The organism is Streptomyces sp. NPDC104831 (assembly GCF_055583025.1).
This window is the reverse complement of record NZ_JBVJOT010000039.1, coordinates 47312-92000: the sequence shown is the minus strand read 5'-3', so window position 1 is coordinate 92000 and position 44689 is coordinate 47312. Positions and strand designations below refer to the sequence as shown.

35 protein-coding genes and 1 CRISPR repeat array are annotated in these 44689 nt (G+C 70.6%); of the genes, 17 read left to right on the top strand and 18 right to left on the bottom strand.

Annotated features, from left to right (window positions below):
• Positions 1–480 precede the first annotated feature (480 nt).
• The 3 genes from ACZ63H_RS25390 to ACZ63H_RS25380 all read left to right on the top strand — a co-directional run bounded on the left by ACZ63H_RS25390 (position 481) and on the right by ACZ63H_RS25380 (position 6005).
• Entirely contained in the window at positions 481–2061 is a 1581-nt protein-coding gene (locus ACZ63H_RS25390) for a phenylacetate--CoA ligase family protein (protein ID WP_469868677.1), read from the top strand.
• 246 nt (positions 2062–2307) lie between these two features.
• Positions 2308–4218: an ABC transporter ATP-binding protein gene (locus ACZ63H_RS25385; RefSeq protein WP_469868675.1), complete on the top strand. Its 1911-nt coding sequence runs from the start codon at positions 2308–2310 to the stop codon at positions 4216–4218.
• Positions 4215–6005, top strand: a complete 1791-nt coding sequence (locus tag ACZ63H_RS25380; protein ID WP_469868673.1) for an ABC transporter ATP-binding protein — start codon at positions 4215–4217, stop codon at positions 6003–6005. The genes ACZ63H_RS25385 and ACZ63H_RS25380 overlap by 4 nt, the downstream gene beginning before the upstream one ends.
• 88 nt (positions 6006–6093) lie before the next feature.
• Here ACZ63H_RS25380 and ACZ63H_RS25375 read toward each other — a convergent pair whose 3' ends face one another.
• From ACZ63H_RS25375 to ACZ63H_RS25365, 3 genes are all read right to left on the bottom strand, one after another.
• Positions 6094–7203: a hypothetical protein gene (locus ACZ63H_RS25375; protein ID WP_469868671.1), complete on the bottom strand. Its 1110-nt coding sequence runs from the start codon at positions 7201–7203 to the stop codon at positions 6094–6096.
• Positions 7204–7270: 67 nt separating this feature from the next.
• Positions 7271–8485 carry a glycosyltransferase gene (locus tag ACZ63H_RS25370; protein WP_469868669.1) on the bottom strand — a complete coding sequence of 405 codons (1215 nt, stop codon included), beginning with the start codon at positions 8483–8485 and terminating at the stop codon, positions 7271–7273.
• A 376-nt stretch (positions 8486–8861) separates the two neighbouring features.
• Positions 8862–9143 (bottom strand): metal-sensitive transcriptional regulator, encoded by a 282-nt coding sequence (locus ACZ63H_RS25365; RefSeq protein WP_469868667.1) that lies wholly within the window; start codon positions 9141–9143, stop codon positions 8862–8864.
• A 132-nt stretch (positions 9144–9275) separates the two neighbouring features.
• On the opposite strand from ACZ63H_RS25365, the gene ACZ63H_RS25360 reads away from it, so the two are divergent.
• From ACZ63H_RS25360 to ACZ63H_RS25350, 3 genes are all read left to right on the top strand, one after another.
• Positions 9276–10634, top strand: a complete 1359-nt coding sequence (locus ACZ63H_RS25360) for a rhodanese-like domain-containing protein (RefSeq protein WP_469868665.1) — start codon at positions 9276–9278, stop codon at positions 10632–10634.
• Positions 10635–10851: 217 nt separating this feature from the next.
• Positions 10852–11595, top strand: a complete 744-nt coding sequence (locus ACZ63H_RS25355) for a sulfite exporter TauE/SafE family protein (protein WP_469868663.1) — start codon at positions 10852–10854, stop codon at positions 11593–11595.
• 224 nt (positions 11596–11819) lie between these two features.
• Entirely contained in the window at positions 11820–12413 is a 594-nt protein-coding gene (locus tag ACZ63H_RS25350; RefSeq protein ID WP_469868661.1) for a rhodanese-like domain-containing protein, read from the top strand.
• Positions 12414–12450: 37 nt separating this feature from the next.
• Here the strand turns inward: ACZ63H_RS25350 and ACZ63H_RS25345 are convergent, their stop codons facing one another.
• Entirely contained in the window at positions 12451–13131 is a 681-nt protein-coding gene (locus ACZ63H_RS25345) for an ABC transporter ATP-binding protein (RefSeq protein WP_469868659.1), read from the bottom strand.
• Entirely contained in the window at positions 13128–14216 is a 1089-nt protein-coding gene (locus ACZ63H_RS25340; RefSeq protein ID WP_469868657.1) for an ABC transporter permease, read from the bottom strand. The genes ACZ63H_RS25345 and ACZ63H_RS25340 overlap by 4 nt, the downstream gene beginning before the upstream one ends.
• 171 nt (positions 14217–14387) lie before the next feature.
• Here ACZ63H_RS25340 and ACZ63H_RS25335 point away from each other — a divergent pair, with 171 nt between their 5' ends.
• Together ACZ63H_RS25335 and ACZ63H_RS25330 are read left to right on the top strand one after the other, a co-directional pair.
• Positions 14388–15602 (top strand): sensor histidine kinase, encoded by a 1215-nt coding sequence (locus ACZ63H_RS25335; protein ID WP_469868655.1) that lies wholly within the window; start codon positions 14388–14390, stop codon positions 15600–15602.
• Entirely contained in the window at positions 15599–16234 is a 636-nt protein-coding gene (locus ACZ63H_RS25330; protein WP_469868653.1) for a response regulator, read from the top strand. The genes ACZ63H_RS25335 and ACZ63H_RS25330 overlap by 4 nt, the downstream gene beginning before the upstream one ends.
• A gap of 30 nt (positions 16235–16264) precedes the next feature.
• Here the strand turns inward: ACZ63H_RS25330 and ACZ63H_RS25325 are convergent, their stop codons facing one another.
• The 4 genes from ACZ63H_RS25325 to ACZ63H_RS25310 form a co-directional block, all read right to left on the bottom strand.
• Complete coding sequence (locus ACZ63H_RS25325; RefSeq protein ID WP_469868651.1) at positions 16265–17227, bottom strand: alpha/beta hydrolase family protein; 963 nt, start codon at positions 17225–17227, stop codon at positions 16265–16267.
• A gap of 179 nt (positions 17228–17406) precedes the next feature.
• Positions 17407–18573: an esterase-like activity of phytase family protein gene (locus tag ACZ63H_RS25320; protein WP_469868649.1), complete on the bottom strand. Its 1167-nt coding sequence runs from the start codon at positions 18571–18573 to the stop codon at positions 17407–17409.
• 186 nt (positions 18574–18759) lie between these two features.
• Complete coding sequence (locus ACZ63H_RS25315; protein ID WP_469868647.1) at positions 18760–19482, bottom strand: S1 family peptidase; 723 nt, start codon at positions 19480–19482, stop codon at positions 18760–18762.
• 1185 nt (positions 19483–20667) lie between these two features.
• Entirely contained in the window at positions 20668–20799 is a 132-nt protein-coding gene (locus ACZ63H_RS25310) for a hypothetical protein (protein ID WP_469868645.1), read from the bottom strand.
• Positions 20800–21531: 732 nt separating this feature from the next.
• Here ACZ63H_RS25310 and ACZ63H_RS25305 point away from each other — a divergent pair.
• The 3 genes from ACZ63H_RS25305 to ACZ63H_RS25295 all read left to right on the top strand — a co-directional run bounded on the left by ACZ63H_RS25305 (position 21532) and on the right by ACZ63H_RS25295 (position 24131).
• The gene (locus ACZ63H_RS25305; protein ID WP_469868643.1) at positions 21532–22503 is read left to right on the top strand and encodes an alpha/beta hydrolase; all 972 of its coding nucleotides are present in this window, start codon (positions 21532–21534) and stop codon (positions 22501–22503) included.
• A gap of 20 nt (positions 22504–22523) precedes the next feature.
• On the top strand, positions 22524–23237 hold the full coding sequence (locus tag ACZ63H_RS25300; protein WP_469868641.1) for an alpha/beta fold hydrolase: 714 nt from the start codon (positions 22524–22526) through the stop codon (positions 23235–23237).
• Between the two features lie 318 nt (positions 23238–23555).
• Complete coding sequence (locus ACZ63H_RS25295) at positions 23556–24131, top strand: Dps family protein (RefSeq protein ID WP_469868639.1); 576 nt, start codon at positions 23556–23558, stop codon at positions 24129–24131.
• A gap of 316 nt (positions 24132–24447) precedes the next feature.
• Here the strand turns inward: ACZ63H_RS25295 and ACZ63H_RS25290 are convergent, their stop codons facing one another.
• Positions 24448–24936, bottom strand: coding sequence for a carboxymuconolactone decarboxylase family protein (locus ACZ63H_RS25290; protein WP_469868637.1), 489 nt, complete (start codon positions 24934–24936; stop codon positions 24448–24450).
• Between the two features lie 97 nt (positions 24937–25033).
• Here ACZ63H_RS25290 and ACZ63H_RS25285 point away from each other — a divergent pair, with 97 nt between their 5' ends.
• Entirely contained in the window at positions 25034–26005 is a 972-nt protein-coding gene (locus ACZ63H_RS25285; RefSeq protein WP_469868635.1) for a pirin family protein, read from the top strand.
• Positions 26006–27597: 1592 nt separating this feature from the next.
• On the opposite strand, the gene ACZ63H_RS25280 is transcribed toward ACZ63H_RS25285, so the two are convergent.
• The 6 genes from ACZ63H_RS25280 to cas3 all read right to left on the bottom strand — a co-directional run bounded on the left by ACZ63H_RS25280 (position 27598) and on the right by cas3 (position 36600).
• Complete coding sequence (locus tag ACZ63H_RS25280) at positions 27598–28146, bottom strand: GNAT family N-acetyltransferase (RefSeq protein WP_469868633.1); 549 nt, start codon at positions 28144–28146, stop codon at positions 27598–27600.
• A 167-nt stretch (positions 28147–28313) separates the two neighbouring features.
• Positions 28314–28466 carry a divalent metal cation transporter gene (locus tag ACZ63H_RS25275; RefSeq protein WP_469868631.1) on the bottom strand — a complete coding sequence of 51 codons (153 nt, stop codon included), beginning with the start codon at positions 28464–28466 and terminating at the stop codon, positions 28314–28316.
• Between the two features lie 2467 nt (positions 28467–30933).
• A complete protein-coding gene (cas7c, locus tag ACZ63H_RS25270; RefSeq protein ID WP_469868629.1) occupies positions 30934–31818 on the bottom strand; it encodes a type I-C CRISPR-associated protein Cas7/Csd2 in 885 nt (294 codons plus the stop codon).
• 2 nt (positions 31819–31820) lie between these two features.
• Positions 31821–33701 (bottom strand): type I-C CRISPR-associated protein Cas8c/Csd1, encoded by a 1881-nt coding sequence (gene cas8c / locus ACZ63H_RS25265; RefSeq protein ID WP_469868627.1) that lies wholly within the window; start codon positions 33699–33701, stop codon positions 31821–31823.
• Positions 33701–34411 (bottom strand): type I-C CRISPR-associated protein Cas5c, encoded by a 711-nt coding sequence (cas5c, locus tag ACZ63H_RS25260; protein WP_469868625.1) that lies wholly within the window; start codon positions 34409–34411, stop codon positions 33701–33703. Before cas5c ends, cas8c begins: the two co-directional genes overlap by 1 nt.
• Positions 34408–36600 (bottom strand): CRISPR-associated helicase Cas3', encoded by a 2193-nt coding sequence (gene cas3, locus ACZ63H_RS25255; RefSeq protein ID WP_469868623.1) that lies wholly within the window; start codon positions 36598–36600, stop codon positions 34408–34410. Before cas3 ends, cas5c begins: the two co-directional genes overlap by 4 nt.
• Before the next feature lie 482 nt (positions 36601–37082).
• Here cas3 and cas2 point away from each other — a divergent pair, with 482 nt between their 5' ends.
• The 4 genes from cas2 (at position 37083) to ACZ63H_RS25235 (ending at position 41527) form a co-directional block, all read left to right on the top strand.
• A complete protein-coding gene (gene cas2 / locus ACZ63H_RS25250) occupies positions 37083–37373 on the top strand; it encodes a CRISPR-associated endonuclease Cas2 (RefSeq protein WP_469868692.1) in 291 nt (96 codons plus the stop codon).
• 189 nt (positions 37374–37562) lie between these two features.
• A CRISPR array of direct repeats spans positions 37563–38838; the repeat unit is 37 nt; unit sequence GTGGCGGTCGTCCTCCGGGACGGCCGAGGATCGCAAC.
• A 741-nt stretch (positions 38839–39579) separates the two neighbouring features.
• Complete coding sequence (locus ACZ63H_RS25245; RefSeq protein ID WP_469868621.1) at positions 39580–39846, top strand: hypothetical protein; 267 nt, start codon at positions 39580–39582, stop codon at positions 39844–39846.
• Positions 39847–40041: 195 nt separating this feature from the next.
• Entirely contained in the window at positions 40042–40536 is a 495-nt protein-coding gene (locus tag ACZ63H_RS25240) for an RNA polymerase sigma factor sigma-70 region 4 domain-containing protein (RefSeq protein WP_469868619.1), read from the top strand.
• Positions 40537–40729: 193 nt separating this feature from the next.
• A complete protein-coding gene (locus ACZ63H_RS25235; protein WP_469868690.1) occupies positions 40730–41527 on the top strand; it encodes an SAM-dependent methyltransferase in 798 nt (265 codons plus the stop codon).
• Here ACZ63H_RS25235 and ACZ63H_RS25230 read toward each other — a convergent pair whose 3' ends face one another.
• Together ACZ63H_RS25230 and ACZ63H_RS25225 are read right to left on the bottom strand one after the other, a co-directional pair.
• A complete protein-coding gene (locus tag ACZ63H_RS25230) occupies positions 41528–42484 on the bottom strand; it encodes a helix-turn-helix domain-containing protein (protein ID WP_469868617.1) in 957 nt (318 codons plus the stop codon).
• 89 nt (positions 42485–42573) lie between these two features.
• Positions 42574–42810 (bottom strand): DUF397 domain-containing protein, encoded by a 237-nt coding sequence (locus ACZ63H_RS25225; RefSeq protein WP_469868615.1) that lies wholly within the window; start codon positions 42808–42810, stop codon positions 42574–42576.
• Positions 42811–43585: 775 nt separating this feature from the next.
• On the opposite strand from ACZ63H_RS25225, the gene ACZ63H_RS25220 reads away from it, so the two are divergent.
• Positions 43586–44476, top strand: coding sequence for a DUF5655 domain-containing protein (locus ACZ63H_RS25220; protein ID WP_469868613.1), 891 nt, complete (start codon positions 43586–43588; stop codon positions 44474–44476).
• Positions 44477–44689 lie beyond the last annotated feature (213 nt).

The window sequence follows — 44689 nt, the reverse complement described above, 5'->3', positions numbered from 1 at the left end:
CTCCCCCACACGATGCTCTTCCGACCTCCAGGAAAAAAGACCGAAAAAAAAAAAAAGCCCCAACACACCCCCCCCCCCCCCCCCCCCCCCCCCTCGTCCTGCGTACGGCCGTCGTGCCGAGGGGTGCGGGAGCCGGCGCCAGCCATATTGCCTAACGCTTGGCAATCTATTGCCAAGCGTCTTCGTGTCCTGCTACGTTTCCGGCGGCGCCAGGCACGGCACATGACCCGCTCACCTCCAGTAAGGAATCACCGTGGGCTGCCCGTCTTCCAGCACGTTCCTGCTTTTCCGGGCCATCGACTGGCCGTGACCGATGATCCGTCGATTCCCAGTCAACATGTGTCACCGACCGTTTCGGGGGGCCGAGGTGAAGATCCTCGTTCTGCATCACCTTCCGTACCGCACGGCCCGCCCCGGCGCGGCCGTCGAGCACCGCCGGTCCGCGCGCACTGCACCGGCCCCGCGACGGGAGCCGGCCGCGTGAACCGCCCGCGCCACTACCCCACGGACCTGCTGATCGCGGTGGCGCAGGCGCGGACGGCCTTGGTCCGACAGCCCGGGACGGGCCTCGCCGCACTGCTGCGCGATGCCCGACTGGGCGGTCTGGCAGGGTTGTTCGACGCCGACGAACTCGCCGCGGGCCTCGACGAACTCTGCGGTGGCCTCGCCCAGTACCCCTGGCAGCCGGTCGCCGACAGCAACGACGTGTACGAGCTGTCGCCCGTCGGCACCATCGTCGTCGACGACACCCGTCCCGATGCCGTGCTGAGAGCACTGCTGCTGGGCTGGGCGCTGGGCAACGACGTCGTCGTGCGTACCGAACGACGAGCCTTCTGGCGGGAGTTGACCGCGCTGCTCCGTGCGCTGGGGCCGCTGCTCCCGGACGCGCGGATCGTCCCGAGCGGCACTCCGGCGGCGGGCGTCCTCGTGGACGTGCCGGAGCCGACCCCGCTGCCGCCCGACGCCCACGCCGCGTCCGGGAACACCTCGGTGTGGCGCGAGGACAGCCGCGCGGACTGGGTCCGCTCACTGCGGCGGCGCACCTACCTGCGCGGCATCCCCCTGGCCCGCGCCCGGGCCCGCGAGGACGCCGCCGCCACGGAACGGCTCGACGCGAAGCTGCGCTACCTGCTGCACCACGCCCGTCGCTCCTCCTCCTGCTCCCACCAGGCCCTGCCCCCGGTCCGCGGCATCGCCGACCTGCCCCGCCTGGACGCCGTCACCCTGCCGGCGCGCCAGGCACCGCACCGCGCGGCGCCCGCGACCGTACCGCGCGGCCTCGTCCGCCCGGGCGCCGACGATGCCGCCCTGGCGCGCGAGGCGGTCCCCATGCTCCACGCCATGGGGCTGCGCGCAGGGGACCGTCTGATCGACACCGTGCCCGGCGGGGATCCGCACGGCGCCCTGGCGGCGGCGCTCACCGAGCGCACTCCGACCCGGGCCGAGTGCCGCGTCCCGGCCCGGTCCGTCACCGCGGACCGGCTGGCGGTCCTCGTGCGCGACACCGGGGCCACCGCCGTCCTGGGCACGCCCGCCCTGCTCGTGCCGCTCCTGCGCACGGCCCACGCCCACGATCCCGAACTGCGCCTGGGCAAGGTGTTCTTCCTCGGCACCCAGGTGAGCCCGTCGGACGAGACATGGCTGCGCACCCACCTGGGCGCCCACACCGTCTCCGGGGTCCTGACCGCCGCCGACGGCACGCCGCTCGGCTACCGGTGCGCCGAGATGAGCGGCCCGCTGTACCACGTCAACGACGACCTCAGCCATCTCGAAGTGACCGATCGGGCAGGGGTGCCGGTGCCGGCCGGCCGGCCCGGAGACCTGCTGGTGACCGGGTTGCAGACGTTCGAACGGCCCCGCATCCGCCACCGGACGGGGGACCGCGGCCGGGTCTTCCGGCACGCCTGCGGCTGCGGGGTCACCGGCCGGGTGCTGGAGTACCACGGCCGGGCCGAAGAACTGGTGCGCGCCGGGGGGCGGGCGGCCGTACGGCACGGTGTGCGCGGCACCGCCGACGGAACGGCACGGTCCGTCACCGGCCTGCGAACGGCCTCCGCGTGAGCCACACCCCCGGCCCCCTCCCCGCGAGCGGGTCCACCCTCCGGCCACCCGGGCCCGCTACCGCTCGGCAGCCCGCCTCCCGGGCGCGGAGGTCCGGCACCTCCCGCGTCACCTCACGACCCGTAGCCGGGACCGGATCCTTCCCATGGACTCCACCGGGACCGCTACCCCGCTCAGCCGGCGCCCCGCCGGCATCCGGCATCCGCCGCCCACCCCACCCACCGGACCCGAGAAGGGGACGACCCCGTGACCGTATTGATCTCCCAGGCCCGCCGAAGGGCGCGGCGCTGGCTCGACATCGCGGTGCTGCTGCGCCATGTCCCGCCCGGGACAAGGGTGTTGGCGGTGCTGCTGAACGTGCTGCTCGGCCTGCTGCCCCTGACGTTCGTGGTCGTCATGAGCGTGATGCTGGAGCGGGTCCCGGACGCGGTCGGCGGCGGGCGGGCGGGAGCGTGGGCGGCGCTGGTGACGGTGCTCGGCATCGCGGGTGCCGCGTTCGGCGCGCAGCAGGCCCTCGCACCGTTCCAGGCGGCGCTGGGCGAGGTCGTCGTACGCCACGTCGACCAGCGCTGCCGCGGTGAACTGATGCGGGCCGCGCTCGCCGAGGCGCCCGCCATGGCGCTGGACGACCCACGCCTGCTCGACCGCCTGGACGTGGCGCGGGAAGCCTTCGACCGGGCCTCGGCCTCACCCGGCGACGCCGCGGCCGGCGGCCTGGCGCTGATCGCCCGCTACACCCAACTGGCCGGAGCCATCGCGCTGGTGGGGTACGCCATCGACCCGGTGGCCGCCGCGGTCATCGGGGTGACGGCGCTGGTCATCCGGTTCGGCCAGCGCGGCTCCCTCGGCGCCTTCGGCGACTTCTACGACGGGCTCGCCGCGGACAAGCGCAAGGCCACCTACCTCAAGAACCTCGCCACCGGCACACACGCCGCCAAGGAGATCCGCCTGCTCGGACTGGTCGAGTGGATGCGGGCCCGGCACCGCGCGGACACCACCGCCTACCTCTCGCGCATGTGGCACGGCAGGCGCCGGATCCTCGGCCGCCCGTTCGTCGTACTCGCCCTGATCGGCCTCGCCGGCGGCGCCGTCACCGTCACCCGGCTGGCCGTCGCCGGGGACGGCGGGGGACTGGGCCTGCTGCGCCTGAGCATCGCACTGCAGGCCGTACTGATCCTCATGCGCTTCGGCGTGTACTTCCCCGAGGCCGACGTGCAGACCCAGTACGGGCTGATCGCGCTCGACGCGATGAAGGCGTTCCGCGCCGGCGCCCGCGACCTGCCGGCGCTCGCACCCGGCCGGTCGGTCCCGGCCGCCGGACTGCCCCGCACCGCCATCCGGTTCGAGAACGTGCGGTTCGGTTACACCCCCGACGGGCCCGCGGTCATCGACGGCCTCGATCTCGAACTGCCCGCGGGCACCTCCACGGCAGTCGTCGGCCTCAACGGCGCGGGCAAGACCACCCTGGTCAAACTGCTCACCCGGCTGTACGACCCCACCGGGGGCCGCATCACGGTCGACGGCCACCCGCTGACGGACATCGACGCCCGCGACTGGCACCGCCGCTTCGCGGTGATCTTCCAGGACTACGTGCGCTACGAACTCAGCGCCGCCGACAACATCGCGCTCGGCGCCCCCCACCTCCCCGCCGACGACGACCGGCTCCTGGAGGCCGCCCGGCGGGCGGGCGCGGAGGACGTCATCGAGCGCCTGCCCCAGGGGCTGCGCACGGTCCTGTCCCGCCAGTACGACGGGGGACGCGACCTGTCCGGCGGCCAGTGGCAGCGCATCGGCCTGGCCCGCGCCCTGCACGCGGTGCACTCGGGCGCCTCCGTCATGGTCCTCGACGAGCCCACGGCCCAGCTCGACGTGCGCGCCGAGGTCGCCTTCTTCGACCGCTTCCTCGACCTCACCCGCGGCCTGACCACACTGATCATCTCCCACCGCTTCTCCAGCGTCCGCCGCGCCGACCAGATCGTCGTCCTCGACGGTGGCCGGGTCGCCGAACGCGGCACGCACGACGAACTCCTCGCGGCCGGCGGACGCTACGCCGAACTGTTCCGGCTCCAGGCGGAGCGGTTCGCCGAGGACAAGGACCAACACCCCGGCCACCGCGAACAGCTGGTGGCGACGACGATGACGGACACGGCCTCATGAAGAACCTCGCCCGCACCGCCGCCTGGCTGCTCAAGCTCGCCTGGACCACCGACCGCGGCCGCCTCCTCAAGGCCGCCGCCCTGCTCTTCCTCGGCTACCTGGCCACTCCGGCCGTCGCCCTCGGCCTGCGCGCCTTCACCGACCGCCTGCTCTCCGGCGACCTGACGGCCGCGCTCACCGCCGCCGGCCTGATCGCGCTGGCCCTGACCGCGGAACTCATGCTCGGCCACTTCGCCCACCTGTACTACTTCGAACTGGGCGAACGGGCCGAATGGCGGATCAACGACGAACTGATCGGCCACGCCAACGGCACCGACGGCATCGAACACCTGGACAGCTCCGCCTTCGCCGACACCATGATCCTCGTCCGCGAGGACATCCAGAAGACCCGCGCCTACATCGAGGCCCTGCTGCAGATCGCCGCGCTGTCGGTGCAACTCACGCTGACCACCGTGCTCCTCGGCTCACTGGACCCCTGGCTGCTGCTCCTGCCCCTCGCCGCGCTGCCCCCCGTCGTCATGGGCCACCGCGCCCAGCGCACGGCCGACGCCGCCAAGGAGAAGGCCGCCGGGCACCACCGGCGCGCCCGGCACCTGCTCCACGTGGCCACCTCCTCCCACTCCGCCCAGGAAGCCCGCCTGTTCGCCGCCGACGAGGCGTTGGTGGGCCTGCACGACCGCAGCTGGCACGCCGCGACCCGCCTCATCACACGCGGCCAGCTATCCGCGGCGGCACTGCGCGCCCTCGGCCAGCTCGCCTTCACCCTCGCCTGCTTCGCGGCCGTCTACCTCGTACTGCGCCGGGCCGCCGACGGCGACGTCAGCATCGGCGGCGTGGTCATGGTGATCACCATGGCGGTGCAGATCAACGTGCAGGTCGCCGCGGCCCTCGGCACGCTGGCCACGCTCCAGACGGCCGGCCTGACCGCTCGCCGCCTGGAAGCCCTGCGCACCTGGCCGGCCCCCGGCCCCGCGACCGCCAAACCGTCCGCCACCGCGCCGGTCCCCGCGCGGCTCACGCGGGGCATCCGCCTCGAGGGCGTCGGCTTCACCTACCCGGGCACCGACCGCCCGGTCCTGCGCGATGTCGACCTCCACCTGCCCGCCGGGCACACCATCGCCCTGGTCGGCGAGAACGGGGCCGGCAAGAGCACACTGGTCAAGCTGCTGTGCGGGCTGTACCAGCCCACCAGCGGGCGCATCCTCGTGGACGGCGTCGACCTCAGGGACATCCCGCCCCGGGAGTGGAAGGCCCGCGTGGCCACGCTCTTCCAGGACTTCGCGCGTTTCGAACTGACCCTGCGCGAGAACGTGGGACTGGGCGAACGGCACCGCCTCGACGACGACGCGCTGCTCCTCGCGGCGATCGACAGGGCGGGCGCCGGACGCGTGCTGCGCCGGGTGCCGCAGGGCCTGGACGGGGCACTCGGCCGGGGCTACACCGACGGCAGCGAACTGTCCGGCGGACAGTGGCAGTCCCTGGGCCTGGCCCGCGCCGCGCTGCGCGAGCACCCGCTGCTGATGGTGCTCGACGAACCGGCGTCCGCCCTGGACGCGACCGCCGAGCACGCCGTCTTCGAGCGGTACGCCGGCTCCGCCCGCGACGTCGGGCGCGACGGCGGTGTCACCCTGTTCGTCTCCCACCGCTTCTCCACCGTGCTGATGGCCGACCGGATCGTGGTCCTCGACGGCGGCACCGTGGCCGAACACGGATCCCACACCGAACTCCTCGCCCGGGGCGGCCTGTACGCCGATCTGTTCAGCCTCCAGGCCCGCAGCTACCGCTGAGCCCGGGCGGGGCACCGTCCCCGGACACAGCAGGAGGGGGCACGGCGACCGACCGCCGTGCCCCCTCCTCTTCGCCGTCCGCGGACGGTCAGCCGTGCCGCGGCGCCCGGGCCATGCCCGCGCGCACCGCGTCGAGCACCACCGGTGTCAGCAGCGCCCCCACGGCGGGCAGCCGGCGTACCGGGACGATGCGCCGGACGGCCCCGGGCGCCAGCGTGGCGAGCGCCGCGCGGGCGGCGGGGCCGGTGAGATCCAGGGTCGTGCCGCCGCGGCCCTCCAGGTCCGCGGCGATGAAGCCGAGCAGGAAGGACACGATCCACACCTCCGTCAGCACCACCTCGCTGACCAGGTCGCCGAGCAGGGCGCGCTCCGGGGACCGTGCCAGCGCCTCGCGCAGTTCCTGATCCAGCTCCCGCTGGGTGACACCGTGCCCGGCCAGGAAGACGCGCGCGGAGCTGCGGACCCTGCCGTCCAGGCTGGACGGGTCGGGAACGCAGGCGTCGGAGTACTGGCCCCAGAAGTCGTAGTACGGCACGGTGCCCAGGCCGCCCAGGACGGACGGCTCGGCCGGCAGCGCCGCCGAGTGGGGCGGGAGCAGGCAGGCGGCCCGCCGGGGGCCGTGCACGTTGTTGCCGACGAGGCTGGTGTCGCTGTCGTGGTCGGCGAGCTGCGCCACCGGGATGAGCACGGGTGTGCCCAGGTCGGTGAGGTAGTGCAGCAGCGCCAGGTCGTCGGGGTGGCCGCTGTCGACCTTGGCCCGCACGTACGGGTCGAAGCCGCGCGCGATCTCGGCGGGCAGGACGAGCGCCACGCAGGGCACGTAGTCGTCCACGACCGGCGCCAGGTCGTGCCCGTGCATGGCCGCGAGGCGCACCGCGTACGACGTGCGCGAGCCCCACTCGGTGAACAGGCTGAGCGCCGCGTCGGGCCGCGCGGCGACCAGGGCGTGCAGCCGGGTGAGGAAGTCCTCGGTGGGCAGCGCGTCGTCCTGGAGGACCAGGTGGTGGGTGGCGTCGGGGGCGACGGCCGACCAGGCGAGCCGCGCGGTGCGCAGCGCGCTGGGCGGGCCGTCCGGTTCCGGGTCGAGTACGACGGTGATGTCGAGGCCGGGGAAGCGGCCGGCGAGGTCACGGGCCGCCGCGGCCCGCTCGGGATGGCTCATCACGGCGGCGGAGATCCGCACGGGGGAAGGGGACACCTCTGCTCCTGACACTGGGGGCGGGCCGCCGGGACGGGCGGCACCGGAAGGGGAGTGGGTACCGCGGTCAGGCGACGGCGGCAGCCGGGACGGGGGCCGCGGGTGCGGCGAGGACCTTCGGCGCGACGCGCCCGGCCTCCTTGTGCACCGCCGCGCGGTAGCGCTCGGACAGGCGCGCGACGGGTGGCAGGAGGTGGCACTCGTCGACCGCGTCGTCCGCGTAGGGCAGGGCGAACCCCGTCAGCGGCAGCACCTCCTCCCAGGCGTGGGGTGCCTGACCGAACAGCGCGTGCACCTCGGGGTCGGCCACGGAATGGGCGCCGTCGCGCTCGGGCCCGAGCAGCGCGCCCACGGCCAGCACCCGGGCACCGCCGACCGTGCCCCGTACGACGCCCAGGCGATGTCCCGCCGCGGCCTCGGCCACCTCCCGTTCGGCCTCGGGATAGAGGCGGTCGGCCTCCAGCCAGCCACCGAAGGCGAGCGCCAGCTCCAGCTCCAGACGAGGCCACTTGGCCAGGTAGTAGCGGTTGGTCTCGGTCGCGGAGCGGTCCTGCGCGGTGAAGTCGCGGCGGTGGGGGAGATGGATGCCGTAGAGGCCCTGCCCCAGGACGATGGGCGTGCCCGTGCGGGAGATCCTCAGTCCCCATTCCTGGTCCTCGGCACCCCACCCCGTGAAGCCCTCGTCCAGCAGCAGGTCGTGCCGTCGGATGGTGGACGTGGGCAGGGCCATGAAACCGGTCCGGGCGAACGCCCAGGGGAAGCGCGCGAAGGCGGGCGCGTACTCGGGCGACCAGCGCGGGTCGAGCCGTGAGCGGTCGGCACCGGCGAGTTCGGCGAAGGTGGCGCGGTAGACGTCGTAGGGCACCTCCTGGACCGTGTCGACGTCGCCGTCGATGACCTCGTCGTAGCCGAAGACCTGTCCCTGGACGCAGATGTTCTGCCCGTGCTGGTAATAGCGTTCCCACAGGGTGCGCAGGGCGTCGGGGGCGAGGGCCACGTCCGCGTCGAGGACCACGACGACCTGCCCGGTGGCGTGTCTGATGCCGAGGTTGCGGGCCTTGCTGGTGTTCCAGTCCTCGGCGGTGAGGACGGAGACGATCCGCAGCCGCCCGGTGAACTCCCGGCACAGGCTCACGAACTCGGGGTCGTACTCCATCGCCCCCACCACGACCTCGAACTCCCGGTGGTCCAGAGTCTGTTCGGCCAGTGAGGTGAAGACGGACCCGATGTTCCGCAGGCGCTGCTTGTAGGGGATGACGATGCTGAGCTTCGTATCGGCCATGCGGCAACAGTAGAGCCGCCAGGCAAAAGTTGGCAATGAAATGTTGCCAATCGAGGCAATGTGTTGTCAGCGTCAGTGCCCGGCGGGCCGGGGCTGTGTCAGGGCCGGGCGGCGCCGGTCCGGCGGGCGGTACGGGATGGGCGCGCAAGTGCCGGCGCCGGCTGTCGGCCGAGGTGACCGTGACCTTGGTGGCGGGGTTCCCGGACGTGTCCGTGCGGACCGTCTTCACCATGCGGTGGCGGGCGGCTCCGGCCGCCCTGGACCGGGGCTTCACGTGCTGCCCGGTGACCCCTCGGTGCTCCCGGCGCGGGAACTCGCCTGCCGCCGCCGGGGCCCGAAGGTGTGCCCGGCCGGACGCCGGCCGGGGTGCCCGGCCTCAGGCCAGGGACAGGAAGAGCTTCTCCAGACGGGCCCGCATCTTCTCGCGGTCGTCGCCGTCGGCCAGCCCGGAGTCGGTCAGGCAGCGCTGCAGCCCCGTGGCGATGATCGCGAAGCCCGCCTTGTCCAGGGCGCGTGCCGCCGCCGCGAGCTGCGTGACCACCTCCTCGCAGTCCCGCCCCTCCTCGATCATCCTGATCACCCCGGCGATCTGACCCTGCGCCCGGCGCAGCCGGTTGATCACGGCTTTCAGCTCGTCCGCCGCCATGTCCAGTTCCACGGCCCCACTCCTCCTCCATACCCCGATGGGTATCCTACCCGGCCGCTCCCTGGGGGCCGGATACCCCCGGGGGTACTCATGTTACGGTGGCTGCATACCCCCGGGGGTAATTCCACCAGAGAGGAGTCCCTGATGTTCTTCGTTGACACCATCGAGCTGGAGGGGCTGGGCAACCGCTGCTACCTGGCCGGCGGCAGGCACACGGCCGTGGTCGTGGATCCGCCGCGCGACATCGACCGGGTGCTCGCGGCCGCCGCCCGGCGCGGGGTGCGCATAGCGCACGTGGCCGAGACCCACCTGCACAACGACTACGTCACCGGCGGCCTGGAGCTGGCCCGGGTGACGGGCGCCGCCTATCTGGTGCCGGCCGGGGCGCCGGTGGCGTTCACCCGTGTGCCGGTGGCCGACGGCGACGTGTCCGGCGTCGACGCGGGGCTCGCCCTGCGGGCGGTCGCCACCCCGGGCCACACCCCGCACCACACCTCGTACGTGCTGGAGGACAACGGCGTGCCGGTGGCCGCCTTCACCGGCGGTTCGCTGCTCATCGGCACCGTGGGCCGCCCGGACCTGGTCGAACCCCGCCTGACCGAGCAGCTTGCGCGCGCCCAGCACGCCTCCGCGCACCGCCTGGCGGCCGAACTGCCGGACGAGACACCCGTGCTGCCCACCCACGGCTTCGGCAGCTTCTGCTCCTCGGCCCAGGCCGAGGGGGACACCACCACGATCGGCAGGGAGAAGGCAGGGAACCCCGCGTTCACCACCGACGCGGACACCTTCGTCGCCCGTCTGCTGGACGGACTCGACGACGTCCCCGCCTACTACACGCACATGGGCCCGGCCAACGCCGCCGGGCCCGCCCCGGTGGACCTCACCCCGCCGTCCGTCGCCGACGCCGCGGAGATCGCCGCGCGGCTGGCCGCGGGGGAGTGGGTGGTCGATCTGCGCAACCGGATCGCGTTCGCCGAAGGGCATGTCGCCGGTTCGTTCAACTTCGAGGCGGACGGCAAGCTCGCCACCTACCTGGCCTGGATGATCCCGTGGGGCAAGCCGGTGACACTGCTCGCCGAGTCCCCCGAGCAACTGGCCGACGCCCAGCGCGAATTGGTCCGGGTCGGCATCGACCGCCCCGTGGCCGCCGCCACCGGGACACCCGAGCGGTGGGTGCCGGACGGAAGCCGGCCGGTGTCCTTCCCGCGGTCCACCTTCGCCGGACTGGCCGGACGCGGAACGGAGGACGTGGTCGTCCTCGACGTACGACGGGCCTCGGAGCGGGCCGCCGGCCACATCGGGGGTTCCGTGCACATCCCGGTCCACGAACTGCACCGGCGGCTGGGCGAGGTACCGGCCGGCACGGTGTGGGTGCACTGCGCCGGCGGCATGCGCGCCGCGATCGCCGCCTCGCTGCTGGACGCCGCGGGCCGGGACGTGGTGGCCGTGGACGACCGGTTCGACGCCGCCGCGGCGGCCGGACTCGATGTGATCACCGGCTGAGCCGGACAGCCCCGAACTCCCCCCGATCCACGAGAGGTTGAGTGATGACCCTCTTCCGGTGCGGCACGGACCGCGTCACCGGCGACGACGCCCTGCGATGTACCGGCGGCGCGGCTGCCCGGTCCGTCCCGGCGGACGTCCGCCGGGAAGCCGCGCGGCACGCCGGCCACGCGTCCGGCACCCCGCACATACCGCACGGGAACAGAGGCTCCCTGGCATGACCGGCCTCGTTCTCGCGCTCGCCGCGGGTGCCGTCGTCGGCCTCGCCCTCGGCGGGCTCGGTGGTGGCGGCAGCGTCCTGGCGGTGCCCGCCCTGATCTACCTGTTCGGCCTCACCCCGGCGGAGGCGACCACCGCGAGCCTCGTCATCGTCACCCTCACCTCGGTGACGGCCCTGACCGGGCACGCCCGCGACGGCCATGTGGCCTGGCGCACCGGACTGCTGTCCGCCGCCGCCGGCATCGTGCCGGCCATGCTCGCCGGGGCGGCCGCCGGCCACCTGCCGCAGTCCGTACTCACCGCGGGCTTCGCCTGTGTCGCGGGCCTGGCCGCCTTCCGGATGCTGCGACCCGGGCGGCAGCGGCCGCCCGGCCCCGTCCGCCCGGCACAGGCCGGCGCCGCCGGAGCCGGGCTGGGCGCGGTGACCGGATTCCTCGGAGTGGGCGGCGGCTTCCTCGCCGTACCCGTCCTGGTCGGCGTCCTCGGCCTGGCCATGCGCACCGCCGTGGGCACCAGCCTCCTGGTCATCACGATCAACTCGCTGGCCGCGCTCACCGCACGCGCCGGCACCGGGACACACCTGGACTGGGTGGTGACGGGGCCCTTCGCCGGAGCGGCGATCCTCGGCGCCTGGGACGGCAAACGCCTGGCGAGGAAGGTGGCGGGCGAGACGCTCCAGAAGGTCTTCGCCTGCGTCCTCCTGGCCGTGGCCGCGGCCATGCTCGCCGACGCACTCCTCTGACCCCGCGCACCCCCGCCGAGCCGCACGGCCCGCCGGCCGGGGAGAACCGCCCCGGACCTGCCGCACCTACGCCGGGCCGCGCGGCGGCCCGTGCCCACCGGAACCGACCGCACGCGTCGGGTAACCGGAACCGACCCCCACAGATCCACGAACACGCCGGCCCGGCGGGACCCCCCGGACGTCCCGCCCCGGCGGCACCGACACACACCACGGAGACCCCTGCCATGACCGCACACACCACCCTCGACCCGCGCCAGGCCCGCTCCCGCCTGCACGAGCTGACCGTCATCGACGTCCGCACCCCCGGCGAATACGCCGGCGGACACCTGCCCGGCGCCCTCAACATCCCGCTCGACCGGCTCGACCGGGCCCTGCCCGACATCCGCACCGCCGCCGAGCGCGGCGACATCCTCGTCGTGTGCGCCTCCGGCGCCCGCTCGGAGAACGCCTGCCGCGTCCTCGCCGCCCACGGCATCGCCACCGCCACCCTCGCCGGAGGCACCGGCGCCTGGGCGGCCCAGGGCCACGACCTGCACCGGCCCGCGGGGAGCCCGAAGACGGCCTGGAGCATGGAACGCCAGGTGCGCCTCACCGCGGGTGCGCTCGTCCTGCTGGGCCTCCTCCTCGCGCTGACCGTCCACCCGGCCTTCGGGCTGCTGTCCGCGGCTATCGCCGCCGGCCTGGTCTTCTCCGCCCTGACCGACACCTGCGGCATGGCGGCCGTCCTCGCCAGGCTGCCCCACAACCGGCCCCGCCAGGCGGACCTGGACGCCACGCTCCTGCGGCTGCGCGACCCCGGCAACGGCGCGAGCCGGTAGGCGGACCACATCGCCCGTCGCGCCCCTCGTCCCGGGGTCAGCCGTGGACGGGACGGCCAAGGCGCCCGTCGCGGACCTCCACGAGCCGGTCGGCGGCGGCGAGGTGGGCGCGGTCATGGGTGACCAGCACGGTGGCGGTGGCCCTCCGGCGGGTGAGCCGGGCGATCAGGTCGACGACGGCGGCGCCCCGTTCGCGGTCGAGGGCGCTGGTGGGCTCGTCCACCAGGAGGACGGCGGGATCGTTCATCAGGGCGCGCGCGATGTTGACCCGCTGGCGCTGGCCGCCGGACAGCTGGTGCGGCCGGCGGTCGGCCCGGTCGGCGAGGCCGACGGCGGCGAGGAGTTCCAGGGCCCGGGGACGCGCCTTGGCCGGTGGGCGGCCGTCGATCCGGGCCATCACCTGGAGCTGTTCGACGGCGGTGAGCGAGGCGATCAGGTTCGGCTGCTGGAAGACGATGCCGACCGTGCGGCGACGCAGTTCGGCCAGCTCGCCGCGGGACATCCCGGTGGTGGGGACGCCGTCGACGGTGACGGTGCCCGAGTCGGGGGTGACGAGCGTGGCCGCCACGGCCAGGAGGCTGGACTTGCCGGAACCGGAGGGGCCGACCACGGCGGTCAGGGTGCCCTTGGGGACGTCCAGGCCGACCTTGTCGAGCGCGGTCAGCCGGGTGTCGCCGTCGGGGTAGGTCAGGGTGATGTCGGTCAGGGTCAGGCTCATCGGACGCTCCCCAGGGCGGTCAGCGGGTCGACGGAGGTGATGCGGCGGACGGACAGGGCCGCTCCGAGGGCGCCGAGGAGGATCATCACGGCGGCCGGGAGCAGGACGGTGGCGGGAGTCAGGAGGAACGGCACGTCCGAACCGGCCACGAACGCCCCCAGGGCCGCGGCGAGACCGGTGCCGGCCAGGGTGCTCGCGACGAGAAGGATCACGGCCTGGCCGAGGGCGTCCCCGAGCAGGCCGGCGGTGGAGGCGCCGAGTGCCTTGAGGACGGCGATGTCACCGCCGCGCTGGATGGTCCACACGGTGAAGAAGGCACCGACGACGAGCGCGGAGATGGCGAACAGGAAACCGCGCATCAGCCGCAGGGTGCCGTTCTCCGCGGCATGGGAACCGATGGCGGACAGCGAGTCGCCGATGGTGACGGTCCTGGTGCCGGCCCGCTCGTCGACGGCCGCCGGGTCGGCCTCCGAGGTGGTGTCCAAGGCGATGACGGTGGCGGTCGGGCCGGTGCCGGAACCGGCGGGCGGCGCGGACCGCCGCCAGACGTCCAGGCTCGTCCACACGACCGGGGTGTGACTGAAGTAGGCGTCGCCCTCTACGGCGGCCACCTTCAGCCGCTGCCCGGCCAGGGTGAGGAAGCCGCCGGCCGACACGTGGAGGCCGTCGGCCGCCCCGGTGGACAGCACCACCGCCCCGTCGCCGAGGGCGCCGCCTGCGGGGGCGAGCCGGGAGCCGGGCCGGACGCCGAAGACGGAGACCCCGGCGCTCCCGCCCCCGGCGGTGGCCTTGGCCGAGGTGATGCCCAGCGGTTCGGCGCTGACGACGCCGGCCGCCGCGGACCACTGCCGCCACTGCCGTTCGGTGACGGTGGAACCGGAGTACGACAGGTCCTCTCCGCCGCTCGGCGCCCGGAAGGCGATCCTGTCGGCGGGCAGCCCCGTGATCGCCGACACATTCTGCCGGCCCAGCCCGGCGGTCAGCCCGGACAGCAGCCCGACCAGCAGGGTGATCAGCACGATGACGGTTCCCATCAGGGCGAAGCGCCCCTTGGCGAACCTCAGATCTCTCCAGGCGACGAACACGGTCCTCGTCGGTCCTTTCCGGTGGGGAAGCGGCAGGACTCCACCGTCCCCGCCGGGCCCCCGCGCCCGCGCCTGGCACAGGGCGGGATTCCGCGGGCCGAAGGACGGCACCCGGCCTCCATCTTTCGATGGAGGCCGGCGGGCGTCCGCCTCCGTAACCTGGTGAGCACTGTGAACACAGCCGCTGCCGCCCCCACCCCGGCCACCCGGGCCCTGACCTGGTGCCTGCACCTGCTGATCATCGGCCTGCTCGCCCTGGCCGCCGCGCGGACCGCGGCCGACGGCGGGCCCAACGCCCCGGTGGCCGTCGTCGTGGCGGCGACCTGCGCCGGGGTGTCCCTGGCCGGACCGCTCCTGCCCCGGGTCCGCCGCTCCCGGCGGGTCGCGGCCGGATGGCTGGCCGCCGTCGGCGCCTGCTGGCTGGTGCTGCTGGTCCTGTCGGCCGACGCGGTCTGGGTCGCCTTCCCGCTGTACTTCCTCCAACTGCACCTGCTGCCCCGCCGCGTCGGGCCGGCCGCCGTCGCCGCCACCGCGGCCGCGGCCGTCGCCGGGTTCGCCGCCCACCAGCACTCCTTCAGTGCGGCCATGGTGCTCGGCCCCGCGCTCGGCGCCGCCGTCGCGGTCGCGGTGGTGTGGGGATACCAGGCCCTGTACCGGGAGAGCGAACAGCGCAGGCGCCTGATCGAGGAACTCACCGCCACTCGCGCGAGCCTGGCCGAAGCCCAGCACACGGCGGGAGTGCTCGCGGAACGCGAGCGGCTGGCCCGCGAGATCCACGACACCCTGGCCCAGGGGTTCTCCAGCATCCAGCTGCTGCTGCGGGCCGCCGAACGTTCCCTGCCCGGCCGGCCCGAGACCGCCGCCCGGCACGTGGAGGCGGCCCGCCTGGCAGCCGTGGACAACCTCGCCGAGGCCCGCCGCCTCGTCGCCGCGCTGACCCCGCCCGCCCTGGAAGCCGGCACCCTGGCCGACGCGCTGGAACGGCTGTGCGCCACCACCGGCGCCCGTCACCGCCTCACCATCCGATTCCGCCTCACCGGCGCTCCCGTACCGCTGGCGACCGCGCACGAGGTCGCCCTGCTGCGCGTCGCCCAGTCCGCCCTCGCCAACACCGTCCGCCACGCCCACGCCACCACCGCCGAGGTCACCCTCCGCCACCTCGGCGACCACGTCGCCCTGGAGGTCGTGGACGACGGACGCGGCTTCGCCCCCGGCAACCCGTCCGCACCCGGCCCCGACGGCGGCGGCTTCGGGCTGGCCGCCATGCGCGCCCGGGTGCACGCCCTCGGCGGCACCCTGACCGTCGAATCCGCCCCCGGCCACGGCACCGCCCTGGCCGTCCGGCTCCCCCTCACCCCGCCCACCGAACCCGAGGCCCACCCGTGACCGACGCCCCCGTCCGCCTCCTCCTCGCCGACGACCACCCCGTGGTGCGCGCCGGGCTGCGCGCCGTACTGGAGACCGAACCCGGCCTCGTCGTCGTGGCCGAGGCCGCCACCGCCGGGGCCGCCGTCACCCGCGCCGCCGAGGGCGGCATCGACGTCGTCCTCATGGACCTGCGGTTCGGCGAGGGCATGGGCGGCGCCGAGGCCACCGCCCTGATCACCGCCCGCCCCGGCGCCCCCCGCGTGCTGATCGTCACCACCTACGACTCCGACGCCGACACCCTGCCCGCCATCGAGGCCGGCGCCACCGGCTACCTCCTCAAAGACGCCCCGCCGGAGGACCTGGCCGCCGCCGTGCGCACCGCGGCTGCGGGCCGTACGATCCTCGCCCCCGCGGTCGCCGAGCGGCTCGTGAACCGGCTCCGCACACCCGGCACCGCCCTGACCCGGCGCGAGACCGAAGTCCTCGCCCTGGTCGCCGAAGGGCTGTCCAACCAGGCCGTCGGTGCCCGCCTCCACCTCACCGAAGGCACCGTCAAGTCCCACCTGGCCCGCGTCTACGCCAAGCTCGGCGTCGACTCGCGCACCGCCGCCGTCGCCGCCGCCACCGACCTGGGCCTGATCCGCCGGTAGCGGTGGGGGAGGCCCGCCGGTGGGACCCGGTCACTTGGTGTCGACGCGTCCGACCGGGTCGGACCCGCCCGTCAGGGCCTGGCACGCCGTCCGCCAGGCGGGGTCGGCGGGCCGCAGCCGGGTGCGCAGGTAGGCCGACGTGAGGTGTCCGAGGGCGGCGACCAGCCCGGGGTTCTCGTCGGTGGTCTCGGCGGCGTCGTAACCGGAGATGCCGCCGAGCAGGTGCTCGGCGCCGAACAGGGTGAGCAGCGTCTTGGGCGCGGGGGCGAGGCGGTAGGGGTCGGCGTGCCAGCCGGGGCCGATGTCGGTGAAGTGCCGGGAGTCGTCCTTGTCCCCGGCCACGACCAGGGCGGGTGTGGTCATCGTGGAGAAGTCGGTGGTGTGGAAGAACGGCGTCTGTGCGGCCATCCATCCGTTGAGGACGTCGCCGCCCCGGCCCGGCGCGGCCAGCAGCACGCCCGCCTTGATCCGGGGCTCGGCCAGGTCCACCTCCTCCCCGGTGCCGGGATCGGTGACCCGGGCGCCCAGCAGAAGTGCGGCGGTGTGACCGCCGAGGGAGTGCCCGGCGACCGCGACACTGTCGTGGTCGAGGCGCCCGGCCAGCCCCGGCACGGTGTCCTCTATCCGGTCGAGCCGGTCGAGTATGCGGCTCATGTCCTCGGCCCGCGAGCGCCAGAAGAAGGGGCCGCCGGGGGCGCCGGCGAGCCGGTGGCCCAGCGTCCGGGAGCTGAGGTGGGTCGGCTGGACGACGGCGAACCCGGCCGCCGCCCAGAGGTTGGCGAGGGGCGCGTACCCGTGCAGCGAGGAGAGGTGGTGGGAGCCGCCGTGGCCGTGCGAGAGCAGGATCACGGGCAGCCCGGTCCCGGTCGCGGGCGCGGAGACCCGGACGTGGAGGTCCACGGGCCGTCCGGGCACGGACAGGACCACCGGGCTGTACGACAGCACGGGTGCGGACGGGCCGAAGACGGCGGCGGTGTCGATGGATGCGCTCATGGCGGAGTCCCTTGTGCGGCCCGCGCCGCTGTCGGCCGCAACCGGGCGGCGGCAGGCGGGTGGTGGGGTACGCGTCCGCCCGAACCGAAGCGGAACATCGTTCCGTTATTGAACGGAACGATGTTCCGCTTTGTCAAGCGCCGCCGCCCCGCGCCGTCGTGCCCGGCGGGCGGCCGGGCTCAGCGGACGGCGAGGGCGACGATCTGGGTGACCGCCTCCTTGTCGAAGTTGTCGTCGCTGACCAGGACCAGCGTCCGTTCGCCGGACGGCAGGACGGGGCCCCACGTCATGCCTTCGGTGTTGTCCACGGTGGACAGGCCGAGGGTGTGGAAGTCCGCGACGAGCTTCTTGCGCATCGGTACGACGCGCCGTCCGGCCAGGGAGTCCATCGCCCGCACGTCGGTGGCACCGCGCGTGGTGGTGTCGTAGAGGCGGATCTTGTATCCCGAACCGGCGACCCAGGTGCGTTCGAGCACGAGGTAGCGGTGGGGGTCGTCGGGGAAGGCGAGGACGGACGGGACGCCGGTGTCCGGACCCCACGGACTGCTCGGATCGGACGCGGCGAAGATCTTTTCGATCGGGTAGGCGAACTGCCCGAGCACCCGCCCGTCGCGGCTCTGCCGCGTGACCCGCACCAGAGCGCCGTGGTCGACGTCGGGGACCGGTCCGTCCTGGGTCAGCGGGCCCTCGATCACACTCGTCACGACGCTGCCCCGGGCACCGAAGGTGAACGCCTCCAGCGACTGGTTGCGGCGCGGCCCGCGCTCGGCCGTGGCCATGCCGTAGTTCCGCGGCAGCGGCAGCCGTCCGAGGTAGGCGCCGGTGCGGGAGGCGAACTGGAGGGACGGCTGGATCGTCGGTGCGCCCGCCGTCGTGGGCCGGTCGCCCTCCTGGGCCCACCAGTAGTGGCACTCGCGCGGGTCGACGCGGATCTCCTCCGGGTCCACGGCCTTGCCGTCGCGGGCGGCCGGCGACGAGTAGACGGACCCGTCCGGCCCGCGGAACGGGTGGGTGCCGGTGAACTCGACGGAGTGCACCCCGCGGGCGTCCACGCCCACCTTGGCGGTGTAGAAGCGGGCGGGTTGCAGGGACGAGCGGTCGTCGCTGATGAACACGTATTCGCCGGTGCACCGGTCGCGGTCCACACCGGAGAGACCGCCCACCGTGGTGCCCCGGAAGTCGATCTTGTGGCCGACGGTCTTCTCGCCGAGCAGCCGAGCGTGTACCGCGCGCTCCAACCGATGGCCGGGCGTGCCGGGTTGGGCCGCGGCGCCGACGGCGGGGGCCAGCGTGGACGTCAGAAGCAGAGCGACGGCGCACGCCCGGCGCAGGGGGGAAGTTTTCATGCCGGCGATCATGCAGTGCCTCACGCCCGTGACGCAGTCACCCACACGAGTGTTGCCGCCCGAACCCGCCGCCACGGCCATCCGTGCGGGGCGGTGTCGAAAGGGCGTGCGGTGGGCGACCGAGCCCCTTGCCCCGCGGGGCGGGAGGGGGCAAGGGGCAGGGCGCCCGTCGACCGGCGGGGTGGCTCAGACGCCGGCGATCGACTGGATCCAGGAGCGGTACGCCGTCACATTGGTGTACGCCGTGTTCGTCTGGCGGTCGCTGGTGGAGGCGACGCCGACCTGGGCGCCGTTCGCCATCATCGGGCCGCCGGAGTCACCGCCGGCGGTGATCCCGTTGCCCCGGTAGGCGCAGATCGCGGAGCCCCCGTAGGCGTCGGTGCAGCCGCTGGAGACGGTGACGTTGGCGACCTTCAGGTAGCGGGACTGGCAGTTGATCTCCGAGCCGCACTGGGAGGTGGCGCCCCAGCCGTACACCTGCACGCTCTGGCCGACCCGCACGGTACCGGGCTGCCCCAGAGTGGCGTAGGTCGTCGAGACGGAACGGTCGAGGCGGACGAGCGCCAGGTCCGCGCTGTGCGTGTAGGTCTGGACGCCGTTGGCCACCGTGCCGCCGCTGTACTGGTCCAGGCTGCCGATGCGGAACGACAGGTTGCCGCCGCTCACACAGTGCTTGGCGGTGAGGATCCAGGTCGGGGCGATGATCGTCGCCGTACAGGTCTCCTGACCGTTCGAGTACAGCCGGGCGGCCCAGGGACCGCTGCCGGCGTACCCGCCGCCGATGATGGGCTGGGGCCCCTTGGCGGCGGCGGGCGCCGTCGCCGGCGCCGCCGAGGCGGTGGGGGCGAAGAGCGCGAGGAGGGACACCGCCGCCGCCGCGAGAGCGGGCGCAAGCCTTGATATACGCAAGGTTCCTCGATCCGGACATCACGTCTGGGGACGTGTACTTGTGGGGAGTACGGCCTCGCGGCCGCGTCCACGGGAGGGGCCACCGCCGGACGGCCCCCCACGTCATGGACATGCCCTAGCTTCGGGAAGGAACCGTGACGGGGGTACTAGCACTTCTCCATAACGTCGCGTTATGACCCACGTGCGAGGCGCTGAGCCCCTGAAGTGAAGGGACCAGGGGCCTCCGGAGCGCCTGCTGCCGGAGCGTGACGCGACGGCCGGAGCGGGCCCGCGCGAGCCCGCTCCAGGGGATGCGCGTGCGACGAGCCATCGTGATGGGCGGGAGTTTCGCCGGGCTGCTCGCGGCCCGGGCGTTGGCCGACCACGCGGAGGAAGTGGTCGTGGTCGACCCCGGCGGCGCGGACATCTCCGGCCAAGGGGCGCCGCACAGAAGGCAGTCGCGCCCTGCCGCCGATGGGCCACGCACGGCTCGACCGCCGGATGCCCGGCATTACCGGGGACCTCCCGTCCGGCGGGGCCCGAGCGGGCGGAGGGCTCCAGGCGCAGTACGCCCACAGGTTCCCCCGATCCCGTTCCGGCGGCATGCCGGGCACCAGGGTAGGGCGACGGGGGTGTGCCCCGCCGGGAACCCGGCACGGTCCGTGACCGGCACCCAGCCCCGGGCGCGGGAGGAGTTCCGGAAGGACTTTTCAAGAAACCGGCTCTGACAGTCGGTCATCGCAGGAAGTGGCGTGTACAGTTCGGCGGCTCACGGTCGGCCCTACCAGAGAGCTGTCCACGTGGCGCCGAACCTCCGGCAAATCACCTGAAAGGTGTCCGTACTCACGCCCGTGGTTCACCCGAACCGGTGTGTGACTTCCATCACGCCCACATGGGAGAAAATGGGGAACTACCAGCATGGTTTCCGGCTCGGGACGGCTGACGTGTACTGATCGACATCCGGCTACCTGTCGCACGAGTACGGCAAGGCAAGGCATAGTGGGGACGTCGTCGCCGTCGAGTGTGATGGGCATCACAAAAGCCCGGTTTCACTTGCGTACGCGTCGGTAACCGCATTCGGGCAAAGGAAAGAGCCCCACCCGACGCCGGCCAAGCATCCCGGTGGAGCTCTTCCTCGCACCCCGTGTGCAGTGCGGCCGACCTGTCCGGTCGGTCAGGCCCCGGCCCTCGGGTCGGGGCTTTCCGCTACCAGGGCCAGTTCAGCGCGATCTCGTAGACCGCGCGGACCAGGAGCCCCAGCCACCGGGCGGCCCGCTCGGGCCGGTCCCGCTTGCTGCAACAACGGCAGTGCCCCTCAGACTCGTTCGGCTCAGTCATCGGGACCTATCACCCCTGTTCCTCTGGAAGCTGCGGATTTCGCAGCACCGCGGATGCCCACGGCCTTCGTGGACCCCGCGCGGGGAAGTCCACGCGTACCCATAGGCCCCAGGGGTAAGGGGTGAGGAGACTTTACCGGAGCCCGACGGATCCCGTTTCCCGCCAACCTCCCTACTAGCAAAAGCGAATTGGCACCGCGTGCCATGCCAAGCGGTCGCATAGGGGGCGGACCCCGAAGCTCAAGGGACGCTCAAGCTTCCTAGCTGCGCGAGGGCGTGACGACGCGTCTGATACGCCGTGCCAACTCGGGGGACCGGCGTGCTGAAGCTCACACCAGAAGCGCACGCTACGAGTGAACGTGCGCCCCCTCACCCCGTGCGCTCCCGGACACCAGAGCCGAAAAACGATGTATTCGCGTATGCATCCGGCACGGGACCGCGTCCGGCCGGACCGGCCCCCCGGGCATGGGTTCCACACCGGCGGGGGCGGGTAGGACTTCGACGTCTTCGCCGACGATCCGAGGGCTCCTCTCCGCCCACCGGCCCGGCGGCACCACCCGGCCCCGCCGCGCACCGTGATCGTTCTCCCGGCACGCGGCACGCGGCGTCGACGCCCGGAAACGTCCGGGTGCGCTGCGGGAAAAGGGGCCGTGCGCGCTTCGGCAATCCTTGCCGCACGGGCGCTCTAGCGTCGGTCACCGGCGTATCCGCCCCACACAGCCAGGAGACCGACATGCCCGATGCCGCAGAGCCCGTACGACCCGTGCTCGAACCCGCGGCCGCCGCGTTCGCCGAGGCGACCGCCAATCCGCCGTACCTGTTCGACCTGCCCCCGGCCGAGGGCCGCAAGACCGTCGACGAGGTGCAGTCCGGCGAGATCGACAAGCCGGCCGTCGACGAGGAGTGGATCACCGTTCCGGGCGGGCCCACCGGCAGCGTCCGGGCGCGGATCGTCCGGCCCGCCGGCGCCACCGGCACCCTGCCGGTGATCCTCTACATCCACGGCGCCGGCTGGGTGTTCGGCAACGCCCACACCCACGACCGCCTCGTGCGCGAACTCGCCGTCGGCGCCGAGGCGGCCGTCGTCTTCCCCGAGTACGACCTCTCACCCGAGGCCCGCTACCCGGTCGCGATCGAGCAGAACTACACGGTCGCCCGCTGGGTCGTCGACGAGGGCGCGGGCAAGGGTTTGGACGGCACGCGCCTCGCGGTCGCCGGAGACTCGGTGGGCGGCAACATGACCGCCGCGCTCACCTTGATGGCCAAGCAGCGCGGCGGCCTCCCGCTGCTCCAGCAGGTGCTGTTCTACCCGGTGACGGACGCGAACTTCGACACCCCCTCCTACCACCAGTTCGCCACCGGCTACTTCCTGCGCCGCGACGGCATGCAGTGGTTCTGGGACCAGTACACGACCGACGAGGCCGAGCGCGCCCAGATCACCGCGTCCCCGCTGCGCGCCGGGACCGAGCAGCTGGCCGGTCTGCCCCCGGCGCTGGTCATCACCGGTGAGGCGGACGTGCTGCGCGACGAGGGCGAGGCGTACGCCAACAAGCTCCGCGCGGCCGGTGTCCCCGTCACCGCCGTCCGCTTCCAGGGCATCATCCACGACTTCGTGATGCTCAACGCGCTGCGCGAGACCCACGCCGCCGAGGCCGCCATCTCGATGGCCGTCCACACCCTGCGCACCGCCCTGCACCGCGCCTGAACCCCGAGGAAACCCAGTCCATGACCACGCCCACCGTCCTCCTCGTCCACGGCGCGTTCGCCGACGCCGGCAGCTGGACCGGCGTCATCTCCCACCTCCAGCGCCACGGCGTCCCGGTGATCGCCCCCTCCAACCCGCTGCGCGGCCTCGCCGCCGACGCCGCCTACGTGGCCTCCGTCGCCGCCCAGATCGACGGCCCCGTCGTGCTGGTCGGCCACTCCTACGGCGGCGCGCTCATCACCGTGGCGGGCACCGCCGAGAACGTCGTCGGCCTCGTCTACGTCGCTGCCTACGTCCTGGAGGAGGGCGAGAGCCTCGGCGAGCTGCAGGGCCGCTTCCCGGCCTCGCCGCTGGTGAGCAACCTCAAGCAGTGGACGTACCCGGTACCGGGCGGCGACCGGGCCGTCGAGGTCACCATCGCCGAGGACGCCTTCCCGTCCGTCTTCGCCGCCGACGTGCCGGCCGAGACCACCAGGGCGCTCGCGGCGGCGCAGCGCCCGCTCGCGGCCGCGGCCTTCGAGGAGACGGCCACCGCCGCCGCCTGGAAGACCAAGCCGTCCTGGGCCCTGGTGGCCGCCGCGGACCAGGCGATCAACCCGGAGGTGGAGCGCTTCGGCGCGAAGCGGGCCGGCGCGACGGTCACCGAGCTGGAAGGCGCCTCCCACGCGGTGGCCGTCTCCCGGCCCGAGGCGGTCGCCGGAGTGATCCTCGAGGCGGTCCGCGCGACCGGCTGACCAGAGGCATTTTCGAAGGCGGTCCGCGACAGGCCGGACCAATGGCCCCGAACGGCCGCGCAGGCGACTCCCCTGGCCCGCGCGGCCGTTCGGCATGCCCCCTGGGACCTGGGCACGACGCGGGTCCCTTCCCGCCCACCCGCGCACGGACATGCGCGGGCCCGGACCCGGTCCGCGGACACACACGGGCAGGCAGGGGGACACGACCGTGTGTGTGCGCTGACGCGCACACACACATGCGCTGTCGGACAAGGCGGCACGGTGTTCCCCGCCTAGCGTCACCGGTGTACACAGCGCACCAACCGCAGGAGACGGACCATGACCACCGACATCACGCCCACCGGCAGCCAGCCCCGGCTGCACCAGAAGGGCCGCATCATCCAGGAGTTCGGCACCGTCAAGCAGTTCCCGCTGGCCCTGTCGTACGAGGCCCGCATGTACTCCTGCCAGCGGCTCAACAAGGCCCTCGCGGACACGCAGATCCTCTACGGCCTCTACAAGAAGCACCACTGGCTGGTGCGCGGCGCGACCTTCTACCAGCTGCACCTCGTCCTGGACCAGCACGCGGCGCAGCAGCTCGCCCTGGTCGACACGCTCGCCGAGCGCGTCCAGACGCTGGGCGGCGTGGCCGTGGGAGACTCCCGGCACGTCGCCGAGCTCACCTCCATCCCGCGTCCGCCGGACGGTGTCGAGGAGGTGCCCGCGATGCTCTCCCGGCTCCTCGAAGCGCACGAGACCATCCTGGCCGACGCGCACGACGCGGCGGCCCGCGTCGCGGAGCTGGGCGACGACGGCACCAACGACCTGCTGGTCTCCCAGGTGATCCGCACCGGAGAACTCCAGGCGTGGTTCCTCGCGGAGCACCTGGTCGACACGCCCCTGGTGCGTGTGTGACCCGGCGCTGACCGGGGACCGTCCGGGCACGGGGGAACCGGGCAGGGGCGAAGCCACGTGCCCGCCCTCGACCCGCGGCTGATCCCGCTCGCACCGGTGGCGGAGCCGAAAACGTCGAGGTCGACGACGAGGATGTCCCCGCGCGGAGACCCCCCCGGCCGTCCGGGCCGGAGGTCGGCCGCGCATTGATCGGTACGACCACTGCGCCCCCGGGGCACCCGTCAAGGTCAGGCCCGGCGCAGAGGACAGGCCGGCGACGCTGCCCGGGCGGAGCCGGCGACCGGAGCGGTACGCCCCGTTCGGATCGCCCCGGAGGTCAGTGGGGAGGCGCCGGGCGCACCGGGTGCTTGCTCATGACGGAGACCCGGTTGAAGGCGTTGATGGTGATCGCGACCCAGATCACGGCGGAGATCTCGTCGTCCGACAGGACCGAGCGGGCGAGGGCGTAGGCGGCGCTCTGCGCGTCGGCGTCGGCCGGATGGGTGGTGGCCTCGGCCAGGGCCAGTGCCGCGCGCTCGCGCGGCGAGAACAGCTCGGTGTCGCGCCAGGCCGGCAGCACGCCCAGCCGCTGCGCCGTCTCGCCGGCCCGCAGGGCGGCGCGGGTGTGCAGGTTGAGGCAGTAGGCGCAGGCGTTGAGCTGGGACACGCGGATGTTGACCAGTTCGACGAGGAGGCGGTCCAGTCCCGCGTCGGCGGCGGTCGCGCGGACGGCCTCGGCGGTCGCCGTCATCGCGCGGTAGGCGTCCGGACTCTGCTTGTCGACGAACACCCGTCCGCCTGTGGTCGCCGTCACGGTCTCGGCCACGTGATCTCCTTCATCGCGCGATGTTCTGATGTACGTCCTATCATCAAGAAGTGAATGTTGAAAATCGAACTTTCCTTTGCGGGAGAGGAGCAGACCGGTGAGCAACACGGAAGCGGTGCCCGCCGCGCACGCCCGCGAGGCCGGGACCGGCGCACCGGCGCCGGCCGGCGTCGAGGTCCTCACCCCGCGTGACGTGCCCCTGGGCGGCCCCCGGGCGATGCGGGTGCGACGCACGCTGCCCCAGCGATCCCGGACGCTGATCGGCGCCTGGTGCTTCGCCGACCACTACGGGCCGGACGACGTGGCCTCCAGCGGCGGCATGGACGTCGCCCCGCACCCCCACATCGGCCTCCAGACCGTGAGCTGGCTCTTCAGCGGCGAGATCGAGCACCGCGACAGCCTCGGCATCCACGCCTATGTCCGGCCCGGCGAGCTGAACCTCATGACGAGCGGGCACGGCATCTGCCACTCCGAGGTGTCCACTCCCGCGACCACCGTCCTGCACGGTGTGCAGCTCTGGGTCGCCCTGCCCGGGGAGCACCGCGACACCGCACGGGACTTCCAGCACTACGCGCCGAAGCCCGTGCCGCTCGACGGCGGAGAGGTCCGCGTCTTCCTCGGCACCCTCGCCGGTGACACCTCCCCGGTGCACACGTTCACCCCGCTGCTGGGCGCCGAACTGCACCTGGCCCCCCACGCCACCGTCACGCTGGACGTCGACCCCGGCTTCGAGCACGGAGTCCTGGTCGACACCGGCGACGTCCTCTTCGACGCGGCCCCCCTCAAGCCGGCCGAACTCGGCTACACGGCACCGGGCCGCCCCGCCCTCACCCTGACGAACCAGTCGAACGAACCGGCCCGTCTGATCCTGCTGGGCGGCCCGCCGTTCCAGGAGGAGATCATCATGTGGTGGAACTTCATCTGCCGGTCCTATGAAGAGATCGTACAGGGACGCGAAGCCTGGATGTCGGGGGACCGGTTCGGCTCGGTCGACGGCTACGACGGCGACCCGCTCCCTGCGCCCGAGCTTCCCACGGTGCCGCTGAAACCGCGGCGAAACCCTAGCTGACCTGCTGAAACGTAGGGATCCCGCTGGTAGTGGGGAAGGGAGTTGGAAGGGCTCGGCATATGGGTGTACTTGAGCCTGAGAGGTGGCTGTCATTCGGCTGCGGAAGGTGTGCGCTCGACGGGTCGAGTCCAGAGTGTGGGCGCCTCTGGCAGACTTTGGCCGGCCTTTTGCTGACCCAATGCTGACTTTACTGACGCGTCATCAGTTCACGCTGGCGGTGATTGCCGCGGAGCGGCAGCAGTGGCTGCGTTTGTTGCCGAGTCGGGGCCCTGCCGCTTGCTGACCTGACGGCGTCGGAGAGCGGTGCCGGCCGCAAGAGGGTGACTGCCGGAGCGTCGTGTTGTGGGAAGGCGACAAGACCGGTGCTGTCTTCGCCAACCTTGCGGCCGGCCGCACGTCGCTCTGGGCGGTCAGCCACCCCACACCCGGGATCGCCGGGAGCGACTGCCGCCTTGCCCTCGACCAGTCAAACGAACCGCTCGTCGATATCCCATAGCCCACTTCGAGGATCTCGCGTAACAATGTTCAGCGCCACCAGGCCTGACGAGGCGCGGCGCACTCCCGCTCGCGCGGAGAGCCGCTACATCAAGGCCGGCGGGCAGGGGTGCCGGTACGGGGCCGCCGAGCATCGGCCGGACACCGGATCTTGCAGGCGGAGTGTCACCGCCGTACAGCCGCACTGTCAGACCATTTGCCTTACGATGCGGAGGCACGGTTCGCGGCCTCGTGAGAACCAGCTCGATGCGGTCGCGGCACATCCGTACTGAGCGGATCGCAACCGCCCCCGTCCAGCCGGCGTACGGTGGCAGGTTCAGTGCGGGGCAGCGGTGTGAGTACGGGGCGTGGCCTCTGTGCCAGGTCGGCGATGGGTAGTCACTGCTCCAGCGAGCGCTGACCTGTGTGGCGGATGTGGAATGGTGAGCCGCCTGCGGAAGGATGGTGAGCTGAGCCCACTCGACGAGTTTCAAGGATAGCGGGACGCTGTGAGGGTCGATCTGTTTCCGATGGCGCATCATGTGGAGTGCGTGGCGATTCTTGAACCGGCCGCGAAGGCGTCCTGACCTGCGATTCTGCCCGCACATATTATGTGCGGTGTGGGAGTTACGGGCGAAATCTTGCTTGACGCGGAAATGACGCTCGTGACGTCCATTCTGGTGAGGTGTCAGACGCGTTGCATCGCTGGTCGGCTGGCATGTGGGAAGTCCGTGAGGCAGAGGTGTCGATAATTCCTGATGTCAAACGGTCTTGCTCGGTCGCATGAGTAGAGCACCCAGCAGGTTCTTGGTCTGCTGGTGGTACAGCAGTTGCACCCAGCTGACCAGGGGAAACAGCAGTTGGTGCAGCTCGCTGGAGGGGTCTGGTCCGGAAATGGCCCGGATCTTGGTCCGTCTCGGGTTGCGCAAGGTGTTGGTGCTGGGCGGGGCCTCCTCGGACCGGTGCTGTGATCGGCAGTGCGACGAGCTGGATTCTTGCCGCTCCTGCTTCCGCCGCCGTGGCGCCCGAACGGTTCCGCTGCGACTTATTGACTGCCGAAGGCCGAAAGGCGCGCCGCCCGCCGACGCTCGGGGGCTGTCCGTCGCGCGCGGTGCCGGTCAGGCCCGGGGGCCGCCCGCGGGTGTGCCGGTGAGCCGGATCAGCATCGTGTCCGACTCCCCCTCGCGGCCGACCGCCACGAAACCGCGGGCGGCGTAGAGGCGGACGGCCGGATTGCCGTCCTCCACGCTGAGGCTCAGGTCGACGCCGGCCCGGGCCGCCTGCGCCACCAGTGCGTCGAGCAGGGCGGCGCCTGTGCCGCGTCCGCGGTACTCGGCAAGGACACCGAGCGTCAGTTCTGGTACCTGAGGGTCGACATGGCCGTAGCCGGGATCGTCGGCGGGGAAGGTCCGTGCCCGTGCGGCACCGAGCGGGCGGCCCGGGCCGTCCTCGGCCACCACGCCGAAGTCGCCCGGCCGGGGCCAGCCGGTGATGTAGTGCGCGATGCTCGGCGTCCGCAGGATTTCCTCCAGGGTGAACCGCGGCTGGGCCCAGTTGAACGCCTCTAGCAGCACCTCCGCCAGGAAGCCGGCGTCCGCCGCGGTCGCGGGGCGCAGCCGTGTCCTGTTGGCCGGCCTGTCCGTGTCGGTCTCGGGTCCGGTACGCATGGGTTCTCGCTTCGTTCCGTCGCCGACGGGCACACAGCGTACTGCGGCCCTGGTTCGCGCCGCGGCAGGTGGTCATGGCAGGAAGAGGCTGCGGTTGAGGCAGGCGACCGCGGCTCCCACCAGGGCGCCACAGGCCGTGGTCGCCGGGCGGTTCACCAAGGGGCCCATCAGTTCCTGTCCCGGGTGGCCAGGAGCAGGGGGGCGAGGATGAACGGGAGGCCGAAGGACAGCACGACCTGGAACCACACGAGCGCGGTCGTCGGATTGACGCTCGCCGCCAGCACGAACAGGGCGGGGAACACCGTCAGGGCCCTGCGCACCACCAGGGGGGAACCCGGCGAAGGTACCCGGCCATGATCACTTGCCCGGCGTAGGTGCCCACTGAAGTGGAGGCGAGTACCTGTTTTCGATGACGCATCATGTGGAGTGCGTGGCGATCCTGGAGCCTGCCGGAAAGGGCCGCTGACCTGCGCTTTCGGTGGGTGCGCATGATGTGCGCTATGGGCGTTACGGGCGATATCTTGACGCTGAAATGACGCTCTGCGAGGTGTCTTGACGCTCATTTGACGCTCGTTCTGATGGGGCATCAGGTCTATCGCGTCGCTGTTCAGGTGGGCTCCTGGTTTCGTAGGTGTGGCGGGCTGCCGGGGACATAGGGGCCGCTCGCCCAGCCATCACCGTCACCGGCTCACAGCCCCGAGCCAGCCTGTCTGCTGCCCAGGCGCGGTCTTGGGCGACGTCAGCCGCCAGCGCCACCAGTCAAGTAAGCAGTTGTCCGGGTGATGCGACCGGCCATGGGCCGTCCGGGGGGGGGCGGGCTCGGCCGGTCCGGCCGACGGGGCCTCCAGTGCGTCCTGCAACCGCTCGGCCAGCCCCGGCCAGCCCGGCTCGGAGCCCGGACCGGAAGGGCATCGGCCCAGCGGAGCAGGACGTTGCCTCCTGTGGGGCGCCAGAGCGCAGGCCCTCCACCAGCCTCCCTATGGCGATCGCGTACTTTGACGACCATGATGTCCGCTACACGGCCGACAGTTGGATGAGTGTTCCTTCCTCACGATTGCTTCGGAATCGGAAGCACACACGCGACACGCGAATTGCACTAAGTTGTATGTCCGTATTCAGCAACTCTGTTACTCGATGCTCACCCACATAGGAGTGAGCGGTAGGCTGTTTTCACTGCTCAAGCAGTGTGGCGGTCGCCTTCCGGGGCGACCGAGGATGTGGCGGTCGTCCTCCGGGACGGCCGAGGATCGCAACTCCATTCCGGCCGGCAGCTGGCGGACTGGGAGGAAGTGGCGGTCGTCCTCCGGGACGGCCGAGGATCGCAACTCCGGGACGTGCGCGTGTGCGTACCAGCCGCCCTTGTGGCGGTCGTCCTCCGGGACGGCCGAGGATCGCAACGGCATCGGCGGGGACGTTGCAGTGACGGCCACCGAGGGTGGCGGTCGTCCTCCGGGACGGCCGAGGATCGCAACGCCAACGCCATCGCCAAGCTCGACCCGGCCTCCGAGTGGCGGTCGTCCTCCGGGACGGCCGAGGATCGCAACAGCCTCGACGGCGTCATGTTCAGCCCTGACGGCGACGTGGCGGTCACCCTCCGGGGCGGCCGAGGATCGCAACGCCGAGACGCCGTATCCCATGTCGGTGAGCACTCTCCTGGCGGTCGCCCTTCGGGGCCACCGAGGATCGCAACGCGGTGAACTGCACGGTGGCCGAGGTCACCGGGATCAGATGGCGGTCGCCCTCCGGGGCAACCGAGGATCGCAACCAGCTCACCACCCGTGAGCAGCAAGACGCCCTCGCCGAGCTGGCGGTCGCCTTCCGGGGCAGCCGAGGACCGCACGGCCGTGGCGGTCGCCCTCCGGGGTGGCCGAGGATCGCAACGATCACTGGTATAGCAACGCTGGCGGCAAGGCCGTCACTGGCGGTCTCCCTTCGGGGCGGCCGAGGATCGCAACCACCCCCGCGCCATCGACGCCTTCGAGGACTGGCCCTGACGGTCGCCTTTAGGGGTGGCCGAGGCTGGCAACCCCCTCCTGTTCCCCATCGTGGGATTGGCGGGGGTCTCGTGGCTCGACCGTCCTTGCGCATAGGACGCGCGCTCGGCTCCTCATGCAGTTCGCGTTCCTGTGATGCGCTCGGGGACGCTGGATTTGCGATCGCAGCCAGCAAAACGGGGATCCGTGAGGCGACGCTGCCCCGCAAGGAAACCGGGTGGGTCGTGTCGTGTGGTGGGCGAAGTTGCGATCCTCGGCCGCACCGGGGCACAACCGCCAGCCGAGCAGGCCGGAAACTTGATCACCGGCGCACTGTGGTTGCGATCCTCGGTCGTCCCAGAGGACGACCGCCACAGTGGTGGATCAAAGGCGTCGGCACCTACCTCATGAGGTTGCGATCCTCGGTCATCTCGGAGAACGACCGCCACGGTACGTACCTGCCAGCCGCGCAGAGCCCGGTGAATGTTGCGAACCCCGGACGACGACCGCCACTAGCTCCGGGGGCAGCATCCCGGACTCGACGTCTCAGTTGCGATTCTCGGCCGTCCCGTGGGACGGCCGCAACCACTCCGACCGGGGCGAAGATCCCATTCTGTGCGACGTTGCGATTCTCGGTCGCCCCGAAGAGCGACCGCCACCTCACGGCAACCCCTACGCCGCCTGGCGCGCCATCACGTTGCGATCCCCGTCGCCCCGGAGAGCGACCGCCACTCTGCGGCTCCACGGTCGCGATCCCGTGGAACTGGAAGTTGCGACCCTCGGCCGTTCCGTCCTGCAGCCGCCTCTTCGTGGTTCACCCGATGAGGCGATGAAAGGTGATTCCCGGAGGGAGGTCGCTCTCGTCAATATTGATCTTGTAGTGGCTGAAGGACCTGGGTGGTTCGTCGGACAGAGGGGTGATGGCGAGCCGGTCGAAGAGGGTGGCGGCTGGGGCTTTGCCGAAGGCGTTGTCGTGGGTGAAGACGTACAGGCCACGGGTGGCCATTTCGCCTCGGGTGGCGCTGCGGTCGTGGTCGAACATGTGCTGAAGGACCGTCCACAGTGTGCGCAGGTCGTCGCTGGTGACGCCGGTTTGCTGGCCGCGGGCGGCGCTGTAGAAGGCGTGAGCGCGGTAAAGGCCGTAGTGGACGGTCCATTTGGAGCCCATCTCGGTCTGCTCACCGTTGTCGATGTCGGCTTGTTTGGTCTGGGTGACGCGGGTGATGGCGTGGTCTACAGGGTGGACGGGGGAGACGCTGCGGCCGAAGGTGATCTGCAGGGGGCCGCGGACGTGTCCGGCGCGCGCGTCACCGGTGGACAGGACGCCGCCGAAGAGCCGGATGTCGGCGAAGTTGTCGCACATCCACTGCTGGACTTTCTGACGTTCGGCCGGGGTCGGCTTCTGGGTGGGTTTGACGGCGGCGCCGGTGAAACCGCGTTCGATGTTGGCGTTCAGGGCGACGTCGGCTTCGACGAAGATCTTGTAGCGGGGGTCGTCGGGGTGCAGCAGGGGGATGGTGTCGCGGATCTTGCGTTTGAGGGCGACGTCCGTGACGAGACCGTCATAGGTCTCGGTGTCGATGCGGGGGTGGTTTCCGGCGTCGGGGTCACCGTTGGGGTTGCCATCGTGGACGTCGAAGAGCAGGACGATGTCGTGGCGGCGGGAGGGGTCCAGCAGGTGTGCGGGGATGGCGATCATGGTCACTCCTTGGTGGTGGTGTCGTCGGTGGTCTCGGTGTCGGGGACGAGTTCCTTGGTGGGCAGGCCCCGCTCGCGGGAGCGGGCGATGTCGTGGTTGCGTTGGTCGGCGTAGCCGTTGAGCCACAGTCCCTGGTCGTGCAGGGCCAGATGGGTGGGGAACGGGCGCAGGCGTCCGGTGAGTTCGTCGAGGCTGCGGGCGAAGAAGGCGGCTGATTTCTCGCGGTTGTGGGTGCGCAGCTTCTTCAGGTGCGCCTTGGAGTTGCGCAGCGCCGGCACGAGAACGGTGGCCGGGCTCGTAACGGCACGGCTGAAGTAGCGGTCCGCGATGGTGGTGTTGAGGGCTGCCCCCCCGGCGCGGGTGGCGGCGAACTGGAGGGCTTCGAGGACTGCGAACATGCGGCCGGCCACGTAGGCGGGGGTGTCGTCTTCCGAGTCGAGGGCCATGGACAGCTCCTGGGCGTGGTTGGGGTGGGACCGGGTCAGGCATAGCCGGATCAGGGCCTGCCGGGGAAGGTCGAAGCGGCCGTCGGTGCGGATGCGCAGCAGCAGGTGGGAGAGCATCGAGGACGACAGCGGGGTGCCGTTGAGGGCGGCCTGCAGGAGTTCACGCTGAGCCCAGACGGGGCGGCGGGCGCTTGATGCTCCCAGGGGGGCGTAGGAGCCCGGCCTGGCTCCGCGTCCGGCCTGCCAGCGGCCGAGCGCGAGGAGGAGCCGGTAGACGGAGAAGAAGCGGCGCTGGCCGGTCCAGGGGTCGGTTACCTGCATGTTCGCGAACCAGCTGGCGATGTGTGCTTCTGCCTCGGGCAGCGGGATGTCGATCCAGTCGCGGATGACGACGCGGCCGGCGTTGCTGGACATGGTGGCGGCACAGAACATGTCGGTGCGCGCGGTGCCGGAGACGATGGCCGTGCCTTTGCGTGGTGCGTCGATCATTGCGGCGATCTTGGCGGGGTCGGGCTTGAACAGCAGACGTACCGGGCCCTGCGGCTGCTCGGCCCGGCTGGCCGTGCCGGGGACGGGTGCGATCCACCAGACCAATGCCGTGTCGCCGATGGTGCGTCGCTGGTCGCGGTGCTTGAGCAGGTGTTCCAGGGCGGCGGTCGCTGACTCGGCGCAGCCTTCGCAGATCGGGATGTGCGTCAGTTCGGTCTGCAGGTTGAAGCCGTGGGCGGACTGGTTGACGCTGACTAGGGCCGGGCCTTGGGTCTGCTTGCGTTCGGCCTTGCTGTCCGGGTCGTAGCCGACGGCGGGAATCAGATTGGGGCGTAAAGAGCGCGGCATCCGCTTCAGGAGCGGTCCGTGGCCATCGTGTACCAGGCAGTGTCCGTGCAGGCCGGAGGACTTCCGGCTCTGCACGATCAAGGGCCAGTACGTTCGCACGGTGGGGCTGTTGTGCGCCATCTGCCCCTCCACACGGAAGGCTACGACGTCTGCTGAGGTGTACTTCGGTGGTCGGGTAATTCGCGTGATCTGGCCGGAGGCCAGGAAGGCGCGCAGGGCCTGGGCTGTCTGGTCGTCGGGGCAGTCGGTAGCCCATTGGGCCACCAGGGTGCAGAAGGCTTGGTGGTAGCGAGCCGCTCGTGCCTGCGCCTTGGGGTCGTCGGCCTTCTTCGGGTCGGGCCAGCCGAGTGCGTATTCGATTTTGTCGCTGGCCAGGAGTGGGACGACGGCGGAGGTGCGGCCGATGGAAGGGACGAGCATGGGCAAGCCCCGGCGGCCCGTGGGATCGGCGGGGTCGCGAATGGGCTGCAGGTCGGTGGTAGTCAGCTGCCCTTGAGTATTGAGGTCGACCATCCAGTGCACGCCGCTTTCCAGGTGAAAGGGCGGCGGCAGGTGATCAGCGTGCGCGGTGGCGTACTCAGTCAGACGGGTGAGGAACATCAGGCCCCCTGTTGCCCGTTGACAGGCGGAATGAGCTGGTCCCGGGCGGGATCGTGAATGCCCTCGCGAGGAACGTTGAGGATCCCGTCCGCGAGCTGGGCGGTGAACCACAAGGAGCGGGGGCTCTCACCGCTGTAATCGATGTCCAGGAGCATCACCCCCAGGTCCTCAGACCGGCGGATGCGTGTACGGCTGGGGTCCGGTGGGCCGAAGGCGGTGCAGGAGAACTCGCGGCAGCCCAGATAGGGGTGGGTGAAGCAGGCACCGCGCTCCAGTCGCCTGCGGAACTGGTCGCGGTACTTGGCGACCGGGCTGTTGGCATGTGGCTTGAGCTCCATGGTGGCGTGGATGCGGTAGCCGACATCGCGCAGTCCGAGCATGTTGCGCTGGTCCCGATGCGCAGCAGCGTAGAAGTGATAGGCAGCGCCGCCCTGGGCGACGGTGCGCAGGCTGGGTGCTTCGGTGACTTCGTTACGGCGAATGCTGAACCAGCGGATGTCGTTGAGGACCTCGATCTTCAGGATCCTGTAGTGGAATTCTGGCTTCCAGAAGACCGCTTCTAGTGCCCCGCGCGCTGCGCTGGGGGTCATTACGGGGTAACTGACGCGTTCGGCTTTGAGTTCAGGGCGGGTGAAGCAGGCGTGCTCGCCGCTGATGTCCATCACCAGTGGGGGGTACGGGGTGCGCTTGCGCACGTGCGGCTGGGTCATGGCGTGTCCTCGTCGGTCGGGATGTGCAGGCCGAGGCGGTCGTCGTAGTGGCCGGTCCACTCGTAGAGGTCGCCGAGGACCGGTCGCAGCCGGCCGGCGACTTCGGGTTTGTCCAGCAGATTGATCCGCAGTGAGACCGTGTAGGGCTGCAGCTGACGCAGCAGCCTCCAGCCGTCGGCTGGGTCGCGGCGCAGCCGCTCCAGCCATGCCGCGATGGGTACGTCATCCCTGTCGGGGCGCTGGTAGTGCACGACGACGGGCACCCCGTCGTCCTCGATCATGCGGAAGCCGTCGGCCACGGCGGGGAAGTTCCACGCCTCCCGCGCATCGATTAGCTCGGCTCCCATAGCCGTGCGCGGCAGCGTGCCGTAGTACTGGCGGAAGTAACGGGCCAGGGAGCTGAGATCGTCGGGATCCGGCCGACCGGGGCCGAACAGGCGACGAGTCTCGGCGACCGGCAGGCCGTAGGAGGGCGGCATCCCCTGCTCGTACGGGCTGAAGATCACCACGAGTCCGCCTTCAGCACGGCGCCCCTCGCGGTTTGCGCGGCCGGCCGCCTGAAGGATGGCCTCAGCAGGCGCCATCGCCCGGTAGACCACCGGGAAGTCCACGTCCACGCCGGCCTCGATGAGCTGGGTAGAAACCAGGACGACTGCATGGTCTTCTTCCAGAAGTCGTTCCACGTCGGCGAGCGTGGCCCGCCGGTGTTCCGGGCACATGCGGGTGGACAGATGCCGCACGGCCACCCCTTCGGGGGCGTGGCGTTCGGCGGCAGCGAAGAACCGGCGGGCATGGTCGACGGTATTGACGACCGCCAGCACCTGGCGGTGTCCGGCCGCCTCAGCGGCTACCTGGTCCAGCGTCGGCCGTGGTTCGGTCCACCAGCGGTAGTGCATCGGACGGATGCGGCGGACCCGCGTCTGCAACTCGGCAGGATCCGAAAGGATCTCCATCGGAGCCACCTCGCGCAGCGGCGCCAGATCCCAGAACTCCGGCTGGGTGGCGGAGGCCAACAGCACCGTGACACCGAAATGGTCGACCAACTGCCGCAGCATGGTCAGGATCGGAATCAGCAGATGCACCGGCAATGCCTGGATCTCGTCAAGCACGAGCACCGACCCGGCCAGACGGTGCAGCTTCCGCATCGTTGAAGGGCGGCGGGCGTGCAACGACTGCAACAACTGCACCGTAGTGGTCACAACGAACGGCGCGTCCCAGTTCTCCGCGGCCAGCCGCTGCCAACGCCCGCCCGGCCGGTCAAGGTCCACACTGCTGTGGTGCTCCAGCAGCACCGCATCACGCGCAGTGGAGCGCAGCAGCCGCCGGTAGACGTCCGCGTTTTGCTCGGTGATTGAGATGAACGGCACCGCCACCACAACCCGCCGCAACTCGTGTTGGGCAGCGTGATGCAGCGCGAATCCCGCGCTCGCCATGGTCTTGCCCAACCCCGTCGGCGCCGCCAACTTAAAAAAACCGGGCGGTAGCGAGGCAGCCTTCACACATGCCTCGTACACCTCGGCACGCAGCGGATCAATCGGACTGGACCTTTCCCGCCGGGCCAGGAGTAAGCCCCGCGAGTCCTCGAACCGGTCCAGCAGCTCCGCCATAGTCACCGTCGCACCGACATGCTCCCGGCGCTTGCCGACATGGACCTGCGTGTCGAGATGATCCGCGTCCACCAGCGCGCTGAACAGCATCCGCGTCAGCAACTCGCCACCAAGTGCCTCTCCGGCGACGTCCGGCCACCGCACCGGCGACGGATTGCACAACTCCGGCATCAGAGGCTTCAGGCGCCGCACGGCCTGCTCCTCCGCCGTAAGGTCCCGCTCGGGTGAGGCGAGGTACTGCTCCAGCTCGCCCGGGCTCGTCAAGCCTCCATGGTGGCCTTGGACTGGTAAGGCGAACGCGTCGAAGCCGAAACTGTTGATCAACAGCCTTGTACCTGCGGCCTTGTGATCGATTCCGACCGGCTCTTTTGTGCCTTCGACCGCCAGCAGTCGTCGCTGCCACTCCTCGGTGGCCTTGCCGACGTCGTGCAGCAATCCGAGCCAGAACGCCAGATCTCCGCCCCCGAACGGCGAAGCGAACTCACGGGCCAACCCGGCAACCGCTCGCAGATGATCAACGAGCAGGTGCCGTCGACCAGAAGCATTCACACTATGTGCGAAGAGACATAAATGATCCCGCATGACTCCCCTTCACAAGAAGTAGGACAAACCCCACCCGACCATCTAAGCCAGCCTGAGCCGCCAGAGCAGCGCAGAACCACGAAGCCGGCGGAGGCAGCCGACCGTGCACGGACGAAGGCTAACTACCGCCACTGACAACTGGACTTGGCCTGCAGCGATACGCCGCTGGTGCCCGCAAAGCAGCTGTCGACTGACCTATACAGCTCGCCACTGAAGTGCTCGGTGATCCCGCCTCTGTGTCATGCTGATCGGGGTGGTGCGTCCCAGAAACGGGGCGCCGACGGTTGCCTCCTGGAGCGACCGAGGTTCGCAACTACCAGAAGGTTCTGCTCCCGCTGAAGGTCCAGCTGGTGGCGGTCGTCCTCTGGGGCGACCGAGGATCGCAACATCTCGTCCATCGTGAGGATGGCCAGTCGCCAGGGCTTGTGGCGGTCGTCCTCCAGGGTGACCGAGATCGCTATCTCCCCCTGGATGGCCGCCTGATGGACCTGCTGCTCACCTACGACGTCGACACCACCAGCCCAGCTGGCCAACGCCGCCTTCGCCGCGTCGCGAAACTCTGTGAAGGCCACGGCCTGCGGGTCCAGAAATCCGTTTTCGAGATCATCGCCGATGAAAAGACACTCCTCACCCTCCTCCATGACCTCGACCAGATGATCGACTCCGACACCGACAGCATCCGGCTCTACCGGCTGCCCGTCGAAGGCTTCGACCACGTCCAGACTCTCGGCATCGCACAGGTCCAGCCCCATCGTGGAGACCTTGTACTCTGACGGACCATGACGCCCGCTAGACGACCGACGGGCGGATGCGTGTTCCTCTCGCCCGCCTGCTTCGGAGCCGGAAGCACACACGCGACACGCGGATCGCACCGAAGTCGAATGTCCGTATTCAGTAACTCTGTCGCCTATCACTCCACTACTCGGGAGCGAGCGGTAGGCTGATTTTGCTGCTCAGGCAGCGTGGCGGTCGTCCTCCGGGACGGCCGAGGATCGCAACTACGGCGTCGACCGCGACAAGAAACTCGCCTGCCTGAGTGGCGGTCGTCCTCCGGGACGGCCGAGGATCGCAACATCTCGCGCTGGCAGACGGGGCAGACGCCGCGGCCGGTGGCGGTCGTCCTCACGGACGGCCGAGGATCGCAACACGGTGATGCCGTTGACGATGACCGGGTTGGCGCAGTGGCGGTCGTCCTCCGGGACGGCCGAGGATCGCAACGTCTCCGGCTCCTGTACGGGGAAGGGCTCCGGCTGGCGTGGCGGTCGTCCTCCGGGACGGCCGAGGATCGCAACACCCCAGCGGTGACCGCCGCGGCCATGGCGCGGGCGGCGGCGGTCGTCCTCCGGGACGGCCGAGGATCGCAACCCCGGCACGGGCCGCGGCAACCTGGACCACATCCTGGTGGCGGTCGTCCTCCAGGACGGCCGAGGATCGCAACGACAAGACGGCCGACCTCATCGCTAAAACAAGGGAAAGTGGCTGTCGTCCTCCGGGACGGCCGAGGATCGCAACAACGAGTGGAACCCCAACGCGCACAGTTGCCCGGGCGTGGCGGTCGTCCTCCGGGACGGCCGAGGATCGCAACGCCATGGCCGGGCGACACGACCCACAGCGGCTCTACGGTGGCGGTCGTCCTCCGGGACGGCCGAGGATCGCAACCTGGCACCGGCGCCCGGCGAGCATGGACGGCGGCGCGTGGCGGTCATCCTCCGGGACGGCCGAGGATCGCAACTACAACCCCCACGCGCTGTGGCTGATGGCCGCGCCGTGGCGGTCGCCCTCCGGGACGGCCGAGGATCGCAACCTTGATGACTGGTACGGAGAGGAAGAACGCCCCGGCGTGGCGGTCGTCTTCCGGGATGGCCGAGGATCGCAACTGTACGCGGGTGGCGAGCGCGGCCGCCGGCGCGGGTGGCGGTCGTCCTCCGGGATGGCCGAGGATCGCAACGGCTCGCTCGACCAGCTCGACCACGCGGTTGCCGCTGTGGTGGTCGTCCTCCGGGACGGCCGAGGATCGCAACAGCGCATCGAACGCGGGCTTGATGCCCTTCGACCAGGTGGCGGTCGTCCTCCGGGGCGGCCGAGGATCGCAACATCCGCTCGTGCTCGATGCTCACCGGTCGGCGGGGGTGGCGGTCGTCCTCCGGGACGGTTGAGGATCGCAACCCCACGCCGGACCTGGTGACGGCGGCGGCCGGGCTGTGGCGGTCGTCCTCCGGGACGGCCGAGGATCGCAACGACGCCTGGGACTGCGTGCCGACGGTCGGCTTCACCCTGGCGGGCGCCCGGACGGCCGAGGATTGCAACTGGATGATCGAGCGCCACTGGGCCAGCGTCGATACGACTGGCGGTTGCCCTTCGGGGCAGCCCGAGGACCGCAACATGACCTGGTAGGCGCCCACGGCGCCAATTCCGTGGACTGGCGGGCGCCCTTCGGGCTGATCGAAGATCACAACGCCTCAACTGTGAGTTGGGCGGCGGAGGCGCCGCTTGTGGTGATCACCTTTCGGTTTGGCCAACCGACGTTCCAGTGCTATGCCATCTCGCTTCTCTTACCGGAGGGTGGCACGGCCGGCGGCTGAGACAGGCCCCCTCCTGACTCGCTACCCATGTGAGTCCACAGGAATTCAGGCTTCCTGTAGCGACGGGTATACGGTTCCCCTGAAAGAGCGATTCTCGCGGCAGGATGGGGCTGGGTTTTTCACAAGGGCGGAGATTCTCTGTTCGGATTTGATCGCTTCCTGGCATCTACTGAGAGAGTGGGTGAGTCCTTTAGGTGCGAAGGGCTGATGCCGGGCCTCTGTGTTCGCGTTCGCCGAGAGTTCCCCACTCCGTTTTCACGATTGTCAGCTCGTGCTGTAGTCCGCGCGCCGGGTCTAGCGTGCGAATGCACGCAGAAGGGCCCCAAGTTGGCTGGTCGTCGCGTCGGGACCCTTCTCCTCGTGCTTCGTCACCCCAACGCACCAGGAGGTACGGAAGTTGATTCAGCACGTTCGCAGGGGGCTGGCACGCCTTGTACCGGCGGCGCCCGTGGGTAGCATTCCGCTGACGGTCCTCTTCCAAACGGCCGCTGTCAGCGTCTTCCTGCTCACGTTCCGGTTCGGCTCCGCGCTGACCGTCGCGGTCATGGCGGTGGCCGTCATCTGGCCCGGAGCTCTGCCGCCGGAAGTGCAGATGATGGTGACGGTGTCGGCATGGTCGGATCGCAGCGCCGTCTCCTTCGTGAAGATCCGTTACGCCAGCTGACGCATCGGTTAGCCGACCTTCCTGCCTCCTGACCGCGACAGGTCGGGCTCGGGTCCGGGCGTCTGCTCGGAGCTTTTCGAGCAGACGCCCTCCCATTTCCTCCCCCCGATGGATGCACCACCGCGGCGCGCCGGCGCTCGGCGCGCGCCCGTGCCCTCGGCGGGGGCTGCCGCAGTCATCCTCGAACCCCGCGGAGTGAACACCATGCTGCAGCGCCACGGCCCCGGTGGGTCGCGCGCGACCTTTCAACCGGGCCCCCTCGACACCGTCCTGACCCACAGACCGCTGGCGACGCCGATGAGCGCTCCCCTCGCCTTCACTGCCTTCTGCCACGACCACTGGCCGGTCTACTGGTGGTTCAGCAGCACCACCGCCGGATCACCGCACCGCGGTGGTGAACTCGCCCGCGCGGCCTTGCAGGAGGTCGCCTTCCGCTGGCCGGCGGTACTGGGAAGCGCATCCCCCTCGGCGGCGGCCTGGGACCTGCTGTCGCAGAAGTGCGCAACCCGACGGACAGGGCCGGCCGCTCGGCTGCGCCGAGTGCTCCATCGCCTTGAGGCCGACGCACTCGTGCTGCGCCACAAGATGGGCCTGACGCACCGCCAGGCGGCTCATGCCATGGGGCTGGCGGAAGCGGACTTCGAGCTGCTGCACAACCGGGCCGTGCTGAACATCGAGCAGGGAATATGACACCGTCGAATGCCGTCTGGTGTGCGCCGGAGCGTCAAGCGCGTTGAGCGGCGGCTGATTTGCTTCGTAGGTGCATCGCCCGATGGTGGTGGCCGGTAGCAAACAGGCGAGCAACCCTCCTAGCATGGGGCTCACCGTTGATGCCCCGCGTCAGCGCGGGTAGGCGCGGGGATCTGAGCGTGGGGAGCGGCTCATCGTTGATACCAGCAAACCCAGCGTTGCCCGAATGTATGACCACCTCCTCGGTGGCACGGACAATTACATTGTAGACCGGGAGGCGTGCGAGGAATTACTACGCATTGCCCCCAGTACGCGCGAGTTAGCGCTAGTGAACAGGGCATTTCTCGTTCGTTCGGTCCGCTACCTCGCCCGCCAGCATGGCGTGCGTCGGTTTCTCGACCACGGCTCCGGTTTGCCGACTCGGCCGAACGTTCATCAGGTGGCGCAGGAGGCCGACGGGACCAGTGAAGTGGTCTACATCGACAACGACCCCGATGTCCTCAGCTACGGTCGCATGATGCTGGCGGAGGATCCGGAGACGACGGCCGTCCTCGGCGCCGACATGCGTGACACGGACGTGATCTTCGAGAGTGAGGAAGTCAGACGCCTGCTACGGGACAGTCAGCCCGTAGCGGCCCTGTTCGTGAGTGTCTTGCACTGCATCCCTGATGACGATGACCCGTGGGCGCTGGTGAACAGAGTCGCTCAGCGGCTGCCTCCCGGCAGCTACATGGTGATCTCCCAATTGGCGAGTGACGATCCCGAACTGCGCCACGAGGTTACGGAGTTCATGCGGCGAGCCACTGGCAACCAGTGGGGTCGCGTCCGTTCGACGCAAGAGGTGGAGCGGTATTTCGAGCACCTGGAGTTGCTGGAGACCCAGAGACCCGTCGAGGTCTCGCGCTGGCTGCCAGACAGTGACTTCGCCCCGCGCCAGAGGGACCCGAACCCGGAGTGGATCGAGTTCGGCGCCGTGGCCCGCATCAGGTAACTACTCGACGGAATCGGAAGACAGATCGGTGATGCACTCCAAGAGAAAGTCGAGGCTCTCCTTTTTCTTCAGCGTCATGTCCCAGCATTCGTCGATCGACGCCTGGTAGACCTCCACCTCGCCCGGCTCGGAGTAGAAAGTGCCGCCGCGGTTCATGTCTTCCAGATAGATCGTCCGGCCGGTGGCACAGTCGCGGGGCTTGAACAGCGTCATCGCTGGATGAACTGGCAGCTTGGACCGCGTCGCGGAGGCGGGCAGGATGCGAATGTGCACGTTGGGCTTATTCTCAGCGAAGTTGTGCAAGTGTCGCAACTGCTCACGCATGACGTTCCTGCCGCCTCGCATCTGTCTCACAGCCACCTCGTGGATCACCGCCGTGAGCTCAGGTCCGTCTGGCTGGTCGAACATGTGTTGGCGGCGCAGGCGTAGCTCCAACCGCCGCTCCATGGTCGCCCGGTTCTTATCGCGAGCCTTCGGGCTCGGGTAGGTGTTATAGAAGTCCTCCATCACCGCCCGGGCGTAGCCGGCGGTCTGGAGCAGGCCAGGAATGAGGAGGTGGTGGCACGTCTTGATCACCTTGGACTGGGCTTCGAGAGCCAGCAAGCCGATCATGATGTCACCGGTGACGTCGGAATAGTGCGTCCACCACTGCTCACCGCGGGTCTGCTGCAACAACGTCTCCACTTCCTCGCAGATCTCGGCAGGAGCCTCGTAGAAGCGGAGCAGGGCGCGGACGCGTTCCTCCTTGAGCGTCTTGCTGGTGGCCTTCTCGCACCGCTGCACCGTCGCGAGGGCCCCGATCACCGGGTCGCTGCGGGCAGCCACCTGCCCCAACGTCAGCCCGCGCTGCTCACGCAAATGCCGCAGCAGAGCCCCGATGAGCTGTGCTGCGGCGCGCGGCGATGCAGGCGGCGCTTGCCCCTCCCGGCCTATGAGGGCCAGCACTTGAGTGGACATCCGATCTCCTCGCGGTGAACGACGGTCCCCCGTCGCGTGCCCAGGATGAACAGTCCCCTGACCCGGGAGCAAGCGCTGCCCGCCTCTTTTTAGACAGGCATGTTGCTGAACTCCCCCTTGCCCGCTCCGTCGATGAACGCGTCGAACTCGCCCCTGGTGTAGATAAGCGCCGGCCCGTCAGGGAACCGCGAGTTGCGTACGGCGTATTCATTCTCGCTGAGACGCGCCACTTCGATGCAGTCGTTCTGCGCATCGCTGGCCCTGGCCTTCTGCCACCTCGCGCCGGTGATCTGGTTGGCCGCCATGCCGTTTTCCCACTTGCCCATGCCGCGCCTGCCTTCCGTCCATAGTCAGCGATGACGACTCACCGCCGCACTGTCGTAACTGGACACACCCACGGGTCTTTTCACGTCAAAGTGAAATTTTCACGTGGCGTGAGAACGATCAAGATTCTAAGCCTTGACCGGGCCTGGACGGTGTCCCTCGAAAGAGTGTTCTCACGTCGATGGAAAGCGATTAGTAAGATCAACAGATTAAGCATCTGCCCGGGTGGTGTGCCTGGGCGAGAATGGCCGAATTTGAGCCATGGCGAATCTCGTGGGTGCGGTGGCGTGGGGTGGCGTCCAGCATCGGGGGGACCAATGGTGAGCTGTCGTGTCTATGCCATCCCGCCTTTGCCGCCAGGGAAACGTTGACGGGCTAACGCGGGACCCGACCGCCACCACGCCAACCACTCTGGTGACTCGTGCTCTGGTACGCGGCGGTTTCTGAGGCTTGCTGATTTGCCGGCGGCCTGAGTTGGGATACCGAAGCCGGAGTCAGGCCGGAGGGCTTACCTGTAACGATGGAGCAGGCGTTTAGAAGGCGCCCGCTCTAGTGCTTGTGGCATGGGCCTGACCTGGGGAAACGTGATCTTGCCCGCCGTCCCCTCGGACGCCGGGGGACGCATGGGGGAAACGCATCTTCCCGATGACTGGGGGACGCGATGTCCATCGGACGGCCGCACGCGCAGGATCTCACATCACCTTCGAGTTAGCCGACCTTCGTTGAAACAATTCCGCGCCCCTCGGCGTTACGGATCTCGGAGCCGAGGAAGGGAAGGTGTGGAGCCTGAAGCTGTTCCACATGACACAAAGCGGCGCGGCCGAGGTCGCGCCGCGTCTTGCTGAGACGGAAGCGGATGTGCAGGCTCAGGTCGAGGCACACATGGAGACGTTGCTGGGCATCCGGTTCCTGGGGAGTGAGTACAGCACCGGGCCTGTCCACGGGGGCAGAATCGATTCACTCGGTCTGGACGAGAACGGATCGCCCGTCGTCGTGGAGTACAAGCGCGGTGTCGACGCCGGCGTCATCAACCAGGGCCTGTTCTACCTGAGCTGGCTCGTGGACCACCGGGCCGAGTTCGAGCGCCTGGTCCGCGACCGGCTCGGGGCTCCGACCGCGGCCCAGGTGCTGTGGAGCAGCCCGAGGCTGATCTGCATCGCTGGGGACTTCACCCGCTACGACGTGCACGCCGTGCGCGAGCACCGGCGCAGCATCGACCTGGTCCGCTACCGGTACTTCGGCAGGGACCTGCTCGGGCTTGAGACCGTGGCCTCCGTCAGCGGCGGGCAGCCGGCGCTGCGCGGGGCCCGCAGGAAGCCGGTCGCGCTGGCAGGGGATGCCGGCCCGGGCGCGGGGCTGGACGAGCTGGTGCAGGCGCTCGACGAAACACTGCTCGGCCTCGGGGACGGCGTGACGCGCATCCAGCGCAAGACCTACCGGGCGTATCAGCGTCTGCGGAACTTCGCCTGCGTCTGCCCGCCGCAGAAGACCAAGCTCCTCGTGTACCTCAAGGTGGACCCGAAAGAGGTCGACCTGGTGCCCGGCTTCACCCGGGACGTGTCCGGTCTCGGCCACCACGGGACTGGTGATCTGGAGGTGCAGCTGCGTATGCCGAGGGACGTGGAGCGGGCGCAGGAGCTGTTCCGGGCGAGCTACGCGATGGCGTGATCGCCTGCCGCTGCGGCCTCCTGGGGGCTGTGCTTCGTGTCGTGTTGGTGGCCGTAGGCGGCGCCTTTCGACGTAGGGGCAGGGCGTGGCGGTGGACTATCTATGGTGCGGGGGGGGGCCCTGTTTGTCCCCCCACAACCCCCCCCTCCCTTTCTCCCCTCCTCCCCCCAGTTCTCTTGGCGGGACCCCCGCCTCCTATCTCCTTCCCTGCTT

Excerpts from the sequence above, each read along its gene's own strand:
- cas2 (WP_469868692.1), top strand. The coding sequence starts at position 37,083 with ATGGACCTGCTGCTCACCTACGACGTCGACACCACCAGCCCAGCTGGC.
- ACZ63H_RS25325 (WP_469868651.1), bottom strand. The coding sequence starts at position 17,227 with ATGAGCGCATCCATCGACACCGCCGCCGTCTTCGGCCCGTCCGCACCC.
- cas7c (WP_469868629.1), bottom strand. The coding sequence starts at position 31,818 with ATGATCGCCATCCCCGCACACCTGCTGGACCCCTCCCGCCGCCACGAC.
- cas5c (WP_469868625.1), bottom strand. The coding sequence starts at position 34,411 with ATGACCCAGCCGCACGTGCGCAAGCGCACCCCGTACCCCCCACTGGTG.
- ACZ63H_RS25230 (WP_469868617.1), bottom strand. The coding sequence starts at position 42,484 with ATGTCCACTCAAGTGCTGGCCCTCATAGGCCGGGAGGGGCAAGCGCCG.
- ACZ63H_RS25310 (WP_469868645.1), bottom strand. The coding sequence starts at position 20,799 with ATGACTGAGCCGAACGAGTCTGAGGGGCACTGCCGTTGTTGCAGCAAG.
- ACZ63H_RS25280 (WP_469868633.1), bottom strand. The coding sequence starts at position 28,146 with ATGCGTACCGGACCCGAGACCGACACGGACAGGCCGGCCAACAGGACA.
- ACZ63H_RS25225 (WP_469868615.1), bottom strand. The coding sequence starts at position 42,810 with ATGGGCAAGTGGGAAAACGGCATGGCGGCCAACCAGATCACCGGCGCG.
- ACZ63H_RS25300 (WP_469868641.1), top strand. The coding sequence starts at position 22,524 with ATGACCACGCCCACCGTCCTCCTCGTCCACGGCGCGTTCGCCGACGCC.
- ACZ63H_RS25345 (WP_469868659.1), bottom strand. The coding sequence starts at position 13,131 with ATGAGCCTGACCCTGACCGACATCACCCTGACCTACCCCGACGGCGAC.
- cas3 (WP_469868623.1), bottom strand. The coding sequence starts at position 36,600 with ATGCGGGATCATTTATGTCTCTTCGCACATAGTGTGAATGCTTCTGGT.
- ACZ63H_RS25305 (WP_469868643.1), top strand. The coding sequence starts at position 21,532 with ATGCCCGATGCCGCAGAGCCCGTACGACCCGTGCTCGAACCCGCGGCC.
- ACZ63H_RS25350 (WP_469868661.1), top strand. The coding sequence starts at position 11,820 with ATGACCGCACACACCACCCTCGACCCGCGCCAGGCCCGCTCCCGCCTG.
- ACZ63H_RS25360 (WP_469868665.1), top strand. The coding sequence starts at position 9,276 with ATGTTCTTCGTTGACACCATCGAGCTGGAGGGGCTGGGCAACCGCTGC.
- ACZ63H_RS25370 (WP_469868669.1), bottom strand. The coding sequence starts at position 8,485 with ATGGCCGATACGAAGCTCAGCATCGTCATCCCCTACAAGCAGCGCCTG.
- cas8c (WP_469868627.1), bottom strand. The coding sequence starts at position 33,701 with ATGTTCCTCACCCGTCTGACTGAGTACGCCACCGCGCACGCTGATCAC.
- ACZ63H_RS25355 (WP_469868663.1), top strand. The coding sequence starts at position 10,852 with ATGACCGGCCTCGTTCTCGCGCTCGCCGCGGGTGCCGTCGTCGGCCTC.
- ACZ63H_RS25380 (WP_469868673.1), top strand. The coding sequence starts at position 4,215 with ATGAAGAACCTCGCCCGCACCGCCGCCTGGCTGCTCAAGCTCGCCTGG.
- ACZ63H_RS25320 (WP_469868649.1), bottom strand. The coding sequence starts at position 18,573 with ATGAAAACTTCCCCCCTGCGCCGGGCGTGCGCCGTCGCTCTGCTTCTG.
- ACZ63H_RS25295 (WP_469868639.1), top strand. The coding sequence starts at position 23,556 with ATGACCACCGACATCACGCCCACCGGCAGCCAGCCCCGGCTGCACCAG.